This is a genomic window from Amycolatopsis sp. NPDC059657 (genome assembly GCF_042734395.1).
In the GTDB taxonomy this organism is placed as follows: domain Bacteria; phylum Actinomycetota; class Actinomycetes; order Mycobacteriales; family Pseudonocardiaceae; genus Amycolatopsis.
Window position 1 is genome coordinate 111,044 of sequence record NZ_JBHWEB010000005.1, and the last position, 55,205, is coordinate 166,248.

At 67.8% G+C, this 55,205-nt stretch carries 59 protein-coding genes and 1 tRNA gene (2 of these 60 running past the window's edge); 38 read left to right on the forward strand and 22 right to left on the reverse strand.

Annotation, left to right across the window (positions count from 1 at the left end):
* Positions 1-319: the 5' portion of an RNA polymerase sigma factor gene (locus tag ACFV15_RS04600; RefSeq protein WP_378348746.1), read on the reverse strand. 206 nt of this gene lie to the left of the window's left edge; 319 of the gene's 525 nt are visible here — the first part of the coding sequence; it begins with the start codon at positions 317-319; its stop codon lies off the left edge, out of view.
* Positions 320-475: 156 nt separating this feature from the next.
* On the opposite strand from ACFV15_RS04600, the gene ACFV15_RS04605 reads away from it, so the two are divergent.
* A complete protein-coding gene (locus ACFV15_RS04605; protein WP_378348747.1) occupies positions 476-1,081 on the forward strand; it encodes a Uma2 family endonuclease in 606 nt (201 codons plus the stop codon).
* Between the two features lie 42 nt (positions 1,082-1,123).
* Here ACFV15_RS04605 and ACFV15_RS04610 read toward each other — a convergent pair whose 3' ends face one another.
* Positions 1,124-2,542: an MFS transporter gene (locus tag ACFV15_RS04610; protein WP_378348748.1), complete on the reverse strand. Its 1,419-nt coding sequence runs from the start codon at positions 2,540-2,542 to the stop codon at positions 1,124-1,126.
* 102 nt (positions 2,543-2,644) lie between these two features.
* On the opposite strand from ACFV15_RS04610, the gene ACFV15_RS04615 reads away from it, so the two are divergent.
* From ACFV15_RS04615 to ACFV15_RS04625, 3 genes are all read left to right on the forward strand, one after another.
* Positions 2,645-3,463, forward strand: coding sequence for a helix-turn-helix transcriptional regulator (locus ACFV15_RS04615; RefSeq protein WP_378348749.1), 819 nt, complete (start codon positions 2,645-2,647; stop codon positions 3,461-3,463).
* 113 nt (positions 3,464-3,576) lie between these two features.
* Positions 3,577-4,656, forward strand: a complete 1,080-nt coding sequence (locus ACFV15_RS04620; RefSeq protein WP_378348809.1) for a sensor histidine kinase — start codon at positions 3,577-3,579, stop codon at positions 4,654-4,656.
* Positions 4,653-5,318, forward strand: a complete 666-nt coding sequence (locus tag ACFV15_RS04625) for a response regulator (RefSeq protein WP_378348750.1) — start codon at positions 4,653-4,655, stop codon at positions 5,316-5,318. Before ACFV15_RS04620 ends, ACFV15_RS04625 begins: the two co-directional genes overlap by 4 nt.
* Positions 5,319-5,476: 158 nt before the next feature.
* Here ACFV15_RS04625 and ACFV15_RS04630 read toward each other — a convergent pair whose 3' ends face one another.
* The 5 genes from ACFV15_RS04630 to ACFV15_RS04650 all read right to left on the reverse strand — a co-directional run bounded on the left by ACFV15_RS04630 (position 5,477) and on the right by ACFV15_RS04650 (position 12,081).
* Entirely contained in the window at positions 5,477-7,267 is a 1,791-nt protein-coding gene (locus ACFV15_RS04630) for a glycosyltransferase (RefSeq protein WP_378348751.1), read from the reverse strand.
* Entirely contained in the window at positions 7,264-7,641 is a 378-nt protein-coding gene (locus ACFV15_RS04635) for a hypothetical protein (RefSeq protein WP_378348752.1), read from the reverse strand. Before ACFV15_RS04635 ends, ACFV15_RS04630 begins: the two co-directional genes overlap by 4 nt.
* A complete protein-coding gene (locus ACFV15_RS04640) occupies positions 7,634-9,535 on the reverse strand; it encodes a glycosyltransferase (RefSeq protein WP_378348753.1) in 1,902 nt (633 codons plus the stop codon). Before ACFV15_RS04640 ends, ACFV15_RS04635 begins: the two co-directional genes overlap by 8 nt.
* Positions 9,536-9,576: 41 nt before the next feature.
* Entirely contained in the window at positions 9,577-10,860 is a 1,284-nt protein-coding gene (locus ACFV15_RS04645; RefSeq protein WP_378348754.1) for a flagellar basal body-associated protein FliL, read from the reverse strand.
* A 129-nt stretch (positions 10,861-10,989) separates the two neighbouring features.
* Entirely contained in the window at positions 10,990-12,081 is a 1,092-nt protein-coding gene (locus ACFV15_RS04650; RefSeq protein WP_378348755.1) for a hypothetical protein, read from the reverse strand.
* 91 nt (positions 12,082-12,172) lie between these two features.
* Between ACFV15_RS04650 and ACFV15_RS04655 the strand changes: the two genes are divergently transcribed.
* The gene (locus ACFV15_RS04655) at positions 12,173-12,367 is read left to right on the forward strand and encodes a helix-turn-helix domain-containing protein (protein ID WP_378348756.1); all 195 of its coding nucleotides are present in this window, start codon (positions 12,173-12,175) and stop codon (positions 12,365-12,367) included.
* 102 nt (positions 12,368-12,469) lie between these two features.
* Here ACFV15_RS04655 and ACFV15_RS04660 read toward each other — a convergent pair whose 3' ends face one another.
* Positions 12,470-12,955, reverse strand: coding sequence for a DUF6247 family protein (locus ACFV15_RS04660; protein ID WP_378348757.1), 486 nt, complete (start codon positions 12,953-12,955; stop codon positions 12,470-12,472).
* A 154-nt stretch (positions 12,956-13,109) separates the two neighbouring features.
* Here ACFV15_RS04660 and ACFV15_RS04665 point away from each other — a divergent pair, with 154 nt between their 5' ends.
* From ACFV15_RS04665 to ACFV15_RS04695, 7 genes are all read left to right on the forward strand, one after another.
* Positions 13,110-14,612 (forward strand): LVIVD repeat-containing protein, encoded by a 1,503-nt coding sequence (locus ACFV15_RS04665; RefSeq protein ID WP_378348758.1) that lies wholly within the window; start codon positions 13,110-13,112, stop codon positions 14,610-14,612.
* Positions 14,613-14,668: 56 nt separating this feature from the next.
* Positions 14,669-15,007 (forward strand): DUF2750 domain-containing protein, encoded by a 339-nt coding sequence (locus ACFV15_RS04670; protein ID WP_378348759.1) that lies wholly within the window; start codon positions 14,669-14,671, stop codon positions 15,005-15,007.
* Between the two features lie 234 nt (positions 15,008-15,241).
* Positions 15,242-16,756 carry a serine/threonine-protein kinase gene (locus ACFV15_RS04675; RefSeq protein WP_378348760.1) on the forward strand — a complete coding sequence of 505 codons (1,515 nt, stop codon included), beginning with the start codon at positions 15,242-15,244 and terminating at the stop codon, positions 16,754-16,756.
* Positions 16,757-16,796: 40 nt separating this feature from the next.
* Entirely contained in the window at positions 16,797-17,201 is a 405-nt protein-coding gene (locus tag ACFV15_RS04680; protein ID WP_378348761.1) for a hypothetical protein, read from the forward strand.
* 137 nt (positions 17,202-17,338) lie between these two features.
* Positions 17,339-17,896 (forward strand): DUF2716 domain-containing protein, encoded by a 558-nt coding sequence (locus ACFV15_RS04685; RefSeq protein WP_378348762.1) that lies wholly within the window; start codon positions 17,339-17,341, stop codon positions 17,894-17,896.
* A 1-nt stretch (position 17,897) separates the two neighbouring features.
* Positions 17,898-18,308, forward strand: a complete 411-nt coding sequence (locus tag ACFV15_RS04690) for an Imm7 family immunity protein (protein ID WP_378348763.1) — start codon at positions 17,898-17,900, stop codon at positions 18,306-18,308.
* A 59-nt stretch (positions 18,309-18,367) separates the two neighbouring features.
* On the forward strand, positions 18,368-18,661 hold the full coding sequence (locus tag ACFV15_RS04695; protein WP_378348764.1) for a YiaA/YiaB family inner membrane protein: 294 nt from the start codon (positions 18,368-18,370) through the stop codon (positions 18,659-18,661).
* On the opposite strand, the gene ACFV15_RS04700 is transcribed toward ACFV15_RS04695, so the two are convergent.
* Both ACFV15_RS04700 and ACFV15_RS04705 read right to left on the reverse strand, forming a co-directional pair.
* Complete coding sequence (locus ACFV15_RS04700) at positions 18,658-20,121, reverse strand: phosphocholine-specific phospholipase C (RefSeq protein ID WP_378348765.1); 1,464 nt, start codon at positions 20,119-20,121, stop codon at positions 18,658-18,660. The genes ACFV15_RS04695 and ACFV15_RS04700 overlap by 4 nt on opposite strands.
* A gap of 244 nt (positions 20,122-20,365) precedes the next feature.
* Positions 20,366-20,438: transfer RNA gene (locus tag ACFV15_RS04705), tRNA-Gly, on the reverse strand.
* A 185-nt stretch (positions 20,439-20,623) separates the two neighbouring features.
* On the opposite strand from ACFV15_RS04705, the gene ACFV15_RS04710 reads away from it, so the two are divergent.
* The 13 genes from ACFV15_RS04710 to ACFV15_RS04770 all read left to right on the forward strand — a co-directional run bounded on the left by ACFV15_RS04710 (position 20,624) and on the right by ACFV15_RS04770 (position 34,740).
* A complete protein-coding gene (locus tag ACFV15_RS04710) occupies positions 20,624-22,105 on the forward strand; it encodes a sigma-70 family RNA polymerase sigma factor (protein ID WP_378348766.1) in 1,482 nt (493 codons plus the stop codon).
* Between the two features lie 106 nt (positions 22,106-22,211).
* Complete coding sequence (locus ACFV15_RS04715) at positions 22,212-22,652, forward strand: DUF983 domain-containing protein (RefSeq protein ID WP_091288969.1); 441 nt, start codon at positions 22,212-22,214, stop codon at positions 22,650-22,652.
* 17 nt (positions 22,653-22,669) lie between these two features.
* Entirely contained in the window at positions 22,670-23,521 is an 852-nt protein-coding gene (locus ACFV15_RS04720; protein ID WP_378348767.1) for an Fpg/Nei family DNA glycosylase, read from the forward strand.
* Between the two features lie 387 nt (positions 23,522-23,908).
* Entirely contained in the window at positions 23,909-25,195 is a 1,287-nt protein-coding gene (locus ACFV15_RS04725) for a sensor histidine kinase (RefSeq protein ID WP_378348810.1), read from the forward strand.
* A gap of 181 nt (positions 25,196-25,376) precedes the next feature.
* Entirely contained in the window at positions 25,377-26,222 is an 846-nt protein-coding gene (locus ACFV15_RS04730; RefSeq protein ID WP_378348768.1) for a S49 family peptidase, read from the forward strand.
* A gap of 245 nt (positions 26,223-26,467) precedes the next feature.
* The gene (locus ACFV15_RS04735) at positions 26,468-27,898 is read left to right on the forward strand and encodes a glycoside hydrolase family 16 protein (protein WP_378348769.1); all 1,431 of its coding nucleotides are present in this window, start codon (positions 26,468-26,470) and stop codon (positions 27,896-27,898) included.
* A 145-nt stretch (positions 27,899-28,043) separates the two neighbouring features.
* Complete coding sequence (locus ACFV15_RS04740; protein WP_378348770.1) at positions 28,044-28,880, forward strand: LytR/AlgR family response regulator transcription factor; 837 nt, start codon at positions 28,044-28,046, stop codon at positions 28,878-28,880.
* Positions 28,881-28,884: 4 nt separating this feature from the next.
* The gene (locus tag ACFV15_RS04745; RefSeq protein ID WP_378348771.1) at positions 28,885-29,388 is read left to right on the forward strand and encodes a hypothetical protein; all 504 of its coding nucleotides are present in this window, start codon (positions 28,885-28,887) and stop codon (positions 29,386-29,388) included.
* Positions 29,389-29,417: 29 nt separating this feature from the next.
* Positions 29,418-31,253 carry a cation acetate symporter gene (locus ACFV15_RS04750; RefSeq protein ID WP_378348772.1) on the forward strand — a complete coding sequence of 612 codons (1,836 nt, stop codon included), beginning with the start codon at positions 29,418-29,420 and terminating at the stop codon, positions 31,251-31,253.
* Positions 31,254-31,453: 200 nt separating this feature from the next.
* Complete coding sequence (locus ACFV15_RS04755) at positions 31,454-31,789, forward strand: DUF485 domain-containing protein (protein ID WP_378348773.1); 336 nt, start codon at positions 31,454-31,456, stop codon at positions 31,787-31,789.
* Positions 31,786-33,417: a cation acetate symporter gene (locus ACFV15_RS04760; protein ID WP_378348774.1), complete on the forward strand. Its 1,632-nt coding sequence runs from the start codon at positions 31,786-31,788 to the stop codon at positions 33,415-33,417. Before ACFV15_RS04755 ends, ACFV15_RS04760 begins: the two co-directional genes overlap by 4 nt.
* Before the next feature lie 33 nt (positions 33,418-33,450).
* A complete protein-coding gene (locus tag ACFV15_RS04765; protein WP_378348775.1) occupies positions 33,451-33,801 on the forward strand; it encodes a rhodanese-like domain-containing protein in 351 nt (116 codons plus the stop codon).
* A gap of 66 nt (positions 33,802-33,867) precedes the next feature.
* Positions 33,868-34,740, forward strand: a complete 873-nt coding sequence (locus tag ACFV15_RS04770; RefSeq protein ID WP_378348776.1) for a DUF4328 domain-containing protein — start codon at positions 33,868-33,870, stop codon at positions 34,738-34,740.
* Between the two features lie 106 nt (positions 34,741-34,846).
* Here ACFV15_RS04770 and ACFV15_RS04775 read toward each other — a convergent pair whose 3' ends face one another.
* Both ACFV15_RS04775 and ACFV15_RS04780 read right to left on the reverse strand, forming a co-directional pair.
* The gene (locus ACFV15_RS04775; RefSeq protein WP_378348777.1) at positions 34,847-36,004 is read right to left on the reverse strand and encodes a cytochrome P450; all 1,158 of its coding nucleotides are present in this window, start codon (positions 36,002-36,004) and stop codon (positions 34,847-34,849) included.
* A gap of 56 nt (positions 36,005-36,060) precedes the next feature.
* Positions 36,061-36,423 (reverse strand): hypothetical protein, encoded by a 363-nt coding sequence (locus ACFV15_RS04780; RefSeq protein ID WP_378348778.1) that lies wholly within the window; start codon positions 36,421-36,423, stop codon positions 36,061-36,063.
* 162 nt (positions 36,424-36,585) lie between these two features.
* On the opposite strand from ACFV15_RS04780, the gene ACFV15_RS04785 reads away from it, so the two are divergent.
* The 4 genes from ACFV15_RS04785 to ACFV15_RS04800 all read left to right on the forward strand — a co-directional run bounded on the left by ACFV15_RS04785 (position 36,586) and on the right by ACFV15_RS04800 (position 39,326).
* Positions 36,586-37,461: a DUF5926 family protein gene (locus ACFV15_RS04785; RefSeq protein WP_378348779.1), complete on the forward strand. Its 876-nt coding sequence runs from the start codon at positions 36,586-36,588 to the stop codon at positions 37,459-37,461.
* On the forward strand, positions 37,458-37,811 hold the full coding sequence (locus ACFV15_RS04790) for a DUF952 domain-containing protein (RefSeq protein ID WP_378348780.1): 354 nt from the start codon (positions 37,458-37,460) through the stop codon (positions 37,809-37,811). The genes ACFV15_RS04785 and ACFV15_RS04790 overlap by 4 nt, the downstream gene beginning before the upstream one ends.
* A gap of 181 nt (positions 37,812-37,992) precedes the next feature.
* Positions 37,993-38,514, forward strand: a complete 522-nt coding sequence (locus tag ACFV15_RS04795; RefSeq protein ID WP_378348811.1) for a SigE family RNA polymerase sigma factor — start codon at positions 37,993-37,995, stop codon at positions 38,512-38,514.
* The gene (locus ACFV15_RS04800) at positions 38,511-39,326 is read left to right on the forward strand and encodes a hypothetical protein (protein WP_378348781.1); all 816 of its coding nucleotides are present in this window, start codon (positions 38,511-38,513) and stop codon (positions 39,324-39,326) included. The genes ACFV15_RS04795 and ACFV15_RS04800 overlap by 4 nt, the downstream gene beginning before the upstream one ends.
* An 81-nt stretch (positions 39,327-39,407) precedes the next feature.
* Here ACFV15_RS04800 and ACFV15_RS04805 read toward each other — a convergent pair whose 3' ends face one another.
* Together ACFV15_RS04805 and ACFV15_RS04810 are read right to left on the reverse strand one after the other, a co-directional pair.
* Positions 39,408-39,959, reverse strand: coding sequence for a ferritin (locus ACFV15_RS04805; RefSeq protein WP_378348782.1), 552 nt, complete (start codon positions 39,957-39,959; stop codon positions 39,408-39,410).
* 151 nt (positions 39,960-40,110) lie between these two features.
* Positions 40,111-41,295 carry an arginine deiminase gene (locus tag ACFV15_RS04810; RefSeq protein ID WP_378348812.1) on the reverse strand — a complete coding sequence of 395 codons (1,185 nt, stop codon included), beginning with the start codon at positions 41,293-41,295 and terminating at the stop codon, positions 40,111-40,113.
* 134 nt (positions 41,296-41,429) lie between these two features.
* Here ACFV15_RS04810 and ACFV15_RS04815 point away from each other — a divergent pair, with 134 nt between their 5' ends.
* Entirely contained in the window at positions 41,430-41,942 is a 513-nt protein-coding gene (locus ACFV15_RS04815; protein ID WP_378348783.1) for a DM13 domain-containing protein, read from the forward strand.
* Here the strand turns inward: ACFV15_RS04815 and ACFV15_RS04820 are convergent.
* Positions 41,939-42,739, reverse strand: coding sequence for a CPBP family intramembrane glutamic endopeptidase (locus ACFV15_RS04820; protein ID WP_378348784.1), 801 nt, complete (start codon positions 42,737-42,739; stop codon positions 41,939-41,941). The genes ACFV15_RS04815 and ACFV15_RS04820 overlap by 4 nt on opposite strands.
* Positions 42,740-42,762: 23 nt before the next feature.
* Between ACFV15_RS04820 and ACFV15_RS04825 the strand changes: the two genes are divergently transcribed.
* Complete coding sequence (locus ACFV15_RS04825) at positions 42,763-43,224, forward strand: PPOX class F420-dependent oxidoreductase (protein WP_378348785.1); 462 nt, start codon at positions 42,763-42,765, stop codon at positions 43,222-43,224.
* Positions 43,225-43,338: 114 nt separating this feature from the next.
* Here ACFV15_RS04825 and ACFV15_RS04830 read toward each other — a convergent pair whose 3' ends face one another.
* On the reverse strand, positions 43,339-44,127 hold the full coding sequence (locus tag ACFV15_RS04830; protein WP_378348786.1) for a DUF2470 domain-containing protein: 789 nt from the start codon (positions 44,125-44,127) through the stop codon (positions 43,339-43,341).
* A 157-nt stretch (positions 44,128-44,284) separates the two neighbouring features.
* Between ACFV15_RS04830 and ACFV15_RS04835 the strand changes: the two genes are divergently transcribed.
* Both ACFV15_RS04835 and ACFV15_RS04840 read left to right on the forward strand, forming a co-directional pair.
* Positions 44,285-45,262 carry a hypothetical protein gene (locus ACFV15_RS04835; RefSeq protein ID WP_378348787.1) on the forward strand — a complete coding sequence of 326 codons (978 nt, stop codon included), beginning with the start codon at positions 44,285-44,287 and terminating at the stop codon, positions 45,260-45,262.
* Positions 45,263-45,272: 10 nt separating this feature from the next.
* Positions 45,273-45,887: a LysE family translocator gene (locus ACFV15_RS04840; protein ID WP_378348788.1), complete on the forward strand. Its 615-nt coding sequence runs from the start codon at positions 45,273-45,275 to the stop codon at positions 45,885-45,887.
* On the opposite strand, the gene ACFV15_RS04845 is transcribed toward ACFV15_RS04840, so the two are convergent.
* The 3 genes from ACFV15_RS04845 to ACFV15_RS04855 form a co-directional block, all read right to left on the reverse strand.
* On the reverse strand, positions 45,873-46,604 hold the full coding sequence (locus ACFV15_RS04845) for a hypothetical protein (RefSeq protein WP_378348789.1): 732 nt from the start codon (positions 46,602-46,604) through the stop codon (positions 45,873-45,875). The genes ACFV15_RS04840 and ACFV15_RS04845 overlap by 15 nt on opposite strands.
* A 13-nt stretch (positions 46,605-46,617) precedes the next feature.
* Positions 46,618-48,405, reverse strand: coding sequence for a substrate-binding domain-containing protein (locus ACFV15_RS04850; RefSeq protein ID WP_378348790.1), 1,788 nt, complete (start codon positions 48,403-48,405; stop codon positions 46,618-46,620).
* 71 nt (positions 48,406-48,476) lie between these two features.
* Positions 48,477-49,652, reverse strand: a complete 1,176-nt coding sequence (locus ACFV15_RS04855; protein ID WP_378348791.1) for a homogentisate 1,2-dioxygenase — start codon at positions 49,650-49,652, stop codon at positions 48,477-48,479.
* Positions 49,653-49,737: 85 nt separating this feature from the next.
* On the opposite strand from ACFV15_RS04855, the gene ACFV15_RS04860 reads away from it, so the two are divergent.
* Both ACFV15_RS04860 and ACFV15_RS04865 read left to right on the forward strand, forming a co-directional pair.
* On the forward strand, positions 49,738-50,592 hold the full coding sequence (locus ACFV15_RS04860; RefSeq protein WP_378348813.1) for a hypothetical protein: 855 nt from the start codon (positions 49,738-49,740) through the stop codon (positions 50,590-50,592).
* Positions 50,589-51,218, forward strand: a complete 630-nt coding sequence (locus ACFV15_RS04865; RefSeq protein WP_378348792.1) for an IclR family transcriptional regulator — start codon at positions 50,589-50,591, stop codon at positions 51,216-51,218. The genes ACFV15_RS04860 and ACFV15_RS04865 overlap by 4 nt, the downstream gene beginning before the upstream one ends.
* Here the strand turns inward: ACFV15_RS04865 and ACFV15_RS04870 are convergent.
* Both ACFV15_RS04870 and ACFV15_RS04875 read right to left on the reverse strand, forming a co-directional pair.
* A complete protein-coding gene (locus tag ACFV15_RS04870; protein WP_378348814.1) occupies positions 51,199-51,780 on the reverse strand; it encodes a DUF998 domain-containing protein in 582 nt (193 codons plus the stop codon). The two genes, ACFV15_RS04865 and ACFV15_RS04870, sit on opposite strands and share 20 nt — an antisense overlap.
* Before the next feature lie 123 nt (positions 51,781-51,903).
* Positions 51,904-52,497 (reverse strand): TMEM165/GDT1 family protein, encoded by a 594-nt coding sequence (locus ACFV15_RS04875; protein WP_378348815.1) that lies wholly within the window; start codon positions 52,495-52,497, stop codon positions 51,904-51,906.
* Between the two features lie 177 nt (positions 52,498-52,674).
* Here ACFV15_RS04875 and cutA point away from each other — a divergent pair, with 177 nt between their 5' ends.
* Together cutA and ACFV15_RS04885 are read left to right on the forward strand one after the other, a co-directional pair.
* Positions 52,675-52,995 carry a divalent-cation tolerance protein CutA gene (gene cutA, locus ACFV15_RS04880; RefSeq protein ID WP_378348793.1) on the forward strand — a complete coding sequence of 107 codons (321 nt, stop codon included), beginning with the start codon at positions 52,675-52,677 and terminating at the stop codon, positions 52,993-52,995.
* On the forward strand, positions 52,992-53,945 hold the full coding sequence (locus ACFV15_RS04885; protein ID WP_378348794.1) for a S41 family peptidase: 954 nt from the start codon (positions 52,992-52,994) through the stop codon (positions 53,943-53,945). The genes cutA and ACFV15_RS04885 overlap by 4 nt, the downstream gene beginning before the upstream one ends.
* Here the strand turns inward: ACFV15_RS04885 and ACFV15_RS04890 are convergent.
* On the reverse strand, positions 53,916-54,491 hold the full coding sequence (locus tag ACFV15_RS04890) for a hypothetical protein (RefSeq protein WP_378348795.1): 576 nt from the start codon (positions 54,489-54,491) through the stop codon (positions 53,916-53,918). The two genes, ACFV15_RS04885 and ACFV15_RS04890, sit on opposite strands and share 30 nt — an antisense overlap.
* A 145-nt stretch (positions 54,492-54,636) precedes the next feature.
* Here ACFV15_RS04890 and ACFV15_RS04895 point away from each other — a divergent pair, with 145 nt between their 5' ends.
* Positions 54,637-55,205: the start of a cytochrome ubiquinol oxidase subunit I gene (locus tag ACFV15_RS04895; RefSeq protein WP_378348796.1), read on the forward strand. The gene runs 922 nt beyond the window's last position; only the first 569 of its 1,491 coding nucleotides appear in the window; the start codon lies at positions 54,637-54,639; the stop codon falls past the right edge of the window.

Below are 55,205 nucleotides of genomic sequence, written 5' to 3' on the forward strand. Positions count from 1 at the left end.
GCTCCTTGTCCCATGGATCAGTGACCTCGGGTTCACTGTCGTGGACGATCCGGAGCCCGCGGTCCTCACGTTCCTTGCGCCGCCAGTGATCGGCGAGCTTGTGCCGGGCGACACCGATCAGCCAGCCGATGCTGACCGGGGGCGCGTAGTCCTTGCGGCAGGCACTGACCGCGCCGAGAAAGGTCTCGGACGTGAGCTCTTCGGCCAGCGTGCGATCACCGCACCGCGACAGCAGGTACCCATAGACCTCCGGCAGCGCCGACTCGTACAGAGCCAGTAGCGCGAAGGCCGGGTCCCGATGCACCCGCGGTTCCGTCACACCCTCATCGTCGCTCGGGGAGCCCAATCTCCAACGGGTGAATCTCGAATTTTTCGAGCAGCGCGGGCTACGCACGTAAAGTGGACTAGGCCACATGGTAGTGTGGGGTGTCCGATCGCGGATCATGAGACAATGCCGGTGACGTGAGGAGACGCAGTGACGGCCCTTCCCGAACCGCAAGGACACCCGTGGCTCGCGATGCCCGATCACCTGCTGACGCTTGAGGAGTACCTGTCGCTGGGTGAGACCGAATCGGGTTACACCGAACTCGTAGAAGGTCGTCTCCACATGTCACCGAGTCCCCGGCGTGCGCACAATGTGGCTTCACTGAAGCTGGCCGTGCAACTGATTCCGCAGCTACCTGGCGACCTCGAGGTTGTTCAGGACATCGATATCGACCTTGGGGGCCTGGCCGGTAACGGGCTGGCGTTCTCCAGACGGCCGGACCTAGTCGTGGTGAGCAAGGCCGCGGGAGCGCGGCTTGACGCGGAAGGCGGGATATACAAGGCGTCCGAGGTCGTGGTGGTCGTCGAAATCGTGTCACCGGGTTCGAAGCGCACCGACTACGTCACCAAGCACGGCGAATACGCCGATGCGGGCATTCCGCACTACTGGATCGTCGACCTCGCTGATCGGGTGTCGCTCGTCGCGTGCCATCAGGCCGGGGTGTTCGGTTACCAAGACGCTCCCGCGGCGACCGGCACGTTCACCACCACCGAGCCTTTCCCGCTCAAGCTCGACCTCGACCAACTGGGCTCGTGAGCGTTGCGGGCGGTTATTAACGCCCGCAACGCTCACGACCCCTTACCCCCGCGGGTCGGGCAGTCGACGCGCGAACCACATGACCCCTGCGGTCAGCGCGGCTTGAAGCCCGATCACCGTCATGAACGCGTCGCGGACCCCGATTGAGCCGATCAGCGAGGCGAACAGGCTGCCCAAGGTCGCGATGCCCAGCGCCAGCGAAGCCTGCTGCGTCGTGGTCATCACGCCACTACCGACACCGGCGATCTCGGTAGGCACCCGCGAGAGCACGATCCGGAACAGCGTGGTCATCGCCAGTCCCTGCCCGACGCCTGCCAGCAACATCCCCGGCGCCAGGTCCAGCACGGTGATCGACGGCCAGGCCATCGCCACTGTCCCCACCAGCACCAGCAGCCCGAGCAGTTGGATCGCGGCGCCCGCCACCACGACCCGCTGGCCGTACCGCGTCACGAACCGGCTGCTGACCAGCGACATCGTGAAGAAGCCGACCGCCATCGGGGTCAGCGCCAGCCCGGACTTCAGTGGCCCGAAGTGCAAACCCTCCTGCAACGTCACCGCGACCACGAACATGAACGCACCGAACCCCGCGAAGAACGGCACTCCCACCAGCAGCCCGCGGCGCATCGACGGCATCCGCAGCACCGACGGCGGCAGCAGCGGCATCGCACCCGAACGCTCGATCCGCCGTTCCACCACCACGAAACCCCAGACGGCGAACGGGAACACGGCCAGCAGCACGATGCTCCACACCGGCCACCCCAGCGCACGCCCTTCCATGAGCGGAACCAGCAGCGAGAGGATCGAGACGCCCAGCAGTACAGTCCCGAGCCGATCGACGCCGTGCGGGTTCTCCGACCGGCTCTCCGGCAGGGTCTGCCGGGCGAGCCACAGTCCGACGAGGCCGATCGGCACGTTGACCAGGAAGATCGGCCGCCAGCCGGTGCCCCACAGATCAGCCGAGACGAGCAGTCCGCCGACCAGCTGGCCGACGACGGTCGAGATCCCGCCCATCGCGCCGTAAAGCCCCAGCGCCTTCGACCGGCTTTCCCCGGAGGTCGACGCCTGGATGATCGAAAGCACCTGCGGCAGCATCAACGCCGACGCCGCCCCCTGCAACGCCCTGGCCAGCACCAGCATGTCGACCGAAGGCGCGATCCCGCAGAGCAGCGAGGTCAAGGTGAACGCCATGAGCCCGATGAAGAACAGCCGTCGGCGGCCGTAGGCGTCCCCCAGGCGCCCACCCACCACCAGCAACAGCGCGTACGAAATGCCGTACGCCGCGACCACCAGCTCCAAGGTGGCGGTGGACGCGTGCAGATCGGCGTTGATCGTCGGCAGCGCGACGTTGACGATGAAGAAGTCGATGATCGGAAGTGCCGCCCCCAGCAGCACGGTGACCAGGCCAGCAGTGGACAGGCCCGGCCTGACTACGCGCGTTGGCGCGGCTTGAGTCAAGGTCATGGGTACTACGATCCGCTGCCTCGTAACCTGGTACCAGGAGTCTGATTATCCTGGTACTACGACTACCTGGCACCCGGCTCACGCGTGTGCGAACCTGAATACATGACCGTCGCCGTCCAGCGCCACGAGCTGGCGTCCTTCCTCCGCAGCCGCCGCGAGCGCATCACGCCGGACCAGGTCGGGCTGCCGCAGGGCGGTCGCCGTCGCACGCCCGGCCTGCGGCGCGAGGAGGTCGCGCAGCTCGCCGGTGTCGGGGTCACCTGGTACACCTGGCTGGAGCAGGGGCGCGACATCAATGCCTCTGAGCAGGTGCTCGAGGCCATCTCGCGCACGCTGCGGCTGGACCCGTACGAGCACACCCACCTGTTCACCCTCGCCGGCGCGCCCGAACCGGCCATCAAGACCGAGTGCCGGGTGATCACCCCTGCCATGCAGACGATGCTGACCCAGCTGGAGCCGCTCCCGGTCGCCGTCCGCAACGCGCGCTGCGACCTGCTGACCTACAACCGGTCCTACAACTGGCTGATGGGCGACGTCGACAGCCTCCCGTTCGAGGAACGCAACACCCTGCTGCAGTGCCTGACCAACGCCGAGTGGCGCAGCCGTCTGCCGGACTGGGAGATCAATCTGCCGAGGGTCATCGCCGGGTTCCGGGCCGCGATGGCCGAACATCTCACCGAACCGGCGTGGAAATGCCTGGTCAAGCGGCTGCGGGAGGAATCGCCGTTCTTCGAGCGCGTCTGGGACCAGCATGACGTCAGCTCCGAGCGCATCCTCACCAAGCGGTTCCTGCATCCCGACGTCGGCATGCTGCGATTCAACTTCGCGTACCTCTACCTCGGCCGCCGCTCGGAGATCGTGATGACGACCTATACCCCTGCGGATGAGGACACAGCGGGCAAACTGCCCATGTTCAGCTGAGGTGGAATACCGCACCTGACGTAGTACGAGAACCGCTTCTCGGGGGACGCTGTTGGCGCTCTACTCGGAGTAGTTTGCCTCCCGTGTGGAAGACAGTGCGCAAGGCGGACGCGATGACCGCGGTCATCGCGACCCTTCTCGTGCTTGCCGCGCACACCGGAGCCGCCAGGTGGCAGCCGGAAACGCATCGGCTCGACGCGTTCGCGTACCTCTGGCTTGCGGCGGCGGGACTGCCGCTGATCGTGCGGCGCCGCTTCCCGTTGACGGTCTTCCTCGTCTCCGGCGTGCTCGCCTGGGCGTACTTCGGGGTGCACTACTACGCGCTGGGTCCCGTGTTCGTGTTGCCGACCATCGCGCTGTTCGTGCTGACCAGGGTTCGTGGCTGGGTCGTCGCGAGCATCGCCGCGGGGTCGCTGATCACCGCCGGCTGGATCGCCTACGTCATAACCGGCGGCGCGCTCATCCCGGACATGCGTGGCGTGGTGGTGCTGGTGCTGGCGAGCGCGGTGATCGGGATCGGGACCGCCGTGCAGAACCGGGTGGCCGTCATCGCCGCGAACCGCGAGCGGGCCTCCGAGCAGCAGCAGCGGATGGCCGAGCAGGAACGGCTGCGGATCGCGCGCGAGGTGCACGACGTCGTCGCGCACAGCCTGGCGATGATCAACGTGCAGGCCGGTGTCGCCGCGCACGTCGCCGATCGGCGGCCGGACCAGGCGAAGGAAGCGCTGATCAACATCAAGGAAGCCAGCGCTTCGGCGCTCAAGGACCTCCGCGCGACCGTGGCACTGCTGCGCGGTGGCGAGGACAGGGCACCGGCGCCGAGCCTGCGCCAGATGTCGGAGCTGATCGAGCGTGCCCGTGCCACCGGGCTTGACGTGCGGGTTCACGGTGAACCCGGCGAGCTGCCCGCGCCGGTCGACGGCGCCGCCTACCGGATCTTGCAGGAGTCGCTGACCAACGTTGTGCGCCATGCCAACGCTCCGACGAAGATCGATGTCCATTTCGGACAACAAGACCTCCAATTCCAGCTCGTCGTCAGGGATGATGGGACGGGAGCGGTTCAGCCGAAACCCGGGCACGGCCTGCGGGGCATGGGTGAGCGGGCGGCGGCGCTCGGCGGGCGGCTCACGGCGTCCGTTGTAGACGGCGGGTTCGAAATCAAAGCCGAGTTACCGATCGAGGGGGCGCCATGATCCGCGTTCTGCTGGCCGACGACCAGGTGCTGGTGCGTGCTGGATTCCGCGTGCTACTCGAGACCGAAGACGGCTTCGAGGTCGTCGGTGAGGCAGGCAACGGTGAAGAGGCGGTTGCGATGGCCACCGAGTTCAAGCCCGACATCGTCGTCATGGACATCCGGATGCCCGGTGTCGACGGCATTGAGGCCACCCGCAAGATCACCTCGAACCCGGACCTCGACCACGTGAAGGTCCTCGTACTGACGACCTTCGACGTCGACGAGTACGTCTACGACGCGCTGCGCTCCGGCGCCAGCGGGTTCCTGCTCAAGGACACCGAGCCGGTCGAGCTGCTCCGCGCGATCAAGGTGGTGGCCGACGGCGACTCGCTGCTCGCGCCCACGGTGACCAGGCGGCTGATCGCGGAGTTCGTCGGCAGGCCGGAGAACCGGCAGATCGACACCAGCGCCGTCCGCGAGATCACCGACCGCGAGCGCGAGGTGCTCGCGCTGGTCGCAGGCGGGTTGTCCAACGACGAGATCGCCAACCAGCTGGTCATCTCGTCGGCGACCGCGCGCACGCACGTCAGCCGGATCATGACGAAGATCGGGGCCCGCGACAGGGCCCAGCTCGTGGTGCTCGCCTACGAATCAGGACTGGTCACCCCGCGCGGACGCTAGGGCCTTCTCAGCTGCAGCGCCACGCGGACGATGAAGACGACGGCGAGCACTGCGACCACGACGATCTCGAATGTCATCGCGACTCCTCAGTCATGTCAGCAGATGCTCTGCCTCAAGGACGCCTGACTGTGGGACGTGGTCGCACTCAGAGGCCTATGTCACCCTTTTGGACTAACGGCGGCCCAGGCTCGCCTCGGGTCCAGATCGAGCGGACGCGGGTCGGGGTCGGGGCGCAGCCGGCGCAGCAAAAGCTGCTGGACCAGCGCGGATCGGTGTTCGCCGCGCGCCACCTGAAGCCAGAAGAGGTGGTCTTCGAGGCCTTCGAGCAGCGGCTCCTCGGTCCAGCCGCCCAGCGTGTCGATCAGTGATCGCCGCACCAGGTAGCCGCTGCCGAGATAGGGGAGCGTGCGCAGGCGCCGTTCCTCCGGCGGCAACGCGCCGACCAGGCCGTCGACCGGATCGCCGACCGGTGCGTGCACGACGTCGACGCCGTCTGCCGCCGCGACGAACCGTTCCAGCAGATGCCTGGACGCGCGCATGCCGCCGTCGAGCACGAGCAGCATCGACGCCGACGAGCGCTCCAACAGAATGTTTCGCGTGAAACCACGGCCCAGTGGCCGCTCGTTCAGCAGCAGGTCATACGGCCGGGGTGCGGGCCAAGGGGAGACGCCGTCCTCGCCGACGAGGACCCGCCTCGGCAGCACGGTGCCGGTCAGCAGGTCCGTGACCAGGTCATCCGGGTCGACCTCACCGGGACGCCGCACGATCAGCACGTCGATATCGGCGTGCGCGGAGTCCGCGAACAGATGCGAACCCGAGGCCGGCACCCAGCGCCGCTCGGCGAGCCGTCGCGCGGCCGCCGCCCGCTGCGCGAGCTGACCGGCCTGCGCCGTCGCCCGCGCGGTGACCGGCGTGCCCATCGACCGGTCGCCCGCGAAGCGCGCGTCCCAGGACGGCGTGTCGATGGCCATCGCGTTCTCCGGCGAGCGCAGGCTCGCCGCGTGCGCCCGCGCCGCTTCCACGCTGACTGCCGGAGTGGTGCCGTTGACCAGCGAAGACGCCAATTCGATCAGCATGCGGGCCGAACCGGCGATGTCGAGTGTCTTCACGAACTCGTACGCGGCCATCCGCAGATGCCGCTCGCGCTCGGGCTCCGCGGCCATCGCCGCCGCGACCGCGCCGAGCGAGTCCGGCCTGGCGATCACCAGGTGCTCACCGGGGATCATCGGCTCGACGTCGATCGACGTCTCGGTGATGACCACACAGCCGTTCGACATCGCTTCGAGTGTGCGCACCCATTCGAGGGTCTGCTTCTGCTCGCGGTGCAGGTTGAGGATGAACCGCGATGCGGCGAGATGTTCGAGTTTCGCCTTACCCGGCAGGAAGTCGACGCGCGCGGTCGCCATCATCTCGTGCGGCGGCGTCAGCAGCCGGGTACGCAGGCCCGCGAGGTCGCGGGCGTACGAGGCGAGCAGTTTCGACCGGCGCCGCTCGGCCGTGGCGAGGTAGGTGACGTCGATGTCGCGCGTGCTCTCGGGGTCGCCGCCCCAGAGATCCCACAGCGGGCTGTAGCCCAGCTGGAAGTGCTCGACCTTGATGCCGCGGCGGCTCAGCTCGGCCGTCGAGTCGTGGTTGATGTCGACGGCCCCGCCCAGGCCCTGCACCAGCGCGGCATTGCGCTCGAAGGTGTCCGTGCCGGGGTGCTCGACGCAGAAACCGATCGTGCGGCGGCACTGCTCGGCGCTGGGGAAATCCGCGTCCGGCGCGACCACGAAGTACTCGTGCGGGACGACGACGTAGACCGTGTCGGATTCGGCGTCGGGAAACCGGCCGACGGCCGTCCGCGCGCGCCCGCCCGCCGAACGCACCGCGTCCGCGACGACCTCGAGCAGCTCTTCCATGAACGCCGAGCCACCCTCGGCGGAGACGAAACAGAGATCAGCGCTCACGGCCGGTCCATCTTCTTGCGGACCGCACGCAGCGGCGCGGTGACGCGCCAGCTGACCGTGCGGTGCGTCGCGTCCAGCTCACGGGCCATTTCGGCGGCGCGGCGCTCGGCTTCGAACAGGCGCTGACGCTCGGGCGTCAGGTCACCGGTGACGTCGAAGCCCGTCGCCTCGGAGCCGCCTGCGGACAGCACGAGCTCGGCGTCCAGCAGCGCGAGGCGCATCTTGTCGCGCTCTTCGCGCGTCGCGGCCAGCTCAGCGCGCAGCGAAGCGCGCTCCTGGCGCAGCACGGCCAGGTCGGCTGCCAGCGCCTCGGCGCGGTCGGAGATCTCCTTGTGCTCGGCGCGGAGCTTGGTGATCTCTTCGTGCTCAGACATGGTGACCCCCGGCGAGTTCGGTCAGGATGTGGGAAAAGTCGCGGGCGTAACCGGACGGGTCGAGCCAGGGTTCGAGCTTCTCGTATGCGGCCTTCGCCATCTCGCGCCTGCGCGCGGGCGTCGCGTCGAGCGCGCGCAGCAGCGCCGCCGCGAGCGCGTCGACGTCGTTGGTCTCGAAGAGCCATCCGGTCTCGCCGTCGGTGATCATCTCGCGCGCCCCGAACACGTCGGTCGCGGCGACCGGCACCCCGCAGCACACGGCTTCGAGGATCGACCGCGGCAGCGACTCGATGTCCGAGCTGTTCACGAACAGGTCGGCGGCCTGGATCCAGCGCAGCGGGTCCGGGGTGACGGGGATCAGGTTGACCACGTCCTCCAGCCCGGCGCGCTCGACGGTGTCCTCCAGCGCGAGGCCGTACGGCGACGGGTGGTGCCCGACGATGTTCAGCTTGGCGTTCGGGTGGAGCTTGTGGATGCGCTGCATGGCGCTGATCAGCGGGCCGTTGCCCTTGCGGGACTCGACGATGCCCAGGTTGATCATGACGAAGTCGTCCGGCGAGAAGCCCAGCGTCTGCCGGGCCTGACGCCGCGTCTCACCCCGCGTGCGGCCCTTGAACTTGTGCATCGGCGTGCCGTAGCGGACGGTCTGGCACCGCTCCGGCTTGCTGTAGGGCAGGAACATCTCGCGCGTGGCGTCCGCGACGAAGAGCAGCTTGTCGACCTCGCCGAGCGCGCTCACCCAGCGCTGCCAGACCGCGTGCGGCGGCTTCGCCGGTCCCCAGTTCTGGTACGCGAACGTCGGCAGCTCGAAGCTCTCGTGGATCACCCAGGCGGTCGGCAGACCGGCACGCTTGGCCGCATCCGCGCCGACGAACCCGCCGAGCGTGTTGACCAGCGCGACCCCGGCGCCGGAGCACTTCGCGAACCGGGCCATCTCGGCGACGTGGCCTTCGTAACCCGGCACGGTCTGATAGCGGTAATGCGTGGTCACGTGCACGGGGATGCCCAGCTCGGCACAGTCCGCGCGCAGCGGGCCGTCGGTCTCGCTGACCAGGCTGATCTGCCAGTCGTGCTCCTTGACCATGCGGGTCAGCAGCTCCTGTAGCCACAGCTGACCGCCACCGACGCCGAGGCTGTGCGTGAACACCAGCAGATGCTTCGGGTCGGTCTGGACCTGCACGCGCGCCATCGCCTTGGCGGTGTCACCGGCCAGCTCGTCGGCGAGTTCGGCGTCGTCGAGGTCGGCTTCGGGATTGCGCAGCAAGAACGGCCGCTTGGCCGAAACCCACTCGCCGACACCGTCGGTCCGATAGCGGACGCGTATCGAGAGGTTCCGCTCCTCGCCTGGCTCGATGTCGATCGGCACCCAGGCTTCGAAACCGCTGACCCCGGCGTCGTCGAAGGCAGGGAACTCTTTGGCGACGTCCTCACGCGGCAGCCGCGTGCGCGCGCGGATGGTCCGGCCGCCCTCGACCATGACCTCGACCAGGCTTGGCGCGCGGCCATCGAGCAGTGCCCAGCCGGTCACGTAGACGACCCGGCCCTCGGACACTTTCGTCGTCTTCGGCGCTTCGAGCTCGCCGAGCCACAATGGCTCTTCACCAGGCAGAACGCCGACGAAGAACGGGCATTCGGTCAGCGTCTCGCCGGTCGGGCCCTCGACGACGACCTTCTGCGCGCCGGACGGCACCCAGCTGCTCGGCACCGCGCGGAACCCGAGCGCGCCGGCAGGCGCGCCGGGGCACGGCTCGGGGTGCAGGTTCGCCTCGACCTCGCCGAATTTCACGGTGACGTCGTCGACCCTGCTGACCCCACTCGTCCAGCCGCGTAGCTCGAAGAGATGGCCGACCGGCCGGTCCGGCGGCAGGATGCCGGCGGTGTAGAGGGTCATCATCTTCCTAGCTTGTCAGGTCCACGTGCTGGTCGAGTGCGTTTTCAGGAAGCGGGGAACGGCGTGAGCGTCTTCTTGACCGCTCGCTGGTAGCTGCCGCTCAGCGCCTTCTCGTCCTCGATCTTGTCGGTGGGGAACTGCTGGTCGATGCTGACCCGGATGACGTTGTCGCCAGAGACCCAGGTGCCGCGGTAGATACCGGAAGTGTCGCCGGTCTTCTTGTGCAGCGAGACCGACTCCGGCATCTCCGGCAGCGGCTCGGAGATCAGCGTGAAGCCGTTGTTCGCCTGGTACGCGCGCAGCTGCTTGAGCAGCTCGGTCGCACCGGCGGCGCTGCCGACCGGGATGACCATGACCGAGATCTTCGCCGGCTGCGGGCCGAACTCGTCCGGCTGCTTCTGCGAGCCCTTCCAGGCGACCTCTTTGACGCCCGCGGCGGTGAGAATGTCGACCTCGCCCTGCTCCAGCACGCTCGTGCCGACGAGCTGGCCGACGCCGAGCACGTTGTTCTTCGGATCAGGCTCGCCGCTCGGGTTCGGGATCTTCTCGAGCAGGAGCTCCATCGGCGACTTCGGCTTGGGCGCGGGCGAAGGCTGCGAAGTCGGGGCCGGAGCCGCGGTGCTCTCCTGCGTGTCGGTGGTCCCGCCCGGCTTGAACAGGAAGTAACCGCCGATGCCGAGACCGGCGAGCACGAGCAGCGCGACCACGACCATCACGGCGATCTTGCCGCCCTTGCCACGGCCGGTGCGGTCCTCGAAGACCTCGGGGCCCTGCTTCACCCATTCGGAGCTGCCTGCGGGCGCGATCGGCGGGAAGTCGGAGCCGCCCCACGGCGGCGCGACGTCCTGGTCGGGCGCGTTCCAGGCAGGCTGCTGCTGGTACTGCTGCGGCTGCTGGAAACCGCCTGCGGGGGAGTGCGGCTGCTGGAACCCACCGGCGGGCGAGTTCGGCACGACCTGGGTGCGATTCGGGTCGGCGTGTTGCTGCTGCCAGGAGTTCACGACCTGCGTGCGCTCCGGCGCGACATCCGCGCTCGACACGATCTGCGTCGACTCCGCGTTCGGCTGCGGCGGGTTGACCGGCGCGATGATCTGCGTCGAGTCGGCAGAGGGCTGCGGCGGGTTCTGCTGGTTCTGCTGAGGGGCCTGCGGCTGCTGATACTGCTGCTGCGCGGGCTGCTGCGGCGCCTGCGCCTGCTGCTGGCCGGAGTCGCCGTACGCGACGGCTGACGACAGCACCTGGTCACGGCGGACGCGGTAGTCGTCGGCGGAGAGGCGGCCCGATGCGAGCTCCTCGTCCAGATTGCGCAGTTCCTCCTGCCAGGACAAGGCAAGCCCCCTTATCTTTTAGTGCCCAGACGGCGCACTCCCGGCCGTCGTGATACCACTTAGTACGGTGACGTGAGCATTGTGCACGTCGACGCCGTGGCGCGCAGGCGCGGGTCCAATCGTGACCTGCTACTTCCCCGGCAGTGTTTTCTGGATCTCCGCGACCGTCTTGGCCAGCCGCTGGTTGAGCGCGGCGGCGTTCCCGTTCAGGTCCTGCGAAACCCACGTCGTCACCGCGAGAGCGCCGGAAACGTACCCGGTCCCGCTCATCTGGCCGTTGGCGTTCTTGCCGGTCAGCGCGGACAAAGCGCCGACCTTCTGCTCCTTGAGCCCGCTGCTGAGCGAGTTGTCGTGCAGGTATTTGAGTATCGCGGCGGCGTCGGCCGGGTTCTTCGCCGGAATGACCAGTATCAAGTACCCGTTCGAGCCATCGGCCGAGCCACGGAAGACCACATCGGTCACCCCTTTGGTCTCGAAGAACTCGGCGGCTTCCTTCGAGTAATGCCCGAGCTCGGCGCCCTTCGCGACGGACATGATCGAGTTGTCCTTGTCGGGCGTGCCTGGCAGTACGGGCAGCTTGTCCTCGAGCGTCGGCTCCTTGACGGTGTTGCCCGGGGCGCTGCTCGTCGGCACCGCGGGCACCGGACTGGGCACGGGCGGCGCGGCCGTGTCCTCGGTCTTGCCACTGTCGAACCACCACACCCCGCCCACGATCAAGGCGAGCACCAGCAGCACCCCGACCGCGAGAAAAGCCCACACCGGCTTACGCCTGTTCCTGGGCGGCGCGGGCCGGAACCCCTCATCAACGGGAGGCGGCGGCGGAGCCGCGTGCCGAGGCGCCGCGAGCGGCGGAATCGGCTGCACGGCGGCATGCACGATGGTCGGCTGGTCGAACGGGTTCGGATACGCGATCGCCTCGGTCTGCCGCTGATCGGCCGGGCTGGGCGCGGTCGTCCGCCGCCCATTGGTCAGCGCCTCGTGCAACGGCGCCTCACGCTTCGGCGGCGCGGTCCTGGGAGCGTCAAGCCCCGGATTGGCGCTCTGCCACCCCTGCTGCCGCCCACCGGCAGGCCGCCGCAACGGCGAAGCGACCGGCGAAGCCGTCCCCCCACCGGACGCACCCGCCAGCAGCTCATCACGGAGCTTCCGGTGCTGATCATGACTGAGCTTGCCGGCAGCCAGTTCGGCATCCAGCCGTCGCAGCTCTTCCTGCCAGCTCATGGGAACCCCCTGCCCTCGTGGGGCCACAGTGTTACACGGCGCTTCAGGCACGCGAAGCGGTCGGTTCCGCGGCGTGCGCCAGCAGTATGTCGTGCCTTGGCCCCGGGCGACACGGTCCTTTTCCCGCCAGGCGCAGCTCGCGGAGGCGGCGCGGATGACCCAGCCGGCGATCGCCCGGTTCGAAGCGGGTGGCACGGTGCCGACGATCCCGGTCCTCGAGCGGCTCGCCAATGCCTTGGGTGCTGAGCTGACCGTGCGGTTGTCGCCGCGATCATCGGCGGCGTGACCCGAGGTCAGTCCGTGGCCTTCGGATGCGCCGTACTGGCCAGAACCAACCACACGATGCGCCGTTCGTGATCAGGGCAGTACCAGATCCGCCCGCCGGCGGTCACTTCGTACTGCCACTGTTCGAACATCTTGCCGCCGATTTCCGAGGTGGCGAACCGAGGTCGTCGCTGAGTGGCTCGGAAAGCCGCTGCGCGAGCTTCGGATCGGCATGGATCGCGGCGGTGCTGCGCCACTCCCTGACCGTCTGCTCCAGCACTGACCATTCCCCCAACTCCGCGGACGCTTGAAAGGCCCTGGCGAAGTCGGACACGAACTGCGTGCGCTCCTCTTCGGGGAGCACGTCGACCCAGGGAAACTCGTCGAGCAACGCCTTCGCCGCGATACCGGCAGGCAGGTGAGCCAGCACGTTCCGGAGCGCCCGCGCTGCGGAAACAGCGCCCGCTGCCGCCAAACTTGCCCGGTCTTCCCTGGTGAGCAGCAGCGCGGCACCATCGCGGCGCCGAACCCGCACGTCGCCGTTGTCGGCGAGCGCGGCGACGCTCTTCGGGTCGCGCTGGAGCTCGCTCCACTGCACTTCGGTAGTCACCTCTCAATTCTGAACTTTTTCAGAAGTCTCCGCATGACTAGCTGACCCACCGCTGACCAGAGTCGGCTTCGAGACGAGCGGGTGGCCGGAAACGGACGGTTCAACAGACCTTCGTACGTAGCCCGGCGATGATCGTCGCTGCCACGCTCTGCTTATGAGAGTTCTCGCTACGTTGACAGCAGGCCTGTTGATGGTTCTCACCGTCCAAGGCACCGCCACCGCAGCCCAGAGCACTGAGCAGCCCGCGCTTTCCGCGGCCGAGAAGAACGTCAAGCTACGTAACACGTTGCCCGGCACCGAGCGGGCGATCTCGATCGCGTTCGCCGAGTACGGGCGTAAGGACGTCGCGTTCGTGAGCGGCGAATTCGGCTTGAAGACCTTTGATGTGAGTGATGTCGAGCATCCGAAGTTCCTCGATCACCTGACCAAGCAGGAGATGGCGCTGCCGGGTGACGACCCGAGCCAGCGCTTCTGGGAGAACGAGGATGTCAACGTCGACCCGAAGCGCAAGCTGGTCTTCCTCGCCCGCGAGGTCAACTCGTTCGGGCGGAAGCTGCCGGGTGACCGGCCGACGGGGAACTACCTCGTGTCGGCCGTGGACCCGGCGAACCTGGAGCTGCTGAGCTTCCATCGCCAGAACACCGGGCACACGACCACGTGTATCAACGACTGCCAGTACCTGTGGACGGCCGGGCTGGACCGGTCGGACGCGAAGACCGGGCGGATCTTCGTCACCGATATCCGCGATCCGCGCAACCCCAAGGAGTTGCCGGTCTCCGTCGATGTCCGTGGCACTCCCGGCCAGGGCAAGATCACGCACGATGTGCAGGTCGACGCGCTGGGCATCGCCTGGGTCGCGGGTGACGACGGCACTCGCGGCTACTGGACCGACGGCTGGCACAAGGACCCGCTGACCGGCAAGGTGCGCTGGGCGACCGCGGCCGACCCGGTCCCGTACGCGGGCGGCGCCGTGCCGAAGATCGACATGCCGACCTCGTTCACGCACAACTCGTTCCGCCCGGTCGGCCGGACGCTGGCCGACGGTCCGAAGCCGTCGGCGGCCAACCCGCCCGGCAGCCTGCTGCTGCACACCGAAGAGGCGTTCGGCTCGTCGACGTGCAAGGACCAGGGCCGGTTCGTGATCTCGTCGCTCAAGGGCACCGAGCACGGCGAAGGCTGGGGCAGCAAGCCCGCCGAGATGAAGACCGTCGGCGTGTGGAGCCCGGACGACCAGGAAGGCACCATCCCCGGCGACGTCACCTGCTCCGCGCACTACTTCGACGTGCAGAAGCGGATCGTCGCCTACTCCTGGTACGAGCAGGGCACCCGGTTCCTCGACATTTCGAACCCTGCCAAGCCGATTCAGATCGCCTACTGGCGACCGGAAGCCGCCGTCTCGTGGGCGCCCTACTGGCACAAGAACAACGTCTTCATCGCCGACCTCCAGCGCGGCGTGGAGATCGTTTCGCTCACGAAGGGCGCTTATGACGCGCAGGACAGCGGAACCAACGTCCAGCTCGTCTCGACGCCCGGCAAGGCGAAGCCCGGAAAGCCCGCGCGGCAACGCCTGCCGCTCGTGCCCGACCCGGACTTCGGCTGGGCCTGCCCGATGCTCGCCCACCGCGAAGGCGGCTGCTCGCCAGGCGCCTGCTGCTGACCGCTGGGGAGCCCTCGTTTCGATGAGGGCTCCCTCTCGTCGGTACGGTCAACGTCGTGAGTCAGAGTGCGGCGCACGCAGACGCCTTCTTCCGCGACATCGCGCGTACCGGCGTCGTCTGGCAGGTCCGAGACGACCAGGGTTCGCCGTCGCCGGTGAACGACAGCGGTCTTCGCGTCCTGCCGTACTGGTCCACCCAGGCGCGAGCGGCACGGGCCGCGAAGGTGTGGGGCGGCGGACTCAAGCCAGCGTCGCTCCCGCTGGCTCATTGGGTCGAGCGTGAACTCGCGGGCATCGAGAAGGACGGCTTGCTCGTCGGCCTCAATTGGTCGGGCCCGGCCATGACCGGCTTCGCGTTGACCGCGGGCGAAGTGCTCGCGCGGCTGTCCGGCTGACCGTTTTACAAATGGATACGGGTATTGACAGAGGATCACTCGATCGTGTGGGTCTGTACTCGCGAAGGCATCGACCGACCGTCCGATATCTACTGATCGGATTCGTCGAACAGGTCTGAATCGGCCCGTTGACCAGCGGTTTCCGTTCCATTCGACACTGCCGGAAATGTGCTCGGGTCGCTGAATCGCCGAGGATTTCGGCTGCTTAGCCTTACGGCCTCGAAAGGGGCTGGCATGAGACTCGTCGCGGGTAGGTACGCGGTGCTCGGCGAGCTCGGCCGTGGCGGCATGGGCGTCGTCTGGCGGGCCGAGGACCGGGTGCTGGGGCGGCAGGTCGCGCTCAAAGAGCTGCAGACGCCGCCGGGCACGACGCCCGCGCAGATCGAGCGGGTGATGCGCGAGGCGCGCACGGCCGGGCGGTTGAACGACCCCGCCGTCGTGACCGTCTACGACGTGGTCGCCGAGCCAAAGGCGACCTACATCGTGATGGAGCTGGTCAGCGCACCCACCCTCGATGACCTGCTCGAACGCGGTGGCGCGTTGCCGGGCAGCCGGGTCAGCGAACTCGGGCTCAGGATTCTCGGCGCGCTCGAGACGGCGCACGCGGCGGGGATCGTGCATCGGGACGTCAAGCCCAGCAACATCATGGTGCTGCCGGGTGACCGCGTGAAGCTCGCCGATTTCGGGATCGCCCGCGCGATGGACGATCCGGGGCTGACGCAGTCCGGCGGCGTGATGGGCTCGCCCGGTTACATGGCGCCCGAGTTGTTCGCGGGCGCCAGGCCGACGCCCGCTTCGGATCTCTGGTCGCTCGGGGCCACGCTCTATCACGCGGCCGAGGGGCGCGCGCCGTTCGAACGTGAGACGACCGCGGCTGTCCTGCACGCGATCATGTACGAGACGCCGGTGCTGGAGCACACGACCGGCGCGCTCGCGGCGGTCATCCGCGGCCTGCTCGCGCAGGCGCCGGAAGAACGCATCGACGCGCGGCGGGTGCGGGATTTGCTCACCGGGAAGGCGGTGATTCCCGTCGAGCCGCCGACCGTCTACATCGAACCGGTCAAGGCCGCGGAAGCCAAGCCACGACGGCGGTTCGCGCTCGCCGGTATCGCGGTCGCGGTGGTCGCCGCGTTGGCGGCGATCTACTTACTGAGGCCTGACAACGAAAAGCAAGCCATCGCGGCACCGGAGCCGACCACGGAAGCCGTCACCACGCAGACCACGGTGCCCAGCAAGGCGAAAGCCAACGCGTCGTCGACGGAAGCCGCCGAGTCCACTGAGGACAGTGCGCCGCCCTCCGGCGCCGCCGGGCCGGCAGGCGAGAATCCGTCAGAGGCACCCAGTCCGTCGGCGTCCAGTGCCGCGCAACCGGAGCGGAAGCTGGTGCCGCTGACGCGCTACCGCGCCGAGCGCGGGCATTCGACCGCCAGCCGCAAGGTGCAGGCGCCGAAGGGATTTTCCGCGGACGGCGCACTCGGCGCCGTGGTCGCCAAGGCCGAGCCCGGCACCGCGAAGCTCTTCGCCTGCAAGGCGAACAATGACGACGATTGGTTCACCGCGATCGGCGGCTGTGCGGGCCAGGAGACGCTCGGGCAGCTCGGGTTCATCTTCACCGCGCCGCCCGCGACGGGCACCGCGCAGCCGCTCTACCGGTGCAACGCGGGCAACGACCATTTCGACTCGCTGAGCGCGGGCTGCGAGGGGAAAGCGCAGGAGACGATGCTCGGATACGTGCTCATTTCGGCGTAGGTCCATCCGGGTACTTGCGCTCGTCGCTAACGTGTGCGGGATGAGTTATGACCTCAACTTCGTTCGCAGAGAGCCGGGCCAGTCCTGGGATGAGGCCTTCGAGGAGATGGCGGAGAACGCCGCCTCTGGCCCGCTCTCGGCGAAATGTGCCGCACAGTGGGACCGCATCTTCGCGGAGGCGACCACGCTGCTGGGCACTCTCAAGCAGTCCGACGACGGCGATTCCCGCGAGCTCACCCACGAGCCGACCGGCATCCAGCTGACCTTCTCCGATGGCGACGTGACCATCACCGTTCCCCATTGGCACCAGGGTTCCGCCGCCACCAAGACGAAGGTCGACGTCTACGCGCTGGCCGACATCGTCGAGCGGGAAACCGGCCTGGAGGGCTACGACCCCCAGCTGGACCAGCCACTTTCGGAATTGCGCGCCGTTTCCGCCGGGTAACCGAGTGTGACGGTGGCACCGACCACAAAGATCAGTTTCGCAGCCTTTACAGTGACTGTACGCAGACGCGTAAACGGGCCGTTTCGTGTTCCGCGAAGCTCTCACCCGTCTATCCGGCCGAGTATCAGAGGTCGCTCGTGAATCCAGCCTGGGAACAAGTATCGAGGGTCGTCGACGAACCCGCGTGGTACTGGGTGTACGACAAACTCCGCTTCTGGCCGAGTACTTTTCCGCACGCCTGGCCGGGTTTCGCCGAGCCATCACCTTCGGTCACGTGGGACCTTTCGGCGAGTGACGCCGACCGCGGGTCGGCGGAGTTCCGCCTCGGGCCGAACTCGATCGAGGCCGACGAAGTCAACCGGATCGCACTGCACGCGCTGCGCGACTGCGTGAAGCTCGACGAGTGGGTGTGGGTGCTGCACTGGCAGCACCAGTCGTACAAGTTCTATCCGCACCGGATGGGCGAAGGCCAGCAGTGGCCGGTCTCGGTGTTCCCGCAGGGTGACTATCACCTGTTCCTCGCGTCGGACTACCGGTTCGGCACGCTCGGGCATCCGTGGGAACGTTCGCTGTGCGTCTACGGCAAGGATTTGACGACCGCGTTCGAGCGGCACGGCAAGGAGAAGTTCACCAAGGAGCTGCGCCGCGACGGGACCGCTCTCGATAGTGAATCCACCGCACGCCTAGGCTCTTGACGTGTACGAATACCACGGCTGGGTGACACTGCAAGCGACCTCGTCGGGCGACGACGACCCTTCGCTGCTCGAGCGCATCGTCGAACGCGTGCACCGCGCGGTGCGTGACTTCGGCGAGCTGGACGTCGTCGATCTGCAGTGGATCAACGGAGTCCCGCAGCTGCACCTCGGCGGGCTGGCCAAGCACGGCGCGACGTTCGGGCCGGATCTGCTCGACCTGTACACCAGGGTCGGCGAGCTCGCCCCTGGTTCCTACGGGCTGCTGCACGTCTGGGACGACCAGGACGAGGACCACGACAACGACTTCCGCGTGCACCGCATGGCGCGCGGCCAGGTCACCGAACTCGCCGACCAGCACCTCTCACCGGTCGCGCCGACGGTCATCGACGGGTATCCCGAATTCGACTCGTGACCGGCTTTTGAGTAGCCGTACTCAAGACACCGCGGTCGCCGTGGCCGAACTTTGAGCACATGACCAAAACCGTGCCTTCGAGTTCGCCCACGACGACCGCGTTCTACGCACAGGCGGCACTTTCGTTCGGTCTCGCGCTGGTCGCGGTGACCGCGGGCATCATCTATCTACCCGTCAGCGGCTGGGTGCGTGCCTTCCTCGCGGTCGGCATGCTCTACCTGGTGACGTCGGCGTTCACGCTGGCGAAGGTGATCAGGGATCGCCAGGAGGACACCTCCGTCACCAGGCGCATCGACCAGGCCAGACTCGACAAGCTGCTCGCCGAGCATGATCCGTTCAAGGAAACCGTCTAGCGGCGCGGCACGTGCGGCCGCCGTCCCGGCTCCTGCCACGGCGGCTGCTGGTCCGTGCCGGGGAAGACCGGCGCGGGCAGATTCGCCGCTTCGTACTTGGACAACGTGAGCGGACCGCTCGTGTCCGGCAGCGTCGGCGGCTGCGCCTTGTGGTCGTCGAAACGGAACGCCGACGTCAGATCGCCGAACGTCCGGCGACGCCACGCGCTGATGTTCGGCTCCGCCACCCCGGTGACCTTCTCCAGGAACTGCAGCACCGACGTGTGGTCGAAGTTCTGCGAGCACACCCAGCCGCCCGCGGTCCACGGCGAGACGATGATCGCGGGCACCCGGTACCCGGCGCCGACCGGCAGCCCGTTGCCTTTGGTGCCGCCGGGTGAGGTCTTGGTGACGAACTCGCCTGGCGTGCCCGCCGGCGGAGTCGGCGGGACGACGTGGTCGAACAGCCCGTCGTTCTCGTCGTAGTTGAGGATGAACGCGGTCTTCGCCCAGAGATCCGGGTTGGCCGCGATGGCGTCGATCTTGCTTGCGACGAACGCGGCGCCCTCGGCTGGTGTGTAGTTCGGGTGCTCCGACGCCGTCGACGTGCAGATGATCCATGAGACCTTCGGCAGCTTGCCGTTGCGCGCGTCGTACTCGAACTGGCCTTCCGGGCGGTGCGTGAGGCCGTTGACCGCGAGCGGCGAGCCGGCGGGCGCCTGGCGGAAGGCGGCGAACTGCTCGAGCATGTTGCAGCCGTAGGTGTCGGCCTGCTCGTAGACCTTCCAGCTGACGCCTGCCTCTTGCAGCCGCTCGGCGTAGGTCTTCCAGGTGTAGCCGCCGGCGGGCGCCTTGTTGTCGAGGATCGGCCCGCCGTTCTCGCCGTCAGGGTCGACGGTGCCGGTCATCCACATCATCCGGTTCGGCCAGGTCGGGCCGAAGACCGAGCAGTGGTAGGCGTCGCAGATCGTGAACGCCTCCGCGAGCGCGAACTGGAACGGCAGGTCGGCGCGCTTGTGGTACCCCATCACGTACGGGCCGTTCTTGCCGTCGGCCTTGCGGTGGGCAGGCAGCCAGTTGTCCATCTTGCCGCCGTTCCAGGCGTCGTGCTGGACCTGCCAGGCGTGCGAAGTCGATGGGATCTTCTGCGCGTTGGTGGCGTGGGTGTCGAGGTGGAACGGCAACGCGTAGCCCGCCGGGTTCTGCGCGTCCGGCTGGTAGAAGACGGAGCGGCCGTTCGGGAGTTTCGCGGCGTTGGGGTCGGCGAAGCCGCGGACCCCGGAGAGCGTGCCGAAGTAATGGTCGAATGATCGGTTCTCTTGCATCAACAGCACGACGTGCTCGATGTCGCGCAGTGAGCCGCGGCGCGGCGGGCCTTCGGCGAGCGCGCGCTGGACGTTCGGCGGGAGGAGGGTGGCGGCGGCAGCGGTGGCGGCGCCGGCGGCGGAACCGAGCAGGCGCCGACGGGTCAGTTCGGTCATGCCTGTCACTGTTCGGCGGGCGGGCGTTGGTTGCCAGGTAACGAACAGCGAACTTTGGACGACTAATTCTGCCGAACCGGACAGACCACGCCAACGGCCTAGGCATACGTGCGTCTGGGTGGCGGTACCAGGTCAATGGTGACCGTCAGCGATCTTGACAGTGTTTTGGAGCAAGCCGATCTGTGACCGATGTGGTCTAGACATTGCTCCAAATGGCCGTACGATGGCCAGAGGAAGAAGAGAGAGCGGATGACGGGATTCGAACCCGCGACCCTCACCTTGGCAAGGTGATGCGCTACCAGCTGCGCTACATCCGCATGCACCCCGTGTGGGCGGTGCGGGAGCTACTCTATACCGGAGGCTGTTGCCGCTTTTACCCACCCCTGGAAACGCTCTGTGGTGTTACACCTGGCGTACAAGAGGTGACGATTGCGGGTTCGCTCCGTATGGTGTCCCCATTCGACCGAATGGTTTGTCCTTCGGGGAGGAGGTGCCTGGCCGGATGACCGAGCAGGGCACTGTGCCGCAGATGGCGGCCTCGGGATCCGACGAGCAGGCACTCCTGCAGCGGCTCCGTGACGGTGAGGACGCTGCCTTCGGGGAGCTGTTCGAGCTGCACGCCGCCGCGGTCAGACGTCTTGCCCGCAGCCTCGCCACGGACCAGTCCGAGGCCGAGGACATCACCGCTGAGACCTTCTTCCGTGTGCTCCAGGCGCTGCGCAGAGGCGCCGGACCACGCGACTACATCCGCGCCTACCTACTGACCGTCGCCCGCCGCGTCTCCTGGGAATGGCACGGCGCGCGCCGTGACGTCCCCGTCAGCGACGACGAGCTGACCTTCCGGGCGGGCGCCGGCGCGGACACCAACGCCCGCACGGCCGAGCACTCGCTGATCACCCGCGCCTTCACGAGCCTGCCGGAGCGCTGGCGGACCGTGCTGTGGCAGACCGAGGTCGAGGGCGAGCAGCCCGCGATGGTGGCGCCGCACTTCGGGCTCAGCGCCAACGCCACGGCCGCGCTCGCCAGGCGAGCCAGGCAAGGACTTCGCGCCGCGTATCTGCAGGCGCATCTCTCGGTCGGGCGCAGCTCCGACGGCTGCCGCGCGGTGGTCGAGAAGCTCGGCGGGTTCACCGCCGGCAGTGTCACCGGCGCCGAAGCCCAGCGGATCAGGGCGCACCTGGTCGGCTGCTCGTCGTGCCGGAACACCCAGGACGAACTGCGTGACGTCTGCTCCTCGCTGCGTGCGAACGCGGGCGCGGTGCTGCTGCTGGTGCCCGCCGCGGCGTTCACCGCCGGCAAGGCGAGTGGCGGCGCGCTGGCCGCGGTCAAGAGCCTGCTGGTCGGTTCCAAGGTCAAGGTCGGCATGGCGCTCGCGTCCACCGCGGCGGCCGGTGCGTTCGGCATCGCCGTCGGGCCGGCCGTGTTCGATCCGGACCAGACCCAGACCATCGGGCTGGAAGGCCGTGGCGGTGCCGGGCCCGAGCTGGGCGTCGTCAAACCGGCCGTCCAGGTGCCGGACGTGCCCAAGGTCGCGCCGGTCAGCGATCACCTGAGCGTGCACGGTCCGAACGCCGCCGGTGGTGACCCCGTTGAACCGATGCTCGGCGGGGACGTGCCTGCCGACGTGCCCGAAATCCCTGCCGGTGGTCAGCCAGGCGCACAGATTCCCGCTGGTCAGGCGTCCGCGCCAGCGAAAGGCACCGTGACGGACCCGAGGGTCGACACCGGCACCCACGCGCCGGTCGCCGGCGGCACCACGGCGTCGGACACCTCGCCGATGCGCTCGGACACGACCACGACCCCGAGTGACAAGACGGCCGTGTCGCCGACGACCACGTCCACGCCGACCACCACGACGAAGTCGTACAGCAAGACGTGGTCCACGTCTTCGCTGCCGACCACCTGGCGGTCTTCGCGGGTGATCGGCGACGACGAACCGGTGGCCGAGGACGAAGCGCCCGTCGCGGATCAGCCATCCGAGTAGCTCATGCTGGGGGTCTTTGCCTGCATCTGGCACTCGCGCGCCCGGTCATGATCACGGTACGGTTGAGCGTGCTCACCCGGAGCGAGCGTTGTGCGGGAGGACGTGGATGAACCGGCTGGTTCAGGGCGAAGACGGCCGGGACTGGGTGGTCAGGGCCCAGCTCGAGTGGCGGCCACCGGCCACGGCCGATGATTTCGAACACGACGTCGCGGGCAGCTACGGCCCGGGTGTCGCGATGATCTTCGTGACCGTGCTGCTGGCCGTGGTGCTGGTGGTCTGGACTCCGGTCGGGGTCAAGATCCCCGCATGGGTGATCCTGACGCTGGTGCTGGTGATCCTGTTCTTCCCGCTGCGCTGGATCCTGCGCAGGCCGTGGACCGTGGTCGCCGAAACCGAGGGCGACATGGCAGGCGATCACCCGTCGGAGCGCTGGGTCGGCACCATCCGCGGCATGTTCACCGTGCGCGGCGAGGTCACCAAGATCGCGAAGACCATCCGCAAGCACTCGCTGCCTGACTTCGACGGGCCGTTGCATCCGGTCGAGTAGCGAACGAGACTGGGCGTATGCCGGAGCTGCCGGAAGTCGAAGCACTCGCCCATCACCTGCGTGAACACGCCGTCGGCAGGTCCGTGAGCCGGATCGACGTGGCCTCGTTGAGCGTCCTGAAGACGTTCAACCCGTCCCCGATGGACCTGCATGGCCGCGAGGTCACCGACGCGACGCGGCATGGCAAGCACCTCGACCTGGTACTGGGCGATCTGCACCTGATCACGCACCTGGCGCGCGCCGGCTGGCTGCGCTGGTCGGATTCGCTGGCCCCCGCGCCGCTGAAACCGGGCAAGGGCCCGATCTCGTTGCGGGTGCATCTGGGCGGCCCGGGTTTCGACCTCACCGAGGCAGGCACCAAGAAGGGCTTGGCGGTCTGGATCGTCCGCGACCCCTCGGAAGTGCCGAGCATCGAGCGGCTCGGACCGGACGCGCTGTCACTCGACCGGGCAAAACTCGGCGAGCTGTTCGCGGGCCGGACCGAACGCCTGAAGACCGCGCTGACCGACCAGCGCGTGATCGCCGGCATCGGCAACGCCTACTCCGACGAGATCATGCACATGGCCAAGCTTTCGCCCTACGCGACGCCGGGCAAGCTGCCCGACGAGGCGCTCGACCGTCTCGCCGACGCGATCCACGAAATCCTGACCAGCGCGGTCACCCGCTCGGTCGGCCAGTCCGCGGCGCGGTTGAAGGGCGAGAAGCGCTCCGGGTTGCGAGTGCACGCCCGCACCGGCCTCCCCTGCCCGGTCTGCGGCGACACGGTCCGCGAGATCTCCTTCGCCGACAAGTCCTTCCAGTACTGCCCGACCTGCCAAACCGGCGGCAAGCCCTTGGCCGACCGCCGCATGTCCCGCCTCCTCAAGTAACCCAGCCAAAAAAATCCCAATGTGGCTTTCGTCAGCTCAGAGCTGACGAAAGCCACATTGGCGTGCTGAAACCTGACGAATGCCGCATTGGGATTTTTTTCCCAGGGTCAGGTGCGGAGGGCGGCCGCACGAGGTGCCGGATCTCGGTTCCGACCCGATCGTTACCTAGCGCTGAGGCCGGTGGAACGGTTACCCCCAGCAACGGGGCAACGGTCGCCGTGGGCAATCATCTGCTCAAAGTCATGTTCAGGGCCTTGCCGACGGATACGGGGTGTGACCACCAAGGGAGCCCCCAGGTCATGGGTAGGGTTGACCCCACCGTCAGTTTCCGAAGCGGCACAGAAAGTAGGAGAGTAGACCTTGCACCCGGTTGGCCGAGCGCAGAGCATTGACGCCGTGTCCGGGTTGCCGATCGCGCAGATCATCCCTTGGGGTGTCGCGCTACTGCTCGCTGTGCTGGTCGTGGTGCTGCTGATCAAGTCGCGGCGGCCGGGCAACGTGGTCGACGACGCGGTGCTCGAGGCCGTGCACGGCCTCTCGAAGGCGACCCCGGATCTCCGCGAGGGGCTCGACGAGGAAGCCGCGGACAAGATCACCACGCAGCTGCTCGAAATGCTCAAGTGCGTCGCCGTCGGCATCACCGACAGCGAGGGCACGCTGCTCTCGTGGGACGGCGAGGCCAACGATCACTACGTCGACCTGGTCGACGCCATCGGCAACGCGATCCGCAAGCATCGCCGCGAGGTCGTGCAGCACGACCGGATGCCGTGCAATCACCGCGGCACCTGCAAGATGCGCACCGCGGTCATCGTGCCGCTGATCGTCGAGGGTGAGACCGAGGCCGCGCTGATCGTGGTCGGCCGGACCAGGGGCCGCCTGATCCAGATGGCCGACGCGGTCGCGCACTTCGTGTGCACGCAGTTCGAGCTGGCGCGGCTGGAGGAGTCCAAGCACCAGCTGCAGCAGGCCGAGATCAAGGCGTTGCGCGCGCAGATCTCGCCGCACTTCGTCTACAACGCGCTCAACACCATCTCCTCGCTGATCCGCACGGACCCCGAAGAGGCGCGCGAGCTACTGCAGGACTTCGCCGACTTCACCCGCTACTCGTTCAGGACCTCGGGCATGTTCACTTCGCTCGCCGAAGAGCTGCGCAACATCGACCGGTACCTGACCATCGAGAACGCCCGCTTCGGCGGACGGCTGACCGTGCGTCTCAAGATCGCGCCGGAGGTGCTCAGCGTGGTCGTGCCGTTCCTGATCATCCAGCCGCTGGTGGAGAACGCCGTCAAGCACGGACTCGCGAGCAAGCCAGGCGGCGGCACGGTCACCGTCATCGCGCAGGACTACGGCGCCGAGGCGCTGATCAGCGTCGAGGACGACGGCATCGGCATGGACCCCTCACGCCTCGCCGAGCTGCGCAGTTCGCACCGCACCGGTGCGCACGTCGGGCTCGGCAACATCAACCAGCGCATGCAGCAGGTGTTCGGCAGTGACTACGCGCTGATGGTCGAGACGGCGCCCGGCGCAGGCATGAAGGTCACCCTGCGGGTGCCCAAGTTCGTCCCCGGTGTGCGGCCCAACCTGCCCGACTACTCGGCAGAGGTGCCTGAGCAGGAAGCGCGTGACGCGGACGAATTCAGCGGCTCGCGAAGCGGCATGCTCGACGCCCCGTAGGGCGTGTCTCGTGGACCTTGTTCGATGAGAGTCGAGATCCAGGTGGTTCCTGGCGGTGCCGTGGGATCTCCCTCGTACCGGGTTGTACTCGGGTGATCCCGCGGTGCCGCCAGGGGCCGCCTGGGCTCGGCTATCGCGAACAAGGCCCACGAGACGCGCCCTGACTACGTACGCTGGCTCTATGAGCGTCACGGACAAAATCGCCTCCCGTATCCCGATGCTGGCCGACCGGGTCGAGCACAAAGACGTGGTGGCCGTGGTGAAGCTGCACGGCGTCATCACGCCGTCGCCGTCACCGCTGGCCAGGGGCGCGATCAACCTCGCCGCCGTGGAGTCGGCGCTGACCAGGGCGTTCGCGCACGACCGGCTGAAGGCGGTCGCGCTGCAGATCAACTCGCCAGGTGGCGCGCCGACCCAGTCCGGCCTGGTGGCCGAGCGCATCCGGCAGCTCGCCGACAAGAAGAACGTGCCGGTGCTGGCCTTCTGCGAGGACGTCGCCGCGTCCGGCGGGTACTGGCTGGCCTGCGCCGCCGACGAGATCTACGCGCACCGCACCTCGATGGTCGGCTCGATCGGCGTGATCAGCGGTGGTTTCGGCTTCACCGGGCTGCTCGAACGCTTCGGCATCGAGCGCCGCCTGCACACCGCGGGCGCCAACAAGTCGCGGCTCGATCCGTTCAGCCCGGAGAAGCCGGAGGACGTCGAGTGGCTGAAGAAGATGCACACCCAGCTCCATGAATTGTTCGTGGAATGGGTGAAGGAGCGCCGTGGCACGAAGCTCACGGACTCGGAAGATCTTTTCACCGGCGATGTCTGGCTCGGTCAGAAAGCGGTCGAACTCGGGTTGATCGACGGCCTCGGCAGCCTGCGCGAGGTGGTCGCCGAGCGCTACCCGGATGCGCACATTTCCGTTGCGGAGCCCAAAAAAGCGCTGCTCGCGAAGCTCGGCATCGGCGCGCCCGCCGCTGCGTCGGCGATCCTCGACGCTGTCACGACAAAGGCAGCCTGGTCCCGCTTCGGCCTCTGATATCCGGAAGCCATCAAGGCCACCTGTACGGCGCTGGATGCCGTGCGTGTGGCCTTCATTGCAATTCATGGACTTGAATTGGAACGGGCAAATCGGGCGTCTCACTATGTGATAGAGGTCACTGATTCACTCGAATGGCGGATAGGCCTTGGTCTAGACCTCGGGTTCTCATGGGCGCAGGCTTTGTTGTGACCGGCAACAAATCCTGAAGCATCGGCCGGTTCGGGTTGACGAGGAGGTCACCCATGCCCGTCAGTTTTGCCATCCGAAGGCGTCGAATGTGGACCGCGCTTGGCGCGGCCGCAGCAGCGACAGCGATCGCCGTCCCGCTCACCATCCACTCCGCGCAAGCCGCGGTCCCGCCCCCGGAAGCGGGTTGGACCACCGTGTTCGCGGACGACTTCACCGGCGGCGCGAACACCTTGCCGTCCAGCGCGAACTGGATCATCGACACCGGGCATTCCTACCCTGGCGGACCAGGGAACTGGGGCACTGGCGAGATCCAGAACTACACCAACAGCACCAGCAACCTTTCCCTCGATGGCGCGGGAAACCTGCGGATCACCCCGCTGCGCGACGGCGCGGGCAACTGGACCTCGGCGCGCATCGAGACGCAGCGGCTCAACTTCAAGCCGCCGGCAGGCGGCGTGATGCGGATGGAAAGCCGCATCCAGATGCCGAACGTCACCGGCGCCGCCGCGCTCGGCTACTGGCCGGCGTTCTGGGCGCTCGGCGGCCCGTACCGCGGCAACAACTGGAATTGGCCGTCCGTTGGCGAGTTCGACATCATGGAGAACGTCAACGGGATCAACTCGGTCTGGGGCGTGCTGCACTGCGGCGTGAACCCCGGCGGCCCGTGCAACGAGACCACCGGCATCGTGAACAACCGCGCCTGCCCCGGCGCGACCTGCCAAGCCGGGTTCCACACCTACCGGTTCGAGTGGGACGCGAGCGTCAGCCCACAGGTCTTCCGCTGGTTCGTGGACGGCCAGCAGTTCCATTCGGTCAGCCAGAACCAGGTCGACGCGGGCACCTGGAACGCGATGACCGGCCACGCCGGGTACTTCATCCTGCTCAACGTCGCGATCGGCGGTGCCTTCCCGAACAACAACTCCGGCACCACGACGCCGGGCCCCGGCATCGTCCCCGGCCACCCGATGGTCGTCGACTACGTGACCGTGACGACCAAGGGATCGGGCGGCACCACCAACCCGACAACGCCCACGACCCCGACCACGCCGACGACTCCGACCGGGCCTGGTGGTGGTGACGCCTACGGCACGATCCAGGCGGAGTCGTACACGCAGTCGGCGGGCGTCGCCAAGCAGACCACCACCGACACCGGCGGCGGCCAGAACATCGGCCCGCTCGGCAACGGCGACTGGGCGATGTACCCGAACGTCAACTTCGGCTCCAGCGCGGCGCATCAGTTCCAGGCGCGGGTCGCGTCCGGGGCGGGCGGCGGCGTGAGCGGTCTCGTCGAAGTCCGATTGGACAGTCCGGCCAGCGCACCCGTCGGCACTTTCGCCATCGCGAACACCGGCGGCTGGCAGAGCTGGCGTACTGTGCCCGCCAATGTCAGCGCGATCACCGGCACGCACAACGTGTACTTGACCTTCACGAGTGGGCAGCCCGCCGACTACGTGAGCGTCAACTGGTTCACTTTCGCGCACTAGCACGGAATCCGCTGAATTACTCGAGGTGTCGGTGTCCCCGGCGCGGGGGACACTGACACCGAGAGTTGAGTGGTGCGGTTTCGACTCCATCTCATCCGGGCGAGGGTGCCGGGCGGGCTGGACATCGTGACTCGCAATAGGCAGGATGCGAATCACTGTGAGTGCTCAAGATGACACCCGCCGGCTCGTCGTCCTCGCTGTTGACGACGAGCCCCACGGGCTGACCGCGCTAGTCCACTGCCTGACCAACAACCCGAACATCGGGAAGGTGTTCAGTGCGGTAGACGCCTCCGAGGCCCTGCGCCGCCTCATCGCTTCCGACGGCGACGAACTGCGTGCCCGTAAGGAAAGGGGACTGCCGCCGGTCGACGCGGTGTTCTCCGACATCCACATGCCCGGCCTGTCCGGGATGGAGATGTCACGGGTGTTCGCCGCGTTGCAGCCGCCGCCGGTGCTCGTGTTCGTGACAGGACACTCGGAAGAGGCGGTCAACGCCTTCGATCTCGGCGCGGTCGACTACGTCCTCAAGCCGTTCAACCAGGAACGCTTGGACAAGGCTGTCAAGCGGGTGCTGGAGAAGCTGAACACCCGGCCGATGCCACAGTCGGCAGGCGGCGGGCCGGAGCCGGTCAAGGACGACGGCGAGGTCATCCCCGTCGAACTCGCCGGCACCACCAAGCTCATCCCGCGCTCCTCGGTGCGCTGGGTCGAGGCGCAGGGTGACTACGCGCGGCTGTTCACCGCCGACGGCAGCCACCTGGTCCGCATCCCGCTCGCGCAGCTCGAAGAGCGCTGGGAGAAGGCGGGCTTCGTCCGCATCCACCGTTCCTTTCTGGTCGCCTTGCCACTGATCACCGAACTGCGGATGGCGCAGGGCGGCTACCAGGTGGTCATCGGCAACGAGGAGAAGGTGCTGCCGGTCAGCCGCCGCCACACCCGCGAGCTGAAGGACCGACTGGTCGGCTCCGGCCGAAACGGCTAGCGCCATGACCAGCGAGGACTTCTACCGGCGGGTGAACGGGGTCCGCGAACCGGACCCCACGCTCGGCAAGAAGGCGAACCTCCCGCCGGAACGCGCGGTCGTCGAGCCGGTGGCCGCACCGACCGAGCCGATGCCGCAGCCGGAGCTGCCGAAGATCAAGCGCACCAGGGTCATCCTCGCGGACCCTCGCCAGGCTGCTGGGACATTGCGCGCGCGGGTCGAGCTCGAAGAGCAGACCAGCTGGGGTGAGCTGCTGATCAAGGACCTGGTGAAGGCGCAGCTCAAGACCGGGATGCTGCTCTGGGGGCTGGTCATCGTGCTGCTGGGCTCGCTGCCTGCGCTCTTCTACTTCCTGCCGGCGTTCGGGCGGGTCACGATCATCGGGGTCCCGCTGCCGTGGCTGCTGCTCGGCGTGGCGCCGTTTCCGCTGCTCTTCGGCGTCGGCATCTGGTACAACCGGCTCGCCGAACGCCATGAGCGCGACTTCGTGGACATGATCGAGAACTGATTTGCCTGCCCTCATGCGAGGATTTCCCCGTGCAGCTGAACCCATGGGCGTTGACCGGCATCGTGCTGGTCGCCGTGGCGACCTTCTACCTCGGTCACCGCTCGTCCCGGTTCGCCGTCACCACCCATGACTTCCTGGTCGCGCGGCGTACGGTCCGGTCGCGGCGCAACGCGGCCGCGATCTCCGGCGAGTACCTGTCCGCCGCCTCGTTCCTCGGTGTCGCGGGCATCGTGCTCAAGGAAGGCGCGGACGCGCTGTGGTTCCCGATCGGGTTCACCGCGGGTTATCTGGCGCTGATGCTGTTCGTCGCCGCGCCGCTGCGGCGGTCCGGCGCGTACACGCTGCCCGACTTCGTCGAGGCGCGGCTCGGGTCGAAGTCACTGCGCAAGTTCTCCACCGCGTTCGTGGTGTTCATCGGGATCCTTTACATGGTCCCGCAGCTGCAGGGCGCCGGGCTGACGCTCGCGACCATCTTGCCGGTGCCGCCGTGGTTCGGCGCGGTGCTGGTGATGTTCCTGGTCGCGTTCAACGTGATCGCGGGCGGCATGCGGGCGATCACCGTCGTGCAGGCGTTTCAGTACTGGCTCAAGCTGTTCGCGATCGCGGCGCCGACGTTCGTGCTGTGCCTGGTGTTCGTGACCGGCGGCAGCCCCGGTGGCACGCGAGGCCTTGGCGACCCGGCGCCGCCGGTCTTCCTCAACGACACCAAGGTCACCGTGCAGGCCGACGTGTTCGTCAGCGTCACCACGCGGACCACGCTCGAAGCGCACGGGACGGTCGACCGAGGGCCTGCCGACGGCGAGGCGATCTGGGCGCCGGACATCAAGCACTCGGTGGCCGAGGGCACCCGGCTGGTGTTCAAGAAGGGCACGCCGGTCCCGGTGATCAGCGACGCGCCGACGACCAACGCGAACTGGCTGCGGCCGAGTTCGGGCAGTGGCACCGATCTGCTGCAGACGTATTCGCTGATCTTCGCGCTCTTCCTCGGCACCATGGGCCTGCCGCACGTGCTGGTCCGCTTCTACACGAACCCGGACGGCAAGGCCGCGCGCCGCACCACCGTGCACGTGTTGCTGTTGCTCGGACTGTTCTACCTGTTCCCGACGCTGCTGGGCGCGCTGTCGCGGATGTACGTGCCGGAACTGCTCGTCACCGGCAAGACCGACGCGGCCGTGCTGCGGCTGCCGTCGGCGATGCTGCCGGGACTGCCAGGCCAGATCCTCGGCGCGGTGACGGCGGCCGGCGCGTTCGCGGCCTTCCTGTCCAGCTCGTCGGGGCTGCTGGTGAGTGTCGCCGGGGTGGTTTCGACCGACGTGCTGCCCGGCCGGGTGCGTGACTTCCGGGTCGCGACCGGGATCGTGGCGATCGCGCCGATGGCGCTGGCCGTGCTGCTGCGGCCGGAGGACATCTCGCTGTCGGTGGGGATGTCGTTCGCGCTGGCCGCGTCCACGTTCTCGCCGCTGCTCGTGCTCGGTATCTGGTGGCGCAAGCTCAGCTGGCCGGGTGCGATGGCAGGCATGGTGGTCGGCGGCGGGATGGTGCTGGCCGCGCTGGGGGCGAACATCGTGAGCGGTTATACCGGCGGCTGGGCGCCGTGGTTCGTCGTCCAGCCCGCGTTGATCACGGTGCCCGCGGCCTTCTTCACGTGCTGGTTCGTCAGCAGGGCGACCAAATACGGCGTCCCTGACGACCTCAACAGTGTCATGTTGCGATTGCACGCGCCCGATCCGCTCGGTTTCATGCGCGACCGTGCGGTCGCACGTTTCGGCCAGGCGGAAGAGAAGCACGACAAGGTCGAGAAGGCCGAAAAGGCGGAGAAGGCGGAGAAGGCCAAGCCCGCGGCCCGTGGCAGGCACCGCAAGTAATCCCGTCAATCATCCGAGTGGTCAGAGCGTGACAGCCGGATTGCTATACGCAGGGTTACGTCGTTCACTCGATCGGATTATCAGCATTCTTGCTGACCAGGAGCATGATCTCCCTAGCGTGCCGCTCAACGATGATCCGGCTAGATTTGTTGATCGGCTCGTCACCTGAATGGTGGAATCGCTGAACGAGGAGGTCCGGGATGAGCGCGGAACAAGACCTCAACGACGACACGGAGTGGGAACGGATCCAGGCCAGTCCTGAATTCGTCGAGCTGCGGCGCAGATTGCGCAGCTTCGTCTTCCCCGTCTCGGCGCTCTTCCTCCTCTGGTACCTGCTCTATGTGCTCCTAGCCGACTACGCGCACGAGTTCATGGCCACCAAGGTCGTCGGCAACATCACCGTCGGCCTCGTACTCGGCCTGCTCCAGTTCGTCTCGACCTTCCTCATCACCTGGTTGTACGTCCGCTACGCCAACCGCAAGCTCGACCCGGTCGCCGACGAACTGCGCGCGAAGATCGAACGGGGTGAACGATGACTCTCGCGGCAGGCGTGGCGGGCAGCAGCCCGGCGCTCAACATCGGCATCTTCGGCGTGTTCGTGGTGATCACCCTGGTGATCGTGTTCCGCGCCAGCCGCAACAGCAAGACCGCTTCGGACTACTACGCCGCCGGGCGCGCGTTCACCGGTCCGCAGAACGGCATCGCCATCTCCGGTGACTACCTGTCAGCGGCCTCGTTCCTCGGCATCGCCGGCGCGATCGCGATCAACGGCTATGACGGGTTCCTGTACTCGATCGGCTTCCTGGTCGCGTGGCTCATCGCGTTGCTGCTGGTCGCCGAGCTGCTCCGCAACACCGGCAAGTTCACCATGGGTGACGTGCTGGCGTTCCGTATGAAGCAGCGTCCGGTGCGCGCCGCGGCGGCCACGTCGACGCTGGTCGTCTCGTTCTTCTACCTGCTCGCGCAGATGGCGGGCGCCGGCGGCCTGGTCGCGCTGCTGCTCGGCATCGAGGGCAAGGCGGGCCAGGCGCTGGTGATCGCCGTCGTCGGTGTCGTGATGATCGTGTACGTGCTGGTCGGCGGCATGAAGGGCACCACGTGGGTGCAGATCATCAAGGCCGCGCTGCTCATCGTCGGCGCGTTCGCGATGACCGTCTGGGTGCTCGGGAAGTACGGCTTCAACCTGTCGTCACTGCTGCAGAGCGCGGTCGACAAGGCCGGCAAGGGTGGCGAGGCGATCCTCGGACCAGGCAAGCAGTACGGCAAGACCGGCACGACCAAGCTGGACTTCCTCTCGCTCGGCATCGCACTGGTGCTCGGCACCGCTGGCCTGCCGCACGTCCTGATGCGCTTCTACACCGTGCCGACCGCGAAGGACGCACGTCGCTCCGTGGTGTGGGCGATCGCGTTGATCGGCGTGTTCTACCTGTTCACGCTGGTGCTCGGCTACGGCGCGGGCGCGCTGGTCGGGCCGTCGACCATCAGCAGCGCACCCGGCGGGGTGAACTCGGCGGCGCCGCTGCTCGCGCAGGCGCTCGGCGGGCCGGTGCTGCTCGGGTTCATCGCGGCGGTCGCGTTCGCGACGATCCTCGCGGTGGTCGCCGGGCTGACCATCACGGCGTCGGCCTCGTTCGCGCACGACGTCTACGCGAACGTCATCAAGAAGGGCAAGGTCGAGGACCCGGACGCCGAGGTGAAGGTCGCCAGGATCACGGCGCTGGTGATCGGCGCGGTCGCGATCGCGGGCGGCATCCTGGCCAACGGGCAGAACATCGCGTTCCTGGTCGCGCTGGCGTTCGCGGTGGCGGCGTCGGCGAACCTGCCGACGATCCTGTACTCGCTGTTCTGGAAGCGGTTCAACACCCAGGGCGCGCTGTGGAGCATCTACGGCGGCCTGCTGGTGACGATCGTGCTGATCGTGTTCTCGCCCGCGGTGTCCGGCAAACCGGTCGACCCGAAGACGGGCAAGAGCGCGTCGATGATCCAAGGCGTCGACTTCCACTGGTTCCCGCTCGACAATCCCGGACTGGTGTCGATACCGGTCGCGTTCTTCCTCGGCTGGCTCGGCACGGTCCTGTCGAAGGAGCACAACGAGAAGAAGTACGCGGAGATGGAGGTTCGCGCGTTGACCGGTGCCGGTGCCGAGAAGGCCATCGAGCACTAGCCTCACACGCGCGATACGTCAGCCCATGGGAGCATGGAGAACGTGGTGAGCCCTGCAGAAATCCCGGCCGTGAACATCGCGGACCTGCCAGCCGACGGTGTGCTGCTCGACGTCCGCGAGGACGACGAATGGCAGGCCGGGCACGCGCCCAAGGCCGTGCACATCCCGCTCGGCGAGCTGCCGTCGCGGGTCGGTGAACTGGCCGATCTGCCGGATGGCCCGGTGTACGTGGTCTGCCGCAGCGGCGGCCGGTCCGCGCGCGCGACCGCGTGGCTCAACGCCAGCGGCTGGGACGCGGTCAACGTCTCGGGTGGCATGAAGTCGTGGGACGCCGAGGGCCGCGAGGTCGTCGGCGAGTCCGGCGGCGAGCCGGAAATCCTCTAACCCATGCAGCCAGGTCAGTTCCCACCGCCCGTACGGCCGCAATATCGGCCGGTCCGGGTCCGGTGGGTGGCGACGCCGCCACCGGGCGCGATGCCGCAGCGCCGCGCGATGCCACCGCAGCGCTATCTCGGCCCGCCGCGCTACGCGGTGACGCCGCGCTGGGGTTTCCCCAACCTGACCTGGCGGTCGCCGACCGCGGTACCCGGCACGGCCTCGGACGTGCAGAGCCCGGTCCAGCGCCTGCGCGTGATCGCGCGCAGCACGTTCGGCTCACTGTGGTTCCTGGCTTGCTTGGCACTGGTGGCCGGCGCCGCGGAAATCTGGCGTTATGTGCTGCTCGTGCAGTCGCGCAACTCGGCGCTGACCACGAACGTGGTCGAGGCGTCGGACACCCTCGTGGTCACGGCCGGTCTACTGGCGACGATCTTCTCGCTGGTCCCGGCCGGCCTGACCCTCTGGTGGCTGTTCGTCGCCAGGGTCGCGGCCGCCGACGCCGCCGACGAAGAGCCGTCCCGCACCTCGCGCGAGGTGCTGCTCGGCATGCTCGTGCCCGGCTTGAACCTGGTGATGGCCGGTTCGATCATGGCCGAGCTGGAACACTCCGTGCTCCGCCGCTCCCCTGACCGGCGCCCGACCCCGTCCCGCCTGGTCTTCACCTGGTGGGGCCTGTGGGTCCTGAACTGGCTCCTCCTGGTCACCGCGCTCTGGTGGCGCATGCGCGACGGCATCCAGGCCATGGCCGACTCCGTCGTCCTGGTCGCACTGACCGACTTCGCCGCCGCCGCGCTCGCCATCGTCACGGCCATCCTGGTCCGCCGCACGACCGAGCTGCTGGCCCCGATCACCCTGACCAAGGCGACGGCCCGCCAAGTCCTCAAGGTCACCGGTGCCCCCGAGCCTGAGCTTCGCCCGACCCGCCCCTTCGGCACCCGCCGCTAGCCAGGGAAAAAAATCCCAATGTGGCTTTGGTCAGCTTTGAGCTGACCAAAGCCACATTGGCGTGCTGAAACCTGACGAATGCCGCATTGGGATTTTTTTCCCAGGGTCAGGCGGTGACCAGCAGGGTTCGGAGGCCCCGGATCACGAATTCGGGGCGCCGGGGTGGGGGAGCCGCGAGGCGGAGGCCGGGTAGGCGGGTCGCGAGGGCGTCCAAAGCGGCCGAGATCTCGACTCGGGCCAGTGGGGCGCCGACGCAGTAGTGGATGCCCGCGCCGAAGCCCAGGTGGGCGTTCGGGGATCGGGAGATGTCCAGCGTGTCCGGGTCGGTGAAGACGAGCGGGTCGCGGGCGGCCGCGCCGAGCAGCGCGCCGATCTTGTCGCCGGGCGCGAGCCGGTAGCCCGCGATTTCGACGTCCGTGGTCGCGGTCCGCTCGAACAACTGCAGTGGCGCGTCGAAGCGGATGAGTTCCTCGACGCAGGTGTCGAGCAGACCACGGTCGGCGACCAGGCGTTCCCATTGCGCGCGGTGGGTGAGCAGCGCGGAGACGCCGTTACCGAGCACGTTGACCGTCGCCTCGTGCCCGGCCATCAGCACCAGTACCGCCGTCGCGACCAGCTCGTCGGGGGTCAGTTCCGACCGCAGCAGGTCGCTGATCAGGTCGCCGGAGCGCGGCTTCGAGGCTTGCGAACGGACGTAGTCGACGAACTCGCCCGCCGCCGTTTCGGCCGCGTCGCGGTCGGACTCGGGGATGCCGTACTCGTACATCTTCACCACGGCATTGCTCCACGCGACCATGCGCGGGCCGTCGGCCTCCGGCACGCCGAGCAGTTCGGCGATCACCGCGACCGGCAGCGGCTGGGCCACGAACTCGAGCAGGTCGGCCTCGCCGTCCGCGGCGATCTTCCAGGCGAGTTCGTCCACCATCCCGTGCGCCAGCGCGGCGATCCGGTCGTTCAGCCGTTGGACGTGGCCGCGGGCGAACGCGCCCGAGATCTGCTTGCGCAGGCGGGTGTGCGCGGGCGGTTCGCTCTCCAGCAGCGAGTTGCGGTGCAGGAGGTTGAACGACGCGAAGCGCTCCAACGGCTGGGCGTCGCTCCAGATCCGGCCGAGCCCGCGGTGCCTCAGCACGGCGGAGGTGGCAGCGTGCGAGACGGTCACCGCCATGCCGAGACCGTCGTGCCGGTGCACCTCGCCCCCGGCGCGCAGCTCGGCGAAAGCCGGGTACGGGTCGGCCAGGAAGACGGGGTCGCGGGGGTCGAACATGGCGCGAGCCTAACCGCGCTACCCGCCCGAACGAACGGGTAGCGCGGAGGAGCTCACTACCAGCGGAAACCGAGGTCCCAGTTGTAGCGGTAGGAGCCGGGTGCGATCGCCTGCAGTGTGTAGCTGCCCGCTGGAACGTCGCGGCAGACCCAGGACTGCGGGGGAGCGTCCACCGTGAATGTGGTGCGACAGCCAGGAACGCCCTGAAGAGACCAGCTGAGTGTCTCGTTCGGGCCGACGGGGCCGTCGACCCTGCCCGCGTCGACGTCGATCGAGATCGTGCCGCCGGGGAAGGGGCCGCTGCCGAGGAAGCAGCTTCCTTGGTTCTCGCAGTCCCAGGCCTGAACAGTGGCGTTCGCGGGTATGGCACCGACCAGCATGGCGCCCGCCACAGCGGCGATCGTCGCGATTTTCTTCATGATCTCCCCAGTCCGATTGTCTGTACAGCCCCTGTCTACTGACGGCTTCGGGGTGCGTAAACCGTTTTCAGCCTTGGCTGAAACCGTGGTCGCGGGGGTCGGGCCTGGCGCGCGGCCAACCCTTCGATAGCGTCATCGCGCTGAACCTATGAGGAGGCTGACGTGGGCAAGGGCGGGCGCAAGAAGGGTCCCAAGACGACGGACCGCAAGCCGAAGGTGCGCGACGTTTTCGTCGGCCAGCCCTTCGAGGGGCTCGCCGCGGAGCCGGAGCTCATCGCGCTGCGTGAGTTCGTGCCGTCGGCGACGGCGAGGCTGACGCTGAAGGACAGCGACAAGAAGGTCACGCTCGGCACCGTGCTGCCGATGGCCGCTGCCGCGTTCGTGCGCTCCGATGGCGAGGCGTTCATCGGGATGCAGGTGCAGACCCGGTCCTCCGACATCTCGCGTGACCTCGGCCGCGCACTCAAGTGGGTGGCCGACGCCAAGCCCGGCGACGTGCTGGCCGTGCCGGACACGCTGAGCGAGCCCGGCGAGGGCGAGCGCCTCCAGGACCTGCTGGTCGCGGATGCCGAGCTCGACGTCGAGTTGCACCAGGACTTCGCGTGGTGGCTGCCGGAAGACGCCGACGCCAGCGGTGAGGTCGCGCTCTCGCTGGAGCGCGCCAACTCGGCCATCATGCCGACCGAGCGGCTCGGCACCGGCTCGTACTGGGTGCTCGCCGGCGAGAAGGCGCACCTGCGCTGGGTTCGCCCCGAGCAGGAGAACCTGCTGCTGCAAGCGCTTGCGCGGCTGTCCGCCGCCGGTGAGATCGGCCTCGGCGAAGGCTCGCGCTACGCGGGCTCGTTCCGCGCGCACGGGCTGCTCGTGCCGGTGTGGGACCTCGACCCCGAGGCGCACGCCCGCGAGTGGGCCGACGCCGCCACCCAGCTCGGCACCCGGCTGGACGGCGCACTGAAGTCGCTCGACACCGAGCCGCTGAACGCGGCAGAGCGCCGCTCGCGTGACGGGCTCATCGGCCGCCAGCTCACCTTGCGGTGATCCTGCACATCTGCACCGCCGCCGAGTGGGCGGCGGTGCCTGATGGCGGCACTTATCGGGCGGCGTCACTCAAGGACGCCGGATTCATCCACTGTTCTGATTTCGGCACCCTGCACCTGCCGGCCAATGCGCTTTTCGCTGGGCAGAGCGGGCTTGTCGTGCTGGAAATCGACCCCGCGAAACTCGGTGTCCCGCTACGGTGGGAGCCGGGGGTTCCCGAGCAGCCGGACGGCGTCTGGTTCCCGCATGTCTATGGACCGATTCCGCAGGTCGCGGTGGTCGCGGTGCATGATTTCCCGGTGGACGGTGACGGCAGGTTCCGCCTTCCGGTAACACTTGCGCGACGCTGACGAAAAACGGAACGAGAGCGTTCGTCGGGCGTCTTTTCGATTGAGCGCGGTATGAAGGCAACCTCTGGGGGCTGTGGTGCGTTTTCCGGGTGGCGACAGAGCGACGCCAAGAGACGTGCTGGAGGGAGGCGACGCGGTGACCGCTGCGGCTACCGCGCTACCCGGGTCGGAAACCTGGTCGGTGACGGGTGACAGCGCCTCGGAGCTGGTCGATTTCAGCTCCTTCGTCGAGACGAGCCTGCCAGGGCTGCTCCGCTACGGGTACGCACTCACCGGCAACCCGCACGACGCCGCCGACCTGGTCCAGACCGTGCTCGAGAAGATCGGCTCACGGTGGACGCACGTCCAGCGCAAGACCGGCGACCCGATCGCCTACGTCCGCCGGTCCATGGCGAACGCGCACGTCAGCCGCTGGCGCCGGACCCGGCGTGAGAACCTGGTGGCCGACCTGCCGGACACGCAGCCGTTCGCGCCGGCGGACCCGTTCGAGCACGAGCCACTGTGGCAAGCGCTACGTGCGCTACCACCGCGGCAACGAGCGGTGATGGTCCTGCGTTATTACGAAGGACTGTCCGAGGCGGAGATCGCGGCCACGCTCGGCGTCACGCAGGGCACCGTGAAGAGCCAGGCGAGCAAGGCCATCGCTTCGTTGCGTACGAAGCTGGCGCTGCCGGAGATGAGCGAAGGGAGGGAGGCAAGTTGATCACATCCGATGACGAGCTGGACGCCAAGCTGCGGCAGTTGTTCGCCGACGATCGGCTCGGCGGCCTCCAGCCCAAGGAAGGCGCCGGAGAAACGATCGTCGCGGGTGCCAGGCGACGGCGGAACCGGCGCAAGACCATGACGGCCGCTGGCGGTGTCGCCATGGCGTCGGTGCTGGTCGTCGGCGGGGTGACCTTCGCGAAGGTGCAGGAACGCGACACCCAAGCCGCCATGTCGACGGCGGCGAGCCAGGCCGCCGCGTCCGGCGCCGCGCCGGAGTCGACCGGTGGGGGTGGGACCGCGCTGCCGGCGCCGCCTGGACAGACGTCGCAGAGCAACTCCGCCCCGCTCACCACTTCGACAACGCAGAAGACCACGCCGACGACCGCCGCGAAGCCGGACGGGCCGACCAAGATAATGACCGGATCCTTGCTGGGACATTCCGGGCTCGGCAACCTGACGCTCGGCATGACCGAGGCGCAGCTCACCGCCGCCGGGATCATTTTCGCGAAGGAGTCGGGTACCACCTGCGCCTTCGGCAAGGTGACCAAGGTGACGGGGCAGGTGGGCGACATCAGGATCTACTTGTCCGAGACGGCCGGGGTCACGGCGATCCTGCCGGCGTCCTCACACACACCGGAAGGCGTCGGGACCGGTTCGACGGTGGAAGACGTGGGGACGATCTACAAGGTCCCCACGAACGGGCAGCTTCCCAGTGTCAACCTGGGCACCACCAGCTACGAGTTCGCGCTGAGCAATTCGAAGGTCAAGAGTGTGGTGCTGAAGGCCAACAACAGGCAGGGCTGCGGCTAAGCAGTCCGCATAAGGAAGAACCCGGGCCATCCACAGGGGGAGGGCCCGGGTTCTTCTTGTGGTGGGAGCAGTCGTGCCGGCCTAGAGCGCACCGCCCGCGACCGGCGGCATGGCGGCGTCGGCGCCACCGTCGCCGACGGTCTCGCGGTGCAGGTGCGCCTCGATTTCGAAGAGGTTCCCGTTCGCGCGCTTCGCGATGGTCACCAGCGTGTTCATGGCGGCGATTTCCTCGACCTGCTCCTTGAGGAACCACTGGGTGAACTGCTCGCCCATGTAATCCTCTTCGGCGCGCGCGGCCTTGGCGATCTGCTTGATGTCGGAGGCGACTTCCTTTTCCTGCTCGAGTGCGAGCTGGAGCAGTTCGCTCACATCGGAGAAGTCATTGCGGACATCACCGGTCGACGGGATTTCCACGTGGTGGTCGGTGTCGAGCATGTACTGCACGAGCGCCATCGCGTGGTTCCGCTCTTCGACCGACTGCCGGTAGAAGTGCTTGGCGAGCTGGGGCAGGTCCTCGGCGTCGAACCAGACGGCCAGCGCGATGTACTGCTGGGAGGCATTGAACTCGTTGTGCACCTGCGCCTGCAGCAGTTCGTAGAACTTCGAGCGCGGTTCTTTCTTGAGGAGGGCCATGCCCATAACGATAATGGAACCAGTCCAGTTTTTCCAATTTGAACTGGTGATCTACCCCCTATTAGGTTACCATTCCCAAAGCCAGGGAGCACTAATTTTGGTAAGCCTCACCTAATTGATTTCGAAATCAATTAGGTGAGGCTTATCTTATTTACAGCGGGTCGCGCTGCACCGGGCAGGACATACAGCGCGGTCCGCCACGGCCGGAGCCGAGTTCGGAGCCCGCGATCGGCAGCACCTCGATACCGGCGGCGAGCAGCCGTTCGTTCGTCTCCACGTTGCGCTCGTAGCCGACGACCACGCCGGGCGCGAGCGCCAGCGTGTTGTTGCCGTCGTCCCACTGCTCACGCTCGGCGGTGACGGGGTCGAGGCCGGTGTCGATCACGCGTAGCTTGTCGATGCCCATCGCCTCGGCGGCCGCGGTCAGGAACGGCTTCGGGCCGTCGACCTTGACGGAGCCTTCGCCGTTCGGGCGCATGGTGAACGCGGTCAGCGAATCGCGGGACAGCGGGTACATCACCACCGCGTCGGAGTCGACCATCGTGCACACGGTGTCCAGGTGCATGGTCGCGCGCGACTGCTCGATCGGCACGGCGAGCACGGTGTGCGCGATGTCGTCGGCGAACACGGACCTGGCGAGCGACTCCGCGCCGGCTGCCGTGGTGCGCTCGCCGACGCCGATGGCGAGCACGCCAGGCGAAAGCAGCATGACGTCACCGCCCTCGATCGGCGCCGAGTGCGCGCCGTACGCGCGCGCCGCGTGCCGGAAGCGCGGGTGGTACGCGTAGATGAGGTCGAGCAGCGCGGTCTCGCGGCGCCGGGCGGGCATCGTCAGCGACGAGATGGCCACGCGATCGCCGATCCATGCCGACGAGTCGCGGGTGAAGAGCAGGTTCGGCAGCGGATCGACCGCGAAGTCGTGCGGGTGGATCATCTTCCGCACCAGCGACGCGCCCTCGGAACTCGGCAGCTCCTCGAAGGTCATGCCCGCCATCAGCGCTTCGGCCAACGCCGGCGCGTCCACTCCGGACAGGTGCGAGCGCAGTGAGTCGCCGAGGTCGTTGCCTAGCCTGCGGTCATCGACGGCGGCGTGCACCCCGGCCGCGTGCGCGCGCGGGTCCTCCAGCGCGGTCCGTAGCGCGTCGGCGAGCAGCACCACTTCGACGCCGCGCCCGCGCAGCACCTCGGCGAACGCGTCGTGCTCCTCCTGCGCGCGGTCCACCCACGGGATCGAGTCGAACAGGAGTTGGTCGTTGTTGCGCGGGGTGAGCCTCTTGAGCTCGTTTCCCGGCCGGTGGAGCAGAACCGCGCGGAGCGGTCCGACTTCGCTGTCCACGCGGGGCGCGCTTGCGGATTCACTGATCACGGTAGACGAGCGTAATGACTCGGTAAGGGAAATGGGGATGATAAAGAACGCATCCGGCCGTTTTGATAGAAGAATCTGACCGGGTGGCGGAATGGAGTTGACGGATGCGTGTCCTGTTGCGGAAAAAGAGCACCAAACTCGTGCTGGCGCTCGCGGTGGTGGCACTCGTGGCGGGACTCTGGGTGTTCGAACCATGGCGCGCGTTCACACACAGCAACCTCGACGAGTCGCTGCCGGTCGTCACCGCTTCCCAGCCGGTGGAAAAGCCCGTGGCGGCACCGGTGGAACTGGCCTCAGGGGCGTTCGTCAGCCAGGAGCACGAGACGAAGGGGACGGCGCGGGTACTCGACGTCGGCGGCTCGCGGGTGCTCCGGCTGGAAGACCTGTCCTCGTCGGATGGGCCTGACCTGCACGTTTGGCTGACCGACGCGGCGGCGGGCGGCTCGTGGGGCAAATACGACGACGGCCGGGTCGTGAAGCTGGGGTCGCTCAAGGCCACCGACGGGAACCAGAACTACCCGATTCCGGCGGACGCGGAACTGGCCGGGCTTCACAGTGTGGTCATCTGGTGCGACCGGTTCAACGTCGCGTTCGGCTCGGCGCCGCTGGATCTCTAGGGCAGCCAGGAGATCTTGTTCTTCAGCAGCGCGTAACCGACGAACGACACGAAATCGAGCAGGGTGTGCGCGGCGACGAGCGGCCAAAGCCGGTTGGTCTTCTGCCAGAACCGGCCGAAGACGAGGCCCATCACGAAGTTGCCGACGAATCCGCCGAAGCCTTGGTAAAGGTGGTACGACCCGCGCAATACGGCGGCCGTGATCAATGACGAGTTCTCGCGCAGCCCGAGCTGGCGCAGCCTGGTCAGGAAGTAGGCGACCACCAGCACCTCCTCGGCGAACGCGTTGCCGAAGGCGGAGATCGTCAACGTGATCGGCCGCCACCAGGTGTCGCCGAGCGTCGAGGGCAGCACGGCCAGGTTGAAACCGAGCGCGTAGCCGACGAAATACAGCACCAGCCCCGGAATCCCGATGAGCGCGGCCAGCCCGATGCCGTGCAGCACGTCGCGGCGGGGTTTCCGCTTGTCGAGACCGATGTCCTTGAGTTTCAGCCCCGCCCGCCAGAGCAGGTACACCCCGAGCGCGCCCCAGCCGACCAGCTGCGCGGCGCTGAGCAGTTGCTTGAGCAGGTCGACCAGATCGAGCGTCGCCTGCGGCACGTTGATCGCGACCTGTTGCTGCTTCAGTGGAACCGGCTTCAGCAACGAGTCCACAAGGGACAGCAGGCTCCGCGCGCCGGACAGGCCGAGCGTGATCCCGAAAACGATCCACAGCTCGATGACGATCGCGCGCCGTTCGGCGGGATCCTCGATCTGCACCGGCAGTGTCGGACGCTCGGGGTTCAGCCATGGACGCACCCGCGCACGTTACCTTTCGAAGCATGTCTCGCAACATCGCCACCAACAGCAAAGTCGACCGTGAAGCGCTCGTCGAATTCCTGCGCACCCGCCACCGCGCCATCCTGATGACCACCCGCGCCGACGGCGGACCGCAGCTCTCACCGGTCACCTGTGGCGTCGACTCGCAAGGCCGCCTGGTCATCTCGACATACCCCCAACGTGCGAAGGTCGTGAACATCCGGCGCTCACCCCGCGTGTCCGCCTGCGTGATCTCCGACGAGTGGAACGACCCGTGGGTCCAGCTCGACGGCTCGGCCGAGGTGCTCGACCTGCCAGACTCGGTCGAGCCGCTGGTCGAGTACTTCCGCAGCATCTCGGGCGAACACCCCGACTGGGACGAATACCGCGAAGCCATGACCCGCCAAGGAAAAAGCCTCATCCGCGTGACCATCGACCGGTGGGGCCCCATCGCCACCGGCGGCTTCCCCGCCTCCCTCGCCTGACCCCTCGTCCGGTCAAAAAAATCCCAATGTGGCTTTCGTCAGCTCAGAGCTGACGAAAGCCACATTGGCGTGCTGAAAACTGACCAATGCCGCATTGGGATTTTTTTCCCTGGGTCAGGTGGCGCGTTTGGCCAGGAAGGGGCACCCGACCAGGCGCCGGAGTTCGGCCGCGAGCTGGGGTGGGCCGTCGACCGGGCGGGAGAAGGCGAGGCGGACGTCGTGGTCGCCCGTGTCGGCTTCGACGCGCAGGCGGAGGCCGTAGCGGTCGAGGCCGAGTGGGCGGATGACGCCGTCGCGCAAGGCGGGCGGGAGGTGTTTCGCTAGCTGGTCGACGACGTCGGGGTGGCTGCTTTCGAGGTGGCGCAGCCATTGGGTCTCGTAGTCGTGGAACGGGTCGGGTGCGGCGGCGCTGAACATGTGCGGCCGCAGTGAGTGGGTGCCCTCGGCGTCGGCGAGCACGAGGGAGGCCGGGGTCAGGCGCAGCAGCGTCATGCCGTGGCCGACGTCGAGCAGCCGGTGGTCAGGGCGGGTTTCCGCGATCGAGATGGCGCGGGCGCGGGCCGCGTCCGGCTTGAGCGGGCGCAGCCAGCCGGTGATCCACAGCAGGCCGCGTACCGGCTCGCGCAGGTCGATCGGCGCGTTGTCGGTCAGCTCGACCATCACGGCGAGTTCGCCGCGCGAGGTGGTGCGGGTGGCGATGACCATCGAGTGGTCGTCCGGCAGCAGGACGCTGACGCTGCCGCTGACATGCACGTGGTGGAGCACGGGGACGACCCGTTCGGTCTGCCGGTCGTCACGCTCGACGGTGGGCATCAACGTCGCCGGTCCGTTGCGGGTGGCGATGGTCTTCGCGCGCTCCGCGGGGTTCGGCGCCGGCGGGCGCCTGATGGATGTCTCGGTCACGGCTCACCTCCTACTTAGGTGAGCCTAACCTGACTTCGGCGAGTTTGTGAAGCCCCGCGAGAGGGTGACGGATATCCTGCCGTCAAACCACCGTCAGGGGGATTGACCAGTGGAAACAGAGCGCGTTCGGGTCCGCGAGCCGAGAACGGACCTACCGATGGGCGAAGATCAGGTACTCGGCGCTCAGCTCAAGGCCGCCAACAAGTGGGCGCCCATCGCGGCCGCCCTGCTGGCCGTGGGGCTCGCGGTGACGGCCGTGTCGGTGTGGACCGGCGGACCGCGCAACCTGCCTCCTTTGCTGTTCATCGGGTGCACATTGGCCGTCTGGCAGTACTGGTGGTTCACCCGCCCCGCACGCGCGCTCCGCCTCCGGGACGCGTTCTTCCGGCAGTTCACGCTCGCCGAGGGGTCAGTGCTGGTCACGGGAGCCAAGGTGAGCATCCGGCTGCCCGACGGCGGGTGGGCGGTGTTCCGCACCTTTGACTGCAACCGGCTGCTGATCGCCGCCCAGCGCAAGGCCTGGGTGGTGGGACCTGACGACCAGGGCAGTCTCGTCGTCGTGGTGCCAGGCATGGGCACCGGATGGATGGCGAAAGCGGCGCCGGAACCCGCGCCGGGGTCGAAGCCGCTGCACCGGTCACCGGCGCCCAGTTCGCCGCGTGAGGATCCCGTCGTGCGGGCCTACTGGAACTACACGCGGAGACTGACGGCGCTTCTGATGGTGGCTTACGTGCTGGCTGTCGCTTGGATGATCAGCTTGTCGCTGACCATGCCCTGGCCGTTGTCACTTCCGCCGCTGGTGCTGACCGGGGGCGTGATCGTGGTGATCGTGGTCGCGTTGATCAAGACCTTGGCCTGGGGCCGGTCGACGTACGCGGACCGGTGGACCGAACTGGCCGCCACCCTCGACGGGCCGATCAAGCATTCCGGCACGGCCATGGTGAGCGGGGCAGGACACGTGCGGCTCTCCGACGGCCGCGTCGTCCGGGTGAAGTTCGTCAGGGCGAACGTCAACCTGCTGGCCAATATCGAGGCGACCGGCCGGATGTGGGTTTTCGGCGAGCCGCGGCCCGGCAAGGCCGTGCGGATCGGGTTGCCGGGATATCCGCTGCTGGCCAACGTCAAGCTGGGCTAACGTCGGTGGCATGACGACTTGGGGGCAAGTTCTCGGTTTCGCCGGTGTGGTTCTGCTGGCGGCGATGTCGCCAGGCCCGGACTTCGCCATGGTGCTCAGGCATTCGCTCGTCTCCGGCCGCAAAGGCGGCCTCGCCGCGATGCTCGGCGTGGCGGCAGGTGTGCTCGTCTGGTCGGTAGTCGCCGTCTTCGGGCTCGCCGGATTGCTCGCGGCGTCGGCCGAGGCGTACTTCGTGGTCAAGCTGATCGGCGCGGCCTACCTGCTCTATCTCGGCGTTCAGGCGTTGCGCGCCGCACGTCGCGGTGAGTACACGGAGCTTCCCCGCGCCGACGGGAACAGCACGCGCGCCTTCCGGCAGAGCCTGGTCGGCAACGTGCTCAACCCGAAGTGCGCGGTCTTCTTCGTCGCGCTCGTGCCGCAGTTCCTGCCGGCGCACGCCAGTTTCGCCGATGCCGCGCTGTTCGTGCTGGTCCCGGTCGCGGTGACCGTCGTGTGGTTCACCGTGGTGGCGAACGTCGTCGGCGCGATGCGGCGGATGTTCACGAAACGCCGGGTCCGCCGGGCGATCGACACGGTCACCGGCGGTCTGCTGGTCGCGCTCGGGGTCCGGCTAGCCGCCCAGTGACCGCCTGGTCGTCTCTTCGGTTTCGACGACCCCGCGCCTGATCCCTTCGAGCTGCTCGGTCAGCTCGATGATCGTGCCGGTGTCGACGTGCGCGTCGCCGGTCACCGCGGAGAGTTCGACGACACGGGCGACCAGGCTCTCCAGCCCGAGCGCGCCGGATTGCAGCTGCGCGAGGAGCTTGTTCCGTGCGCCAGAAAGCCTGGCGTGCACGTCTTCCTGCGCCTGCACCGAGTCCATCGCGTGGCGCAGGTCCGTCCGCACGTCCTCGGTGGCGGTGCGCAGGCTCGCGGCCAGCCGCGACCGCTCGGCGGCCAGCCCTGCCGGATCGATGCGGCTCAGCGCCTTGCCGGTGGTGGCCACCCTCCCGGCGAGCCGGTGCAGCGTGGTCACTGTCTCCTGGACGCCGGCGCCCATCGCGGTGACCCGGTCGGCCAGCGGAGTGTCCACAAGGGACTTGCTGACCGACTCGAAGCCACTGGCCGCGGTACGGGCACGCCGCAGCCAATGGCCTTCTTCGGAGTGTGTGTCGACGTCCGGCAGCGCGGCGACGGTCTCCTTCTCACGACTCAAGGTCGCGATGCCCGCACGCGCGACGAGCGCGACCACACCCACCCCGATGGCGGCGGCGACGGGCAGCTGGACCGCCCATGCCGCGCCTGCTGAGGTGGCGGCGAGCAGCACGCCCCATCTGTCGAGCAGTTCTTTGCCGAAGCGCATAAGGAATTGTGGCCTAGAAGTTCGAAATGACGGCGGTGAAGACCTGGTCGATCGTGTCCGCTTTGGACGAGTCGTACGCCGAAGCGTTCGTCGCCTGTGCGATCCGCCGCAGAATCTCCTGGTCGGCGTCCGACCCATAACCGATGGTGAACATCCGGACGGCGTCGCTGTCGCCCTCCGAGTGCAGCTCGGCGATCAGGTTGTCGATGCTGATGCCGCCGGGATCTTCGTTCCGTCCGTCGGTGAGTACGACGACCGCGTTGATGGCGTCCGGGTCCAGATGCTGCTTGATGTGCTGGTAAGCGGCCAGCGACGAGTCGTAAAGGCCGGTGCCGCCCTGCGGGATGAGCCCTTCGAGCCTGCTCTTCAGCGTGGCGCGTTGCGGGCCCATCGGCGCCACAGGCACCAGCTCGCGGTAGTCCCGGTTCCCGTCGAGTTTGGTGGAGAACGACCACAGGCCGACCTGGTCGGCATCGGAGAACTGGCCGAGTGAGGTGACGGCCGCCTGCTTCGCCAGTTCCATCTTGTTCTTGCCGGTACCGTCGACCGAGTCGGCCATCGAGCCGGACACGTCGACCACCAGCAGCACGTTGGCCTTCTTCCGCAGCTCCACCCACGACGCGAGCAGCTTGTCGAGCACCGGTGCGCCCGGCGGGCGGATCAGGTTGAGCTTGGCGGCGGGGTCGACGCCGTTCTCCGCGGTCGCCTGCGGCCCGGTCTTGCCGTCGAAGCCGCGGAAACCGAGTGCGAAGAACTTCTGCTGCGCGTCCGGTCCGCGCATGGTCGCCAGGAAGTCGGCCGCGACCTGCTTGTGGATGTCATCGGCCCAGTTCAGCACCGCGTACGGGTGGTCGGAGTTGAGCGTGCCGTCGCTCGGGCTGATCGCCACGAGCGGCACCTTCGGCTTACCGTGCTGCCCGGCCTTCGCCGGGTCGTTGGTCGGATTGCCCTGGTTGTAGCCGACCAGTGAGGCTTCGTCGACCGCGACCGCGGAGATGTACGACATCGCCGCGCCCCGGTCGTCGGCGGCGAGCAGGTTGGACAGGAAGGTCAGCGTGTTGTCGCCGTAGTGCACGATCGATTGCTCGACACTCCTGACGAACGCGCGCACCTCGGGCTTGTCGATGTCGGCCGCGGTGAGGTCGGACGAGGTGCCGGTGGCGGCGAAGTACGCGCCGATGGTGGCGTTGAGACCCGACGTCGAGATATTCGGGTTCGTCTTGCCGAGCCGGAACTTGCCCCATTCGGGGTGGCCGTACTTGGCCCAGCCCTGCGGATCGGTCGCCAGTCCTGCCAGGTCGTGCCAGCCGATGCCCTTGCCTGGCCAGCCGAGCGCCTCGGCCATCGGCTTGGGCATGGCGATCACCAGCGGCGAGCTGGCCACGGAAGGCGTCTCACCTTCGGCGAGGATCGTCGGATGGTCGGTACCGCTCAGTCGCTGCTTGAGCAGGGTCAGCCAGCTGCTCGCGGTCGGCAGCCACACGTCCGGCCGGGGGCCGTCGGCCGCCTCGTTCCACCCGCGGGTGAGCGCCTGCGTGGTCGTGCCGGATGGCTTGGACTGCACGAGCACGTCCACGCAGTGGCCTGCGACGGTCCGCCCGTTGTAGTCGTTCGCGATCTGGGCGACGATCCCGGCCTTCTCCGGCGAGGCGGAGACGGTGAGCTTCACCGCGTCGGCCGCCGAGCACTTGGTTCCGGCGGCGCCTTCGGTTTCGCCATCGCTGGTGATCAAACGCAGGCCGACGATCAACCCGGCCGCCACGACGATCGCCGCGACGAACGAGAGGGTCTTGCGGGACATCGGGGACCTCCGCCTTGAGCCACTGGAGCCGTCATTCTCCAGTGACTCAAGGCGAAGATCTCTCGCGTTGCCTAACCGTTAGCTGGTCCGCGCTTGGACCAGGTCCACGCGTAGCCCGGATCTTCCGAAGCGTTCGCAGCCTCGCCGAGCTCCAGCGGGGCGAAGGTGTCGATCATGACCGCGGTCTCGTCGAAGTAGTCCGCGCCGATCGAGGCCTCCGCCGCACCCGGCTGCGGGCCGTGCGTGAAGCCCGACGGGTGCAGCGAGAGCGAGCCAATGGAAATGCCGGAACCCTTGCGGGCCTCGTAGTTTCCGCCGACGTAGAACATCAGCTCGTCGGAGTCGACGTTCGCGTGGTTGTACGGCACCGGGATCGACTCGGGGTGGTAGTCGACCTTGCGCGGGCAGAACGAGCAGACCACGAAGTTCGGCCCCTCGAACGTCTGGTGCACGGGCGGCGGCTGGTGCACGCGGCCGGTGATCGGCTCGAAATCGCGGATGTTGAACACCCACGGGTAAAGGCAACCGTCCCAGCCAACGACATCGAACGGGTGCGTGGCGTAGGTGAACTTCGTCAGCCCCGCGCGGTGGCGGACGAGCACCTCGACGTCCTCGCCCTCGACGAGCAGCGGCGACTCTGGCCCGCGGATGTCGCGCTCGCAGTACGGCGAGTGCTCGAGGAACTGGCCCTTGTTCGACAGGTAGCGCTTCGGCGGGCCGACGTGGCCGCGCGCCTCGAGCGCCATCAGGGTGATCTCGCCGTTCGGAATCACCCGATAGGTGCAAGACGTCGGGATGACCAGGTAGTCGCCGTCAGCCACGTCGAGCACGCCGTAGATGGTCTCGACGCGCGCGGAGCCGCGCTGGACGTAGAGCAGCTCGTCGCCGATCGCGTTGCGGTACAGCGGGCTCGGCGCGGTCGCGGCCACGAAGCCGATGGTCACGTCCGCGTTGCCGAACAGGCGGCGGCGGTCGTCGACGGCGTTGGCGTCCGCGCCGAACTTGAGGTCCTGCGACTTGAAGTGGCGCGGCTTGAGCGGGTGGTTCGGCTGCAGCGAGCCGCGGTCCTCGGCGACGGCGACCGCGTCGACGATCGCGGTCGGCAGGCCGCGGTGGTAGAGCAGTGCGGAGTCGTTGGAGAACCCCTCCACGCCCATCAGCTCTTCCGCGTACAGCCCGCCTTCGGGGTTGCGGAACTGGGTGTGCCTCTTGTGGGGGATCTCGCCTACCCGACGGTAGTAAGGCATCGATTCGCTCCGTAGAAGTGTCCGACTATCGAACGATTTTGTTCTCTTAGCGTACGCTACTAGCGTGTCAGCTGTGTCAAGCGCTGTGGAACTCACTCCTCCAGGTCCCCGTGGAACTCCTCCCCTCTTCGCGCGGCTTGTCGACGACTCGGCGCTCTTCCCGCCCGCCGAGGTGAAGATGCCCGAAGCACTGCGGGCGCACTTCGAGACGAGGGCCGGCGAACACGCCGGTGTACTGGGTGTTTTCCTGTGCCAGGCGTCGCGCCTGCCCGAGCTCATCACCGAGTTGATCAAGATCAAGCCGAAGCAGCCACTTCCGCTTTCGCTGATCATCGACACCGGGCTCGGCGGCGTGCCGAAGGCCATTTCGATCGTCGAGTCGCGCAGTGAGCTGCTCGCGCTGCGGATGGTCGAGATGCCTGCGCCGTCGGACGTCGACGAGGTGTGGCTGGAGCGTGTCTCCGAGTTCGTGCCGGAGGACGTCATCCGTGTGGTCGAGCCGCGGCGCGGCGTCGGCTGGCTCGATGGCGTGCGGAAGGTGATCGAGCACGGCAGCTGGCCGAAGATCCGCTGCGGCGGTCAGGCAGGCGAGAACTTCCCGAGCGTCGACGAGGTCGCCGACTTCCTGTCGGTGGTCAGCGGCGCCGAGGGCGCGTCCTTCAAGGCGACCAACAGCCTGCACCGCGCGGTGCGGCATACCGCGGAGGGCTCCGGCTTCGTCCACCACGGCTTCCTGAACCTGATCGTGGCGTCCGCGCGCTGCCTGTCCGGCGGAGACGTGCGAGCCGCGCTGGAGTCGACGGACGGCGACGCGCTCGCGAAGGAGGCGAAGTCGCTGTCCGAGCCGGCCGCCAAGGCCGTGCGCGGGCTCTTCGCGTCCTACGCGGCCGCCTCGTTCGACGAGCCGGTCGCCGACCTCGGGGAACTCGGGCTGTTGTGACCGAGGGGTCGCTGACGCTCGATCGCGGGCTCGCACTGCTGCAGGCGGTCGCGGACGCCGGCGGCGAGGCGGCGACCATCTCCGAGCTCGCGGTCGCCATCGGGGCCAGCCGCGCGGCCGTCTACCGGCTGCTGGTTCCGCTGTCCGAGCGTGGGCTCGTCTGGCGTGACGGGAACAAGGTGCGGCTCGGCGTCGGGTTGCTGCGGCTGGCAGGCGAAGTGCTGCCGCAGTTGCGGCAGGCGGCGCATCCGGTGCTGCGTGAGCTGGCCGAGAAGGTCGGCGCGACGGCGCATCTGTCGGTCGCGCAAGGCAACCAGGCGCAGGCCGTCGCCGTGGTCGAGCCGTCGTGGACCAACTTCCACGTCGCATACCGGGTCGGCAGCAGGCATCCGCTCACCGCGGGCGCGGCAGGCAAGGCGATGGCGTTGCGGCCGTCCGACAGCCAGGCCTGGATCACGACCGTCGGCGAGCTGCAGTCGGGCGCGGTCGGCGTCGCGGCTCCCGTGCGGGGGCTGCCAGGGCTGCGCGCGAGCGTCGGTGTGGTGTCGCTGGAGACGCTGGACGAAGCCGTCGTCGGGCCTCAGGTGGTGGCGGCCGCCGCCGCGCTCACCGAGGTGCTGCGCTGAGCAGTGGCCGCACCATGGTCGCCAGCAAGGCCAGGTCGATCGTGAACAGCAGCCGCTCGAACAGGCCGAGCGTCAGCTGCGGGCCGGTGAGCAGCTTGAAGAGGAAGCCGCCGAAGACCAGCACGATGCTGACGATGCTCGCGGTCGCCAGCCTGCGGATGGTCGTCCGGCGCGGCTCCCAAGGGCAGTTCACGTTGCCCATGCGGGTCAGCGTCAGTGCCGCGGACGGCAGCGCGATGAACGCCGCGAGCGCCGCGTAGTTGTGTACCTGCCCGCTGAACGAGCGCGCCGCGCCCTCCGGGTCGACCGGGAAGGCGGCGATGATCAGCAGGCCGAGGCTCCAGACACCGAGCAGCACGAGTACCGAGCGCTGACGGCGTGCCTTCGCGATGCCTGCCAGCAGCGCGACCGAGCCGAGTGCGAGTGCCAGGCACATCGCGCTGAACAGCGGCGCGGACGACGAGCCGCCGTAGACGTACTCGCTCAGCGTGTGCCAGACCGGGCTGATCCGGCTCGACAGGCGCAGGTGGAGATCGGCCGCGATCGCGACCGCCACGGCCATTCCGGCGAGTGCGAGCCGCCCGTGCACGGGGGAGACGGGGGTGCTCAGAGCAGGCTCCAGTTCATCGCTGGTTCATCTGGACGTTCTGCCCAGGCTACCGAGCGGACCTGTGAGGGCCAAAAACTACGTGAGCGACAATGTCTGAATGGCCGCGAATAGGGCGAACCCGGCGAAAATGAAGCCAGCGACACGCTGAATCAGCTTGGGCCGGATCCGGCTGCGCACCTTGGCGCCGATGAACACGGCGAGTCCGGCGACCGTGACCAATGCGACGAAAGCGCCGAGACCGACCGCGAACGGCTGGCCGATCCGCGCGGCCAGGCTGGCTGTCGCGAGCTGGGACGCGTCACCCCACTCGGCGGCGAACAGCACGCCGAACGAGGTCAGCGCGGACCGCGCGAACGTCGCGGCCGAGGGCCCGGAGCGCGAGGCGTCCTCGCCGCCGTCCTTGCCCGGAGTGAAGCCCTCGCGCAGCAGCATGAACGCGCCGATCCCGAACAGCACCGCCACGATCGCGGCCAGCAAAATCTCCGGCAGCAATTTCAGCGCACTGCCGAACAGGACAGCGAAGAGACATTGCACGGCGAATGCGACGCAGACACCGGCGAATACCGGAGCGGCACGGAAACGCGTTGTCAACACGAGCGTGGCGACCAATGTCTTGTCCGGCAGCTCGACGGCGAATACTAGGCCGAACGCGCTGATCAGAGCCCACATAGCGGGTGACATCGGTTTCTCACGCTCCTTCTACTGCAACGATAAAGGGCGGGTTCAGTGGATTCAAGGAGATCGGATTTGCGAATCGACGGTTTTGGTGGCGATCCATTTGTTTTGTCGGCCGGGCGGAAATGTGTTTTCGGCATGCCGAATTCCGGTTTCCGGTAGGGTGATTTCATGGATGTGGAACATGTCGTGGTGACCACCACCGTCAGCTCCGAGCCGGCCGCCCGCGCGCTCGCCACCGGTGCGATCGAGGCCAGGCTTGGCGCCTGTGCCCAGATCGTCGGCCCGCTCACCAGCGTCTACCGCTGGGAAGGCGCGGTGCGGACCGAGACCGAGTGGCGCGTCGAGATCAAGGCGGCCGCCCGCCGTGCGCCGGAGCTGACCGAGTTCCTCAAGGTCGAGCACGCGTATGACCTGCCGGAGGTCATCGTCGTCCCGATCGTCGGCGGCAGCGCCGAGTACCTGTCCTGGCTTGCGGAGGAGACCCGATGAGCGAGCGAGGTGGCCAGATCGATGAGATTTCGCGCCTGCTCGGCGAGCACTACGTGTTCCCCGAGGCCGCGCAGCGGATCGCGGTCCGGTTGTGGACGCGGCAGAACCAGTGCGCCTTCGAATCGTGCACCGACGAGCAGTTCGCCGCCGCCGTCACCGAGGAACTGCGGCAAGGCAGCGACGACAAGCACCTGCGGGTGCGCTTCCACGTCGACCCGATCGCCGAGGACCACGAAACCGAGTTGCCGGACCTCGAGCGTGAGGAGGCCGCGCTCACCGGCTACGGCATCGCGCGTGCGGAACGCCTGCCGGGCAACGTCGGATATCTGGACACGACGTTCTTCTACCCCGTGGAGCTGTCCGGTGCGGCGATCGCCGCTGCCATGACGTTGCTCGCGTCGACCGACGCGTTGCTCATCGACGTCCGGCGTAACCGTGGTGGTAGCCCGGAGGCGGTCGCGCTGCTGGCGGGCTATCTGCTCGACGAGCGCACGCACCTCAACGACCTCTATTTCCGCGAAGGCGATCGCACCGAGCAGTTCTGGTCACCTGCCTGGGTGCCCGGCCGCCGTTTCGGCGGGACGAAGCCGGTCTGGATACTGACCGGACCGGACACGTTCTCCGGCGCCGAGGACCTCAGCTACTCGCTGCAGCAACTCGGGCGCGCGCGGACGGTCGGGGCGGCCACCCGGGGCGGTGCGCACCCATGTGACCGATTCAAGCTCGCCGAGCACCTGGACGTCACCGTGCCCGTCGCGCGGGCGATCAACCCGAAGTCGGGCTCGAACTGGGAAGGTGTTGGTGTGCAGCCGGACATTTCGGCCGAAGACGCTTTCACCGTCGCTTACGGACTGGCGCTGGAACAGGTGCGGACGCTGGGCGGCGCCGGTGCCCGCCGCCAGGTCGCGGACGAAGCCCGGCTAGCAGTTCCGCCTGGGGACCGCCGGTAGTTCATGGCACATCATCTTGATGAAGTCACCGCGTGGAACGTCGTACTCCCGGCGCTCCACCCGCACTGCCGCGAACTCAATGCCGTTCGTGCCCACCTGGAAGGTCGGGTAGGTCTTGGCCAGCAGGCGCCCCATTTCTGCTGACAACCGGTACGCCTCCTCACTTCCGTAGATCACCACCTTGCTCGTCGCGGCGGTGTAGGCGGGGTAAAGGGCTTTCGCGGAAGTGATCTGCTCGGGACAGAAGGACAGCACGGAATCGTTCGGCTTCAGAAACCGGTTCATCCGCACACAGGTATTGGCGGTGGATGCTGCTTCGAAGTACGCACTGGCGGCGTCGATCAGTGTCGAGTACGCCTCGGTTTTCTTCGCTCGATCTTCCCTGGCGTTCTGTTCAGCGAACTGGCTGCGCTGATTGGCCGCGTTTCCCAGGTTCGCGGTGAACGAGCCGACAGCCGACCCCGCCACCGCGAGCACGGCGACGAGCATCGGGATCATCACCCGATCCAGCAGGGTCCGTTTCGCTTGTGGCTCGGTCGTGACCATCTGCGCCTCCTGCATGATCGACGCTGCCTGCGCGCGGCTTGTTACCGGCAGCCGGTCACGGTTCGGCGAGGGCAGGACCTAAGTCCCGGCATGATCAGGACCACTTGAACTGGCGGCCGGGACCTTGGCAGAGCACGCTCGGTGCGTGGACGTCTTGGCACTCGCTCGCTGGCAGTTCGGTATCACCACCGTCTACCACTTCCTGATGGTCCCGCTGACCATCGGTCTTTCCCTGCTCGTGGCGGGGATGCAGACCGCGTGGGTACGCACGGGGAACCTGAAGTACCTGAAAATGACCAAGTTCTGGGGCAAGCTGCTGCTGGTCAACTTCGCCATGGGCGTGGTGACCGGGCTGGTGCAGGAGTTCCAGTTCGGGATGACGTGGAGCGCGTACTCGCGGTTCGTCGGCGACGTGTTCGGCGCGCCGCTGGCGATGGAGGGGCTGTTCGCGTTCTTCATCGAGTCGACGTTCCTGGGGCTGTGGATCTTCGGCTGGGACCGGCTGTCCAAAAAGGTCCATTTGGCGTGTGCTTGGGCGTTTTCGCTGGCGACGATGGCGTCCGCGTACTTCATCCTCGCGGCGAACTCGTGGATGCAGCACCCGGTCGGCGCGGAGATCGTCGACGGGCGGCCGAGGCTCACCTCGATCGGCGCGGTGCTCACCAACAACACGGCGCTCGCCGCCATCCCGCACACGATCGCGGGTGCTTTCTC

Bases quoted from the DNA above. Each gene is read 5' to 3' on its own strand.
- ACFV15_RS04610 (WP_378348748.1), bottom strand. From the start codon at position 2,542: ATGACCTTGACTCAAGCCGCGCCAACGCGCGTAGTCAGGCCGGGCCTG.
- ACFV15_RS04615 (WP_378348749.1), top strand. From the start codon at position 2,645: ATGACCGTCGCCGTCCAGCGCCACGAGCTGGCGTCCTTCCTCCGCAGC.
- ACFV15_RS04620 (WP_378348809.1), top strand. From the start codon at position 3,577: ATGACCGCGGTCATCGCGACCCTTCTCGTGCTTGCCGCGCACACCGGA.
- ACFV15_RS04625 (WP_378348750.1), top strand. From the start codon at position 4,653: ATGATCCGCGTTCTGCTGGCCGACGACCAGGTGCTGGTGCGTGCTGGA.
- ACFV15_RS04635 (WP_378348752.1), bottom strand. From the start codon at position 7,641: ATGTCTGAGCACGAAGAGATCACCAAGCTCCGCGCCGAGCACAAGGAG.
- ACFV15_RS04640 (WP_378348753.1), bottom strand. From the start codon at position 9,535: ATGATGACCCTCTACACCGCCGGCATCCTGCCGCCGGACCGGCCGGTC.
- ACFV15_RS04650 (WP_378348755.1), bottom strand. From the start codon at position 12,081: ATGAGCTGGCAGGAAGAGCTGCGACGGCTGGATGCCGAACTGGCTGCC.
- ACFV15_RS04665 (WP_378348758.1), top strand. From the start codon at position 13,110: ATGAGAGTTCTCGCTACGTTGACAGCAGGCCTGTTGATGGTTCTCACC.
- ACFV15_RS04675 (WP_378348760.1), top strand. From the start codon at position 15,242: ATGAGACTCGTCGCGGGTAGGTACGCGGTGCTCGGCGAGCTCGGCCGT.
- ACFV15_RS04680 (WP_378348761.1), top strand. From the start codon at position 16,797: ATGAGTTATGACCTCAACTTCGTTCGCAGAGAGCCGGGCCAGTCCTGG.
- ACFV15_RS04695 (WP_378348764.1), top strand. From the start codon at position 18,368: ATGACCAAAACCGTGCCTTCGAGTTCGCCCACGACGACCGCGTTCTAC.
- ACFV15_RS04700 (WP_378348765.1), bottom strand. From the start codon at position 20,121: ATGACCGAACTGACCCGTCGGCGCCTGCTCGGTTCCGCCGCCGGCGCC.
- ACFV15_RS04710 (WP_378348766.1), top strand. From the start codon at position 20,624: ATGACCGAGCAGGGCACTGTGCCGCAGATGGCGGCCTCGGGATCCGAC.
- ACFV15_RS04715 (WP_091288969.1), top strand. From the start codon at position 22,212: ATGAACCGGCTGGTTCAGGGCGAAGACGGCCGGGACTGGGTGGTCAGG.
- ACFV15_RS04720 (WP_378348767.1), top strand. From the start codon at position 22,670: ATGCCGGAGCTGCCGGAAGTCGAAGCACTCGCCCATCACCTGCGTGAA.
- ACFV15_RS04730 (WP_378348768.1), top strand. From the start codon at position 25,377: ATGAGCGTCACGGACAAAATCGCCTCCCGTATCCCGATGCTGGCCGAC.
- ACFV15_RS04735 (WP_378348769.1), top strand. From the start codon at position 26,468: ATGCCCGTCAGTTTTGCCATCCGAAGGCGTCGAATGTGGACCGCGCTT.
- ACFV15_RS04740 (WP_378348770.1), top strand. From the start codon at position 28,044: ATGCGAATCACTGTGAGTGCTCAAGATGACACCCGCCGGCTCGTCGTC.
- ACFV15_RS04745 (WP_378348771.1), top strand. From the start codon at position 28,885: ATGACCAGCGAGGACTTCTACCGGCGGGTGAACGGGGTCCGCGAACCG.
- ACFV15_RS04755 (WP_378348773.1), top strand. From the start codon at position 31,454: ATGAGCGCGGAACAAGACCTCAACGACGACACGGAGTGGGAACGGATC.
- ACFV15_RS04760 (WP_378348774.1), top strand. From the start codon at position 31,786: ATGACTCTCGCGGCAGGCGTGGCGGGCAGCAGCCCGGCGCTCAACATC.
- ACFV15_RS04765 (WP_378348775.1), top strand. From the start codon at position 33,451: ATGGAGAACGTGGTGAGCCCTGCAGAAATCCCGGCCGTGAACATCGCG.
- ACFV15_RS04775 (WP_378348777.1), bottom strand. From the start codon at position 36,004: ATGTTCGACCCCCGCGACCCCGTCTTCCTGGCCGACCCGTACCCGGCT.
- ACFV15_RS04780 (WP_378348778.1), bottom strand. From the start codon at position 36,423: ATGAAGAAAATCGCGACGATCGCCGCTGTGGCGGGCGCCATGCTGGTC.
- ACFV15_RS04805 (WP_378348782.1), bottom strand. From the start codon at position 39,959: ATGGCCCTCCTCAAGAAAGAACCGCGCTCGAAGTTCTACGAACTGCTG.
- ACFV15_RS04815 (WP_378348783.1), top strand. From the start codon at position 41,430: ATGCGTGTCCTGTTGCGGAAAAAGAGCACCAAACTCGTGCTGGCGCTC.
- ACFV15_RS04825 (WP_378348785.1), top strand. From the start codon at position 42,763: ATGTCTCGCAACATCGCCACCAACAGCAAAGTCGACCGTGAAGCGCTC.
- ACFV15_RS04835 (WP_378348787.1), top strand. From the start codon at position 44,285: ATGGGCGAAGATCAGGTACTCGGCGCTCAGCTCAAGGCCGCCAACAAG.
- ACFV15_RS04840 (WP_378348788.1), top strand. From the start codon at position 45,273: ATGACGACTTGGGGGCAAGTTCTCGGTTTCGCCGGTGTGGTTCTGCTG.
- ACFV15_RS04845 (WP_378348789.1), bottom strand. From the start codon at position 46,604: ATGCGCTTCGGCAAAGAACTGCTCGACAGATGGGGCGTGCTGCTCGCC.
- ACFV15_RS04850 (WP_378348790.1), bottom strand. From the start codon at position 48,405: ATGTCCCGCAAGACCCTCTCGTTCGTCGCGGCGATCGTCGTGGCGGCC.
- ACFV15_RS04855 (WP_378348791.1), bottom strand. From the start codon at position 49,652: ATGCCTTACTACCGTCGGGTAGGCGAGATCCCCCACAAGAGGCACACC.
- ACFV15_RS04870 (WP_378348814.1), bottom strand. From the start codon at position 51,780: ATGGCCGTGGCGGTCGCGATCGCGGCCGATCTCCACCTGCGCCTGTCG.
- ACFV15_RS04875 (WP_378348815.1), bottom strand. From the start codon at position 52,497: ATGTGGGCTCTGATCAGCGCGTTCGGCCTAGTATTCGCCGTCGAGCTG.
- cutA (WP_378348793.1), top strand. From the start codon at position 52,675: ATGGATGTGGAACATGTCGTGGTGACCACCACCGTCAGCTCCGAGCCG.
- ACFV15_RS04885 (WP_378348794.1), top strand. From the start codon at position 52,992: ATGAGCGAGCGAGGTGGCCAGATCGATGAGATTTCGCGCCTGCTCGGC.
- ACFV15_RS04890 (WP_378348795.1), bottom strand. From the start codon at position 54,491: ATGGTCACGACCGAGCCACAAGCGAAACGGACCCTGCTGGATCGGGTG.